The organism is Ruegeria sp. C9 (assembly GCF_056537585.1).
The window spans coordinates 1-57,671 of the sequence record NZ_JBQFRU010000007.1 but is presented as its reverse complement, the minus strand read 5'-3'; the positions used below and the strand labels follow the sequence as shown (position 1 = coordinate 57,671).

The 57,671-nt window shown below is 56.7% G+C and carries 50 protein-coding genes (1 of these 50 running past the window's edge); 19 read left to right on the top strand and 31 right to left on the bottom strand.

Annotation, left to right across the window (positions count from 1 at the left end; translation table 11 throughout):
* Positions 1-929 carry the 5' portion of an acetate--CoA ligase gene (gene acs / locus ACR0NE_RS17955; RefSeq protein WP_170595883.1) on the bottom strand. The gene continues 1,036 nt to the left of window position 1, outside the view, so only the first 929 of its 1,965 coding nucleotides appear in the window; its start codon is at positions 927-929; its stop codon lies beyond the left edge, outside the window.
* Positions 930-1,337: 408 nt separating this feature from the next.
* On the opposite strand from acs, the gene ACR0NE_RS17950 reads away from it, so the two are divergent.
* From ACR0NE_RS17950 to ACR0NE_RS17940, 3 genes are read left to right on the top strand one after another with little or no spacing between them, the layout of a single operon-like run.
* Positions 1,338-2,354 (top strand): C4-dicarboxylate TRAP transporter substrate-binding protein, encoded by a 1,017-nt coding sequence (locus tag ACR0NE_RS17950; protein ID WP_170405200.1) that lies wholly within the window; start codon positions 1,338-1,340, stop codon positions 2,352-2,354.
* Positions 2,355-2,413: 59 nt separating this feature from the next.
* Complete coding sequence (locus ACR0NE_RS17945; protein ID WP_170595881.1) at positions 2,414-3,043, top strand: TRAP transporter small permease; 630 nt, start codon at positions 2,414-2,416, stop codon at positions 3,041-3,043.
* A gap of 3 nt (positions 3,044-3,046) precedes the next feature.
* Positions 3,047-4,450 (top strand): TRAP transporter large permease, encoded by a 1,404-nt coding sequence (locus ACR0NE_RS17940; RefSeq protein ID WP_170393344.1) that lies wholly within the window; start codon positions 3,047-3,049, stop codon positions 4,448-4,450.
* A gap of 50 nt (positions 4,451-4,500) precedes the next feature.
* Here the strand turns inward: ACR0NE_RS17940 and ACR0NE_RS17935 are convergent, their stop codons facing one another.
* The 3 genes from ACR0NE_RS17935 to rocF are packed head-to-tail and all read right to left on the bottom strand — an operon-like array spanning position 4,501 to position 7,391.
* The gene (locus ACR0NE_RS17935) at positions 4,501-5,544 is read right to left on the bottom strand and encodes an ornithine cyclodeaminase (protein WP_170595879.1); all 1,044 of its coding nucleotides are present in this window, start codon (positions 5,542-5,544) and stop codon (positions 4,501-4,503) included.
* A gap of 6 nt (positions 5,545-5,550) precedes the next feature.
* Entirely contained in the window at positions 5,551-6,471 is a 921-nt protein-coding gene (ctlX, locus tag ACR0NE_RS17930; RefSeq protein WP_170595876.1) for a citrulline utilization hydrolase CtlX, read from the bottom strand.
* The gene (rocF, locus tag ACR0NE_RS17925; protein WP_170510398.1) at positions 6,471-7,391 is read right to left on the bottom strand and encodes an arginase; all 921 of its coding nucleotides are present in this window, start codon (positions 7,389-7,391) and stop codon (positions 6,471-6,473) included. Before rocF ends, ctlX begins: the two co-directional genes overlap by 1 nt.
* 86 nt (positions 7,392-7,477) lie before the next feature.
* Here rocF and ACR0NE_RS17920 point away from each other — a divergent pair, with 86 nt between their 5' ends.
* Both ACR0NE_RS17920 and mprF read left to right on the top strand, forming a co-directional pair.
* A complete protein-coding gene (locus ACR0NE_RS17920; RefSeq protein WP_170393340.1) occupies positions 7,478-7,906 on the top strand; it encodes an Lrp/AsnC family transcriptional regulator in 429 nt (142 codons plus the stop codon).
* Between the two features lie 91 nt (positions 7,907-7,997).
* Complete coding sequence (gene mprF / locus ACR0NE_RS17915; protein WP_170405209.1) at positions 7,998-10,604, top strand: bifunctional lysylphosphatidylglycerol flippase/synthetase MprF; 2,607 nt, start codon at positions 7,998-8,000, stop codon at positions 10,602-10,604.
* Between the two features lie 3 nt (positions 10,605-10,607).
* On the opposite strand, the gene ACR0NE_RS17910 is transcribed toward mprF, so the two are convergent.
* The 4 genes from ACR0NE_RS17910 to ACR0NE_RS17895 form a co-directional block, all read right to left on the bottom strand.
* Positions 10,608-12,158 (bottom strand): efflux transporter outer membrane subunit, encoded by a 1,551-nt coding sequence (locus tag ACR0NE_RS17910; protein WP_480459381.1) that lies wholly within the window; start codon positions 12,156-12,158, stop codon positions 10,608-10,610.
* A gap of 11 nt (positions 12,159-12,169) precedes the next feature.
* Entirely contained in the window at positions 12,170-13,315 is a 1,146-nt protein-coding gene (locus ACR0NE_RS17905) for an HlyD family secretion protein (RefSeq protein WP_170595872.1), read from the bottom strand.
* Between the two features lie 21 nt (positions 13,316-13,336).
* On the bottom strand, positions 13,337-13,699 hold the full coding sequence (locus ACR0NE_RS17900) for a DUF3302 domain-containing protein (RefSeq protein ID WP_170393336.1): 363 nt from the start codon (positions 13,697-13,699) through the stop codon (positions 13,337-13,339).
* An 89-nt stretch (positions 13,700-13,788) separates the two neighbouring features.
* Entirely contained in the window at positions 13,789-14,547 is a 759-nt protein-coding gene (locus tag ACR0NE_RS17895; protein WP_170510387.1) for a DeoR/GlpR family DNA-binding transcription regulator, read from the bottom strand.
* A gap of 189 nt (positions 14,548-14,736) precedes the next feature.
* On the opposite strand from ACR0NE_RS17895, the gene glpD reads away from it, so the two are divergent.
* Positions 14,737-16,314, top strand: coding sequence for a glycerol-3-phosphate dehydrogenase (glpD, locus tag ACR0NE_RS17890; protein ID WP_170595870.1), 1,578 nt, complete (start codon positions 14,737-14,739; stop codon positions 16,312-16,314).
* Positions 16,315-16,393: 79 nt separating this feature from the next.
* Here glpD and ACR0NE_RS17885 read toward each other — a convergent pair whose 3' ends face one another.
* From ACR0NE_RS17885 to metG, 3 genes are all read right to left on the bottom strand, one after another.
* Positions 16,394-19,531 (bottom strand): efflux RND transporter permease subunit, encoded by a 3,138-nt coding sequence (locus tag ACR0NE_RS17885; RefSeq protein ID WP_170595867.1) that lies wholly within the window; start codon positions 19,529-19,531, stop codon positions 16,394-16,396.
* Complete coding sequence (locus tag ACR0NE_RS17880; protein ID WP_170393332.1) at positions 19,531-20,712, bottom strand: efflux RND transporter periplasmic adaptor subunit; 1,182 nt, start codon at positions 20,710-20,712, stop codon at positions 19,531-19,533. The genes ACR0NE_RS17885 and ACR0NE_RS17880 overlap by 1 nt, the downstream gene beginning before the upstream one ends.
* 291 nt (positions 20,713-21,003) lie before the next feature.
* Complete coding sequence (gene metG, locus ACR0NE_RS17875) at positions 21,004-22,722, bottom strand: methionine--tRNA ligase (protein ID WP_170595865.1); 1,719 nt, start codon at positions 22,720-22,722, stop codon at positions 21,004-21,006.
* A 225-nt stretch (positions 22,723-22,947) separates the two neighbouring features.
* Between metG and ACR0NE_RS17870 the strand changes: the two genes are divergently transcribed.
* The 4 genes from ACR0NE_RS17870 to ACR0NE_RS17855 all read left to right on the top strand — a co-directional run bounded on the left by ACR0NE_RS17870 (position 22,948) and on the right by ACR0NE_RS17855 (position 26,490).
* Positions 22,948-23,859 (top strand): hypothetical protein, encoded by a 912-nt coding sequence (locus ACR0NE_RS17870; RefSeq protein WP_170595863.1) that lies wholly within the window; start codon positions 22,948-22,950, stop codon positions 23,857-23,859.
* Between the two features lie 206 nt (positions 23,860-24,065).
* A complete protein-coding gene (locus ACR0NE_RS17865) occupies positions 24,066-24,272 on the top strand; it encodes a hypothetical protein (RefSeq protein ID WP_480459379.1) in 207 nt (68 codons plus the stop codon).
* Between the two features lie 5 nt (positions 24,273-24,277).
* Positions 24,278-24,781 carry an OB-fold-containig protein gene (locus tag ACR0NE_RS17860; protein ID WP_480459377.1) on the top strand — a complete coding sequence of 168 codons (504 nt, stop codon included), beginning with the start codon at positions 24,278-24,280 and terminating at the stop codon, positions 24,779-24,781.
* Between the two features lie 35 nt (positions 24,782-24,816).
* Complete coding sequence (locus ACR0NE_RS17855; RefSeq protein ID WP_170595861.1) at positions 24,817-26,490, top strand: flotillin domain-containing protein; 1,674 nt, start codon at positions 24,817-24,819, stop codon at positions 26,488-26,490.
* A gap of 31 nt (positions 26,491-26,521) precedes the next feature.
* On the opposite strand, the gene ACR0NE_RS17850 is transcribed toward ACR0NE_RS17855, so the two are convergent.
* From ACR0NE_RS17850 to ACR0NE_RS17820, 7 genes are all read right to left on the bottom strand, one after another.
* Entirely contained in the window at positions 26,522-27,745 is a 1,224-nt protein-coding gene (locus ACR0NE_RS17850; RefSeq protein ID WP_170393328.1) for an MFS transporter, read from the bottom strand.
* Between the two features lie 80 nt (positions 27,746-27,825).
* Positions 27,826-28,422, bottom strand: a complete 597-nt coding sequence (locus ACR0NE_RS17845) for a YceI family protein (RefSeq protein ID WP_170405236.1) — start codon at positions 28,420-28,422, stop codon at positions 27,826-27,828.
* Positions 28,419-29,633, bottom strand: coding sequence for an MFS transporter (locus ACR0NE_RS17840; protein ID WP_170510795.1), 1,215 nt, complete (start codon positions 29,631-29,633; stop codon positions 28,419-28,421). The genes ACR0NE_RS17845 and ACR0NE_RS17840 overlap by 4 nt, the downstream gene beginning before the upstream one ends.
* Positions 29,634-29,676: 43 nt before the next feature.
* On the bottom strand, positions 29,677-30,303 hold the full coding sequence (locus ACR0NE_RS17835) for a hypothetical protein (protein ID WP_170595859.1): 627 nt from the start codon (positions 30,301-30,303) through the stop codon (positions 29,677-29,679).
* A gap of 49 nt (positions 30,304-30,352) precedes the next feature.
* Positions 30,353-30,934 (bottom strand): TIGR02281 family clan AA aspartic protease, encoded by a 582-nt coding sequence (locus ACR0NE_RS17830; RefSeq protein ID WP_170405245.1) that lies wholly within the window; start codon positions 30,932-30,934, stop codon positions 30,353-30,355.
* Positions 30,935-30,975: 41 nt separating this feature from the next.
* On the bottom strand, positions 30,976-31,596 hold the full coding sequence (locus tag ACR0NE_RS17825; protein WP_170393323.1) for a MarC family protein: 621 nt from the start codon (positions 31,594-31,596) through the stop codon (positions 30,976-30,978).
* Complete coding sequence (locus ACR0NE_RS17820) at positions 31,593-33,446, bottom strand: ABC-F family ATP-binding cassette domain-containing protein (RefSeq protein ID WP_170595857.1); 1,854 nt, start codon at positions 33,444-33,446, stop codon at positions 31,593-31,595. Before ACR0NE_RS17820 ends, ACR0NE_RS17825 begins: the two co-directional genes overlap by 4 nt.
* Before the next feature lie 105 nt (positions 33,447-33,551).
* On the opposite strand from ACR0NE_RS17820, the gene ACR0NE_RS17815 reads away from it, so the two are divergent.
* The 3 genes from ACR0NE_RS17815 (at position 33,552) to rpiB (ending at position 35,849) form a co-directional block, all read left to right on the top strand.
* Positions 33,552-34,754, top strand: a complete 1,203-nt coding sequence (locus ACR0NE_RS17815; RefSeq protein ID WP_170595855.1) for a multidrug effflux MFS transporter — start codon at positions 33,552-33,554, stop codon at positions 34,752-34,754.
* A gap of 104 nt (positions 34,755-34,858) precedes the next feature.
* Complete coding sequence (gene ndk, locus ACR0NE_RS17810) at positions 34,859-35,281, top strand: nucleoside-diphosphate kinase (protein ID WP_008757405.1); 423 nt, start codon at positions 34,859-34,861, stop codon at positions 35,279-35,281.
* Positions 35,282-35,399: 118 nt separating this feature from the next.
* A complete protein-coding gene (gene rpiB / locus ACR0NE_RS17805) occupies positions 35,400-35,849 on the top strand; it encodes a ribose 5-phosphate isomerase B (protein WP_170405254.1) in 450 nt (149 codons plus the stop codon).
* On the opposite strand, the gene ACR0NE_RS17800 is transcribed toward rpiB, so the two are convergent.
* Positions 35,846-36,193 carry a TfoX/Sxy family protein gene (locus tag ACR0NE_RS17800; RefSeq protein ID WP_170595853.1) on the bottom strand — a complete coding sequence of 116 codons (348 nt, stop codon included), beginning with the start codon at positions 36,191-36,193 and terminating at the stop codon, positions 35,846-35,848. The two genes, rpiB and ACR0NE_RS17800, sit on opposite strands and share 4 nt — an antisense overlap.
* Before the next feature lie 92 nt (positions 36,194-36,285).
* Here ACR0NE_RS17800 and ACR0NE_RS17795 point away from each other — a divergent pair, with 92 nt between their 5' ends.
* Complete coding sequence (locus ACR0NE_RS17795) at positions 36,286-37,509, top strand: cytochrome P450 (RefSeq protein WP_170595851.1); 1,224 nt, start codon at positions 36,286-36,288, stop codon at positions 37,507-37,509.
* A gap of 35 nt (positions 37,510-37,544) precedes the next feature.
* Here ACR0NE_RS17795 and ACR0NE_RS17790 read toward each other — a convergent pair whose 3' ends face one another.
* The 9 genes from ACR0NE_RS17790 to ACR0NE_RS17750 form a co-directional block, all read right to left on the bottom strand.
* Positions 37,545-38,915, bottom strand: a complete 1,371-nt coding sequence (locus ACR0NE_RS17790; RefSeq protein WP_170595849.1) for a sensor histidine kinase — start codon at positions 38,913-38,915, stop codon at positions 37,545-37,547.
* Positions 38,908-39,588: a response regulator transcription factor gene (locus tag ACR0NE_RS17785; RefSeq protein WP_170393316.1), complete on the bottom strand. Its 681-nt coding sequence runs from the start codon at positions 39,586-39,588 to the stop codon at positions 38,908-38,910. The genes ACR0NE_RS17790 and ACR0NE_RS17785 overlap by 8 nt, the downstream gene beginning before the upstream one ends.
* Positions 39,589-39,751: 163 nt before the next feature.
* Positions 39,752-41,188: a DegQ family serine endoprotease gene (locus ACR0NE_RS17780; RefSeq protein WP_170421237.1), complete on the bottom strand. Its 1,437-nt coding sequence runs from the start codon at positions 41,186-41,188 to the stop codon at positions 39,752-39,754.
* 746 nt (positions 41,189-41,934) lie between these two features.
* Complete coding sequence (locus tag ACR0NE_RS17775; RefSeq protein WP_170595847.1) at positions 41,935-42,549, bottom strand: nucleotidyltransferase family protein; 615 nt, start codon at positions 42,547-42,549, stop codon at positions 41,935-41,937.
* A gap of 31 nt (positions 42,550-42,580) precedes the next feature.
* Entirely contained in the window at positions 42,581-44,998 is a 2,418-nt protein-coding gene (locus ACR0NE_RS17770; RefSeq protein WP_170595844.1) for a GcvT family protein, read from the bottom strand.
* 105 nt (positions 44,999-45,103) lie between these two features.
* Complete coding sequence (locus ACR0NE_RS17765) at positions 45,104-46,411, bottom strand: HlyC/CorC family transporter (protein WP_170393312.1); 1,308 nt, start codon at positions 46,409-46,411, stop codon at positions 45,104-45,106.
* 63 nt (positions 46,412-46,474) lie between these two features.
* Positions 46,475-47,431, bottom strand: coding sequence for a site-specific tyrosine recombinase XerD (locus tag ACR0NE_RS17760; RefSeq protein ID WP_170595842.1), 957 nt, complete (start codon positions 47,429-47,431; stop codon positions 46,475-46,477).
* Positions 47,432-47,433: 2 nt separating this feature from the next.
* Positions 47,434-48,960: a hypothetical protein gene (locus ACR0NE_RS17755; RefSeq protein ID WP_170595840.1), complete on the bottom strand. Its 1,527-nt coding sequence runs from the start codon at positions 48,958-48,960 to the stop codon at positions 47,434-47,436.
* On the bottom strand, positions 48,950-49,099 hold the full coding sequence (locus tag ACR0NE_RS17750) for a hypothetical protein (RefSeq protein WP_170393309.1): 150 nt from the start codon (positions 49,097-49,099) through the stop codon (positions 48,950-48,952). Before ACR0NE_RS17750 ends, ACR0NE_RS17755 begins: the two co-directional genes overlap by 11 nt.
* 79 nt (positions 49,100-49,178) lie before the next feature.
* On the opposite strand from ACR0NE_RS17750, the gene ACR0NE_RS17745 reads away from it, so the two are divergent.
* Both ACR0NE_RS17745 and aroB read left to right on the top strand, forming a co-directional pair.
* Positions 49,179-49,766: a shikimate kinase gene (locus tag ACR0NE_RS17745; protein ID WP_170393308.1), complete on the top strand. Its 588-nt coding sequence runs from the start codon at positions 49,179-49,181 to the stop codon at positions 49,764-49,766.
* Positions 49,766-50,878 (top strand): 3-dehydroquinate synthase, encoded by a 1,113-nt coding sequence (gene aroB / locus ACR0NE_RS17740; protein WP_170595838.1) that lies wholly within the window; start codon positions 49,766-49,768, stop codon positions 50,876-50,878. The genes ACR0NE_RS17745 and aroB overlap by 1 nt, the downstream gene beginning before the upstream one ends.
* A gap of 3 nt (positions 50,879-50,881) precedes the next feature.
* On the opposite strand, the gene ACR0NE_RS17735 is transcribed toward aroB, so the two are convergent.
* Together ACR0NE_RS17735 and ssb are read right to left on the bottom strand one after the other, a co-directional pair.
* Positions 50,882-51,952: a site-2 protease family protein gene (locus ACR0NE_RS17735; RefSeq protein ID WP_170595835.1), complete on the bottom strand. Its 1,071-nt coding sequence runs from the start codon at positions 51,950-51,952 to the stop codon at positions 50,882-50,884.
* Positions 51,953-51,970: 18 nt separating this feature from the next.
* Entirely contained in the window at positions 51,971-52,456 is a 486-nt protein-coding gene (ssb, locus tag ACR0NE_RS17730) for a single-stranded DNA-binding protein (protein WP_170393305.1), read from the bottom strand.
* Between the two features lie 207 nt (positions 52,457-52,663).
* Here ssb and ACR0NE_RS17725 point away from each other — a divergent pair, with 207 nt between their 5' ends.
* The 3 genes from ACR0NE_RS17725 to ACR0NE_RS17715 all read left to right on the top strand — a co-directional run bounded on the left by ACR0NE_RS17725 (position 52,664) and on the right by ACR0NE_RS17715 (position 55,409).
* A complete protein-coding gene (locus ACR0NE_RS17725; RefSeq protein ID WP_170405293.1) occupies positions 52,664-53,242 on the top strand; it encodes a lytic transglycosylase domain-containing protein in 579 nt (192 codons plus the stop codon).
* Positions 53,243-53,329: 87 nt separating this feature from the next.
* Complete coding sequence (locus tag ACR0NE_RS17720) at positions 53,330-54,292, top strand: LuxR C-terminal-related transcriptional regulator (RefSeq protein WP_170595833.1); 963 nt, start codon at positions 53,330-53,332, stop codon at positions 54,290-54,292.
* A gap of 130 nt (positions 54,293-54,422) precedes the next feature.
* Entirely contained in the window at positions 54,423-55,409 is a 987-nt protein-coding gene (locus ACR0NE_RS17715) for an MBL fold metallo-hydrolase (protein WP_170393302.1), read from the top strand.
* A gap of 115 nt (positions 55,410-55,524) precedes the next feature.
* On the opposite strand, the gene ACR0NE_RS17710 is transcribed toward ACR0NE_RS17715, so the two are convergent.
* The gene (locus tag ACR0NE_RS17710; protein ID WP_170595831.1) at positions 55,525-57,612 is read right to left on the bottom strand and encodes an ABC transporter ATP-binding protein; all 2,088 of its coding nucleotides are present in this window, start codon (positions 57,610-57,612) and stop codon (positions 55,525-55,527) included.
* Positions 57,613-57,671 lie beyond the last annotated feature (59 nt).

The following is a 57,671-nucleotide window of genomic DNA, read 5'->3' as shown; positions in this document are numbered from 1 at the left end:
TCGGCGGTGCACCAGTAAACGTCGCCTTCATGGTAGTCGAATGTGATCTCATGTGTCATCGCGGCATAGACCAGATAACCGCCGGTCGTATGGACGACACCTTTGGGCTGACCGGTCGAACCGGAAGTATAGAGAATGAACAGCGGATCTTCGGCATTCATCTCGGCGGGTGCGCAATAGTCATCCGCTTCAAGCGCCATTTCGTTGTAATCATAGTCGCGGCCATCAATCCAAGTGGTCTGCCCACCGGTGCGTTTGACCACCAGACATTTCACGCTGTCTTTGCAGTGCAGCAGTGCCGCGTCTGCGTTGGACTTCAGCGGAGTCTTGCGGCCACCACGTGGTGCCTCATCGGCAGTGATGACGACCTTGGCATCACATCCGTTGACTCGGGCTGCCAACGCATCGGGTGAAAACCCAGCAAATACAATCGAATGGATTGCTCCGATCCGTGCACAAGCCAGCATCGCATAGGCTGCTTCTGGGATCATCGGCAGATAGATCACAACGCGGTCACCTTTGCGCACGCCCATCGATTCGAGAATATTGGCCATGCGACAGGTGCGACGGTGCAATTCGGCGTAGGTAATGTGCTGAGCTTCGTCGTTTGGATCATCCGGTTCCCAGATGATCGCGGTCTGATCGCTGCGCGTATTCAAATGACGGTCAAGACAGTTGGCCGAGACGTTTAGCGTGCCGTCCGCATACCAGTTGATACCAACCGAACCAAAATCATAGCTGACGTCTTTGACCTGAGTATAAGGCTTGATCCAGTCAACGCGCTTGCCTTGCTCATCCCAGAATGCTTCGGGGTTGTTGATCGACGCAGCGTACATATCTGCGTATTTGTCGGCGTCGACATGCGCACGGGCGACAGTTTCTGCGGATGGCGGATATGTCTTGGCATCTGCCTGGGCAGCGGTAGTCATCTTTGAGGCTCCTCCCTCTGGACTGGATTACATGGGACCGATTTTGCCAGCCGATTAGGCAATGTCGATCCGGTTCCTCCCCAAGTTGAATAATACGGGGATCAGAAAAGAAATAAATAAATTGCCATAATCCTTGGATTTCTTTGTAAAGAAATTTCATTTTCGGCACTAACATTGTAAATAATTCTGAAATTGTGCGTAATATACACCTTAAATCAGCAAGATAGCTGTAATGACCTAAGTGCTCATTGGCATGTGTCTGGGGCTTTGGCCGATAGCTTCACTTTAATCTCGAAGTCTGGTGGCGATAACACCACTTCTCCTCGCAGGGGTTGGCAGCTTCTAGACTTGGCGCTAGCTTCACAAACAAGCATCCCGATAGGGGGCGCAACTAAGGGAGATACCACTATGAAAAAGATGTTGAGCGGTGCGGCTTTTGCCGCCCTGAGTGTGGCGTTTGTCACCGAAGCAGCCGCGACCGAATGGAATGCCTCGGTCTGGGGTAAGCGCCGCGCATTTACCGAGCATGTTGAGAAACTGGCTGAACTGGTGAACGAAAAAACCGGCGGCGATTTCACCATCAATGTTAGCTATGGCGGATTGTCGAAGCCCAAGGAAAACCTGGATGGAATCGAGATTGGCGCGTTCGAGATGGCGCAGTTCTGTGCGGGCTATCACCGCGATAAGAACCGCGCGATCACCGTTTTGGAACTGCCCTTCCTTGGCGTAAACACATTGGATGAAGAGGTGGCCGTCAGCCACGCAGTCTACGATCATCCAGCAGTCAAGGACGAGATGGCGCAGTGGAACGCGCGCATCATCATGACTTCACCGATGCCTCAATATAATCTTGTTGGTACCGGTGACCCTCGTGATGAGCTTGCCGAGTTCGACGGTATGCGCGTACGCGCCACTGGCGGTTTGGGGCAAGCATTTGAAGCGGTTGGTGGCGTACCTACGTCCGTGCCCGCGACCGAAGCCTATAATGCGATGGAATCTGGCGTGGTCGATACCGTGGCCTTCGCTCAGCATGCGCATTTGTCATTCGGGACGATCAACGAAGCTGACTGGTGGACGGCCAATCTGAATCCTGGAACGGTAAACTGTCCGGTGGTGGTGAATATCGACGCTTATGAAGCGCTGCCAGCCGAACATCGCGAAGCGCTGGACAGCTCGATTGATGAGGCAATCGATCACTATCTGGCCAACTACGGTGGACTGCTTGAAAAGTGGGATGGCGTGCTGGCAGAGAAAGGCGTTGAAAAGGTCGAGATTGACGATGCCGTGCTTGAGGAGTTTCGCGCCAAAGCCGCTGATCCGATTCGCGCGAAGTGGATCGAAGACATGACCGCTCAGGGTCTACCTGCGCAGGATCTTTATGATCTTGTGCAATCGACACTGCAACAGCAGCGCGGCGGTAACTGATCGCCACAGCCGGGTGTCATTAGGCACCCGGCATCTCCTTCAATCAAAGGAATGCTGAGATGGCAGGACATGCCACGGTGCTTGAGGATGGCAGTCTTCTAAGTCGTTTGGATCACCGTTTGTTACGTCTAGAGCGTTTTATGGCGCTGATCAGCGGCTTCGCGGTTTTCGGGCTGATGGTGCTGGCTGTTGTGTCAGTCAGCGGCCGAAACGCATTAAACGCGCCTTTGCCCGGATATGTTGACTGGATTGAACAGGCGATGCCCCTGATCGCGTTTCTGGGTATTTCGTTTGTGCAGCGCGATGGCGGGCACATCCGAATGGATATCGTTATCTCGCGTCTGAAAGGGCGGGCGCTGTGGTTGTTCGAGCTGATCTCGGTTCTGTTGATACTGCTGCTGATGCTGGCGCTGGTTTGGGGTAGTTGGTCCCACTTTGACCGGTCCTTTGACTTCGGCGCTCCGATGTGGAGTCGCGACAGCTCGATTGATATCGGGATTCCTATTTGGCCAGCCAAGCTACTGGCACCCGTTGCTTTTTCGGTGCTGTGCGCCCGGCTAATCTTGCAGGTCTGGGGCTATGGACGCGCCTTCATACTTGGGCTCGAGACCCCGGTGGCCGTACCGCTGATACAGGATGCCGCCGCACAGGCTGCAGCCGAGGCCGAACAATTCGAAGGACGTAACTGACCCATGGACACGATTGATATCGGCCTTTGGGTCACTGCCGGACTGTTGGTTCTTGTCGTCACTGGCATGCGGGTGGCATTTGCTGCAGGTCTGGCAGGGTTGGTTGGCCTTGTTTGGATATTCTGGGCAAAGTTTGGGTATGATCCCGAGCGGTTTGGTAAGGCACTGACGGTGGCCGTCAAAACGGCTGGCCAGGTGCCACATTCCAAGGTGGCGTCTCATACGCTGAGCCTGATCCCAACATTCATCCTGATCGGCTATCTAGCCTACTACGCTGGCCTGACCCGCGCCTTGTTTGAGGCGGCAAAACGCTGGGTGGCATGGGTGCCTGGCGGGTTGGCGGTTTCAACGATTTTTGCGACCGCCGGTTTCGCCGCCGTATCAGGTGCATCGGTCGCCACATCAGCCGTCTTTGCGCGCATCGCCATCCCTGAAATGCTGGCCGTCGGGTATAATAAACGTTTCGCCGCCGGTGTGGTTGCCGCTGGCGGGACCTTGGCCTCGCTAATCCCCCCATCCGCGATCCTTGTGATTTACGCCATCATTGTCGAGCAGGATGTGGGAAAACTGCTGCTCGCAGGCTTCATCCCTGGCGCGTTTTCGGCGGTGATCTATGGCTTGCTGATCGTCGGTATCGCCGTGATCTTCAAGTCCGTCGGACCGCCGGTCACCGGGTTTACCTGGAAACAACGATTTGCTGCTCTTCCGGGCGCACTGCCCATTGTGGCGGTGATCCTCATCATAATCTGCTTTGTCTATAACCCCTTCGGCGACAAGGCTTGGGGCACCCCGACCGAGGGCGGGGCCATCGGGGCCTTCATCGTGTTCTGCTTTGCCCTGATCCACGGCATGCGCTGGCCTGAATTCAAATCGGCTTTGCTTGAAACCGCCAAACTGACCGCCATGATCTTCGCAATCATCTGGGGTGTTCTGATCTATGTGCGGTTTCTAGGATTTGCTGATTTGCCGGGGGCGTTTTCCGACTGGATCACTTCGCTCGAAATGTCACCTATGTTGATCCTGATCTGCATACTGCTGGCCTATGCAGTGCTGGGCATGTTCATGGATGCGATCGGTATGCTGCTTTTGACACTTCCGGTCGTGTATCCCGCCGTTATGGCCCTGAACGGAGGCGAGGCCGTCAGCGCAGCAGACAGCGCCTTTGGTATGTCCGGGCCGATGTGTGCGATCTGGTTTGGAATCTTGGTGGTCAAAATGGCCGAGTTTTGCCTGATCACACCTCCTATTGGTCTAAACTGTTTTGTTGTCGCAGGCGTGAGGCCTGATCTTAGTGTTCAGGATGTCTTCAAAGGGGTAACGCCGTTCTTCATTGCCGATGCACTTACCATCGCACTGCTGGTGGCCTTTCCAGGGATTGTTCTATACCTGCCATCGCTTGCGGGATAAGAAAAAGCCCCGGCCAAAGGCCGGAGCACAGTTTTAGAAGTGCGGGTTCTTTATCCTGCCCGCATCAACATCCCGAACAGATCCCGCGGGTCGTCAGGGTCTGCCAGCATATCCAATGGCTCATAGAAATCAGTGCCTTCAATCGCGCTTTTGATGTAACGTAGTGCCGAGAAGTCCTCGATCGCGAAGCCGACACTGTCGAACAACGTGATCTGTCGATCATCGGTGCGCCCTTTGGCCTGTCCGGTCATCACTTCCCACATCTCGGTGACAGGGTGATCATTCTCCAGAGCTTGAATTTCACCTTCGATCCGCGTTTGCTCGGGGTATTCTACAAAGATATTCGAGCGCAGAAGGATATCGCGGTGCAGTTCGGTTTTGCCGGGGCAATCACCGCCAATCGCGTTGATGTGCACACCGTGGCCGACCATGTTGTCGGTCAGGATGGTGGCGTATTTCTTGTCAGCGGTGCAGGTCGTTATGATCTGAGCGCCTTCGATTGCGTCCTCCGGCGTTTTGCTGGGCACGACCGTCAGCCCTTTGCCCTGCAGATTGGCTGCACATTTCGCCGTCGCGTTCGGGTCGGTATCGTAGAGCCTGACCGTGTCGATCCCGCACATGGCTTTGAAGGCGAGGCACTGGAACTCGGATTGCGCGCCGTTTCCAATCATCGCCATCGTCGTTGCGGATTTGGGCGCGAGATATTTGCCGACCAGAGCAGAGGTTGCCGCTGTCCGCAAAGCAGTCAACATCGTCATTTCGGTCAACAATGTCGGGTAACCGGTATAGACATCAGCCAGCAGGCCAAACGCGGTCACGGTCTGCAGGCCCTCAGACGTATTTTTGGGATGCCCGTTGACGTATTTGAACCCGTATGCCTCACCATCCGAGGTTGGCATCAGTTCGATCACCCCATGTGGTGAGTGGGCCGGGATGCGGGGCGTTTTGTCAAAGCTCTCCCAGCGTTTAAAATCGGATTCGATCTGCGCGGCAATCTGCGTGATCATCTGTTCGACCCCGATGTGGTGGACCAGACGCATCATGTTGTCGACGGATACAAATGGCACGAGGGCCTTATCAGAAGGTTGCATCAAAGACTCCTATCGGCGGGAAAGATGGATACCAGCGATCATACAACGTACGGATCCACCGGCTGTTTCAATTGTGGGAACCGAGAGCGGCAGCGGAGTTGCACTGGCTTCGATGATCGCGACTTGAGCAGGTGTAAGAGCCTGTAGCGCTCGGCTGGACAACGCCAGGACAAGACCATCATTGCCACTAAGCTCAATCGCGTTTCCTGCAAAATCTGCAATCTGCTCATGGGACAGATCGATGACAGTACGGCCAGATTCCTCAAGCCGTGCCCGAACTGTTGCCCGACGTTCTGGGTTGGAAATCATGTCCAAACAGATAAGGACGTAGTGCGTGCCGATCCCCATTAGGACATTGGTGTGATAGACATCACGGCCTTCAGCGTCCTTTGCATCAAAGGCAATCGGCTCATAGTTGAAATGCGTACAGAAACGCTCCAACAACACCGGATCGGCGCGGTTGGATCGAACGGTGTAGGCAATACGGCCCACGTGATCCAGAACCATTGCGCCCGTGCCCTCAAGCGCGAGGTCGTCCTGTTCGAGGCCGGAATAGTCGATGACGTCTTGCACTCGATATTCCCTCTTCAGTAACTCAATTACATCTGAGCGTCTTTCGCGTCTGCGCGATGGAACGAACATCGGATAAACAGCGACATGACCGCCTGGATGGGTCGAAAACCAGTTGTTTGGGAACACGCTGTCGGGGGTGTCACGTTCGCCTTCGTCGTCAAACACATGAACGGTCACACCAGCAGCGCGAAGCTGTTCTACTGCTTTGTCATGCTCATCCCGCGCGGCAGCAGACGTCGCTGCAGCAGATCGATTTGCCAGTGTTTGAAATGCATTGTCGTCGCGGGTTTCAGGATTCGACGCAAATGCGTGCGGGCGCACCATCACGACAGCTGAAGGAGATTGAAGAGAAATCATCAGAAGCTCCGGGTTGGGCGATCGAAGATGCGACGACCCATCAGCGAGGCTGCAAGATCGACCATCAGTTTTGCGGTTCGGCCGCGCTCATCCAGGAATGGGTTCAGTTCAACTAGATCCAGCGAACAAACGAGACCGCTTTCATGCAGCAATTCCATGACCAGATGGGCCTCACGTTCGGTGGCACCGCCGGGGACAGTGGTGCCGACGGCTGGTGCGATCGACGGGTCAAGGAAATCTACATCCAGCGAGACATGCAGGATGCCGTTTGCTGCGCGTACTTTATCAAGGAAGGCCAGTAGGGGTGCCTTGATCCCGTGCTCGTCGATGCTACGCATATCGGCCAGCATCGCGTGATCTTTTTCCAACGCCGCACGTTCGGCGGGATCGACCGAGCGCAGACCGATCATACCGACGCGATCCGTTGGGATCGGCGATATCAGCGGTGGAAAGGCGTCAAAGCCTGACTGGCCAGTGAAATAAGCGACCGGCGTTCCATGCAAATTGCCGCTGGCCGTGCTGCTGGGCGTATGAAAATCGCTATGTGCATCCAGCCAGAGCACGAAAAGAGGGCGCCCGATACGGTCTGCATGTGCCGCCATTCCTGCCACCGTGCCCATCGACAGGGCGTGATCACCGCCCATGAAAATAGGAAGGCCTTCAAGCGCGGCCTCTTGTGCCGTGCGGCTTAGCGCCTGTGTCCAGCCCACGCATTCCGGTAAAGAGAACAGATGGGTGTCTTCCGAAATGTCGACGGCATCTGGTCGCGTGTCACCGATGTCCGACACAGAATGCCCGAGATCTGACAGCGCTTGGGCGAGACCCGCGACCCGATAGGCATCTGGACCCATCCGACAGCCTTGGCGGTGTTTGCCGGCATCCATAGGCGCTCCGGCGAGAATGATGTTCATTTTGCTCATAAGTCTATCTATCGATACGATATGAGTTGAGAAAAGAGATCAAATTGGTCAAAGTGAATTGGCTAATTCCGATTTGGTAATCACGCATGGACGAACTGGACAATCGCTTATTGAACGCACTGCACAGGGACGCTCGGGCATCGTTGTCGGAACTGGCTGAACTGCTCGGGGTGACCCGAACAACCGTGCGCAGCCGACTAAAGCGGCTTCAGCAGTCTGGCGAAATCGTCGGCTTTACCGTTGTGACACGGCAGGGCGTATCGGAAAGCCCTGTTCGTGGATTGATGATGCTTGAGATCGCAGGCCGCGGGACCGAGCGGATCAGATCGCGGATCGCTGCGATGCGTCAGGTTCGGGCGGTGCACTCAACCAATGGAAGTTGGGATCTGATCGCAGAGATCGGAACCGATACACTGGATGAGCTTGATGAAGTCCTGTTCCAGATCCGTCGGATGGAGGGCGTTACACGATCTGAGACCAATCTGTTGCTCTCGACACGCAAGGGACGCTCGTGACGCGTTGGCCTAGGCCCTTTGCCGGATGGAAAATTCGTGCAAAGCTTTGAATTGACACTGATCTGAGGATCGCGGGGCAGGGGCGAACGGAATGACGACACAGCCGACAACGGAAGAGACACGCGCCGTACGTCTGGCCGAGTATGTGACAGGGCTGTTGGAAAAGCCGCTGGTCAAGATTGCGGTTCCGTTGCTGATTACAGGAATCGCGCTTGCGGTTCTGCATGACCTCTCTGCGCATGTGAAATGGTCAGATATCCAAAGCGATATCGCAGCGAAACCATGGAAATTCATGTTTTTTGCGATGTGCTGGACGGCTTTCAGTTTTCTGTCGCTTTCGTTCTACGATGTGCTTGCCGTGCAGAGCGTCGCCGATGGAAAAGTGCCTTTGCCCGTCGCAGGGATGGCCGGAGCAAGCGGCTATGCGGTATCGAACTGCCTAGGATTCTCCTATATCACCGGCACCGCGATCCGATACCGTATCTATGCGTCGCTGGGGCTTGATCTTGGCCGCGTGGCCGGGGTGATCGCGACCTCTTGGGTGGCGTTCTGGATGGGACTGATCCTGCTTTTGGGCCTGTTGCTTACAATACACCCGGATGGCATTTCCAAGGTCCTGCCGATCAGTGAAACGACGGAAACTGTGATCGGTCTGAGCATGTTGGCGGGGCTTGCGGTCTTGTTTGTCTGGCTTTCAAGCGGAGGGCGGCGATTGGCCTATGGCGGGTTTGGGTTCAACCTGCCGGGCGGCAAGCTGGCAAGTCTGCTGACAATCGCGGCGGTAGGCGATCTGTTCGGCGCTTCAATGGCGCTGTATGTGCTTATGCCGGACGATCTGGGGGTTGGCTACCCGTATTTCTTCGCGGTCTATATAGGCGCAATAGCGGTGGGTATCCTTAGCCATGCACCGGGTGGAATCGGTGTGTTCGAAGCCACTCTGATCGCTGGTCTAGGGGCGTCGGGCCGGTCTGATGTGATCGCTGCGCTTCTGCTCTACCGACTGGTCTATACGTTCCTTCCGTTTGCCATCGCCAGCCTGTCGATCGCGGTCGCGTCGGTGCTGACACAGCGCCATCGCATCGGGGGCGCGGTCACTTGGGTCTATCGCGCAATTCGCCCCATTGTCCCGATGGTGGCTGCCGGCGTCGCGGCTGTGGCAGGAGTTATCCTGTTGGTTTCAGGGGCTTTGCCTTCCAGTACGCAGAACCTTGGCGTACTGCGAGAGGTTTTGCCTTTGTCATTTGTCGAGGCATCTCATCTTGCAGGCAGCGCCGTGGGTGTCCTACTGCTACTTGTCTCACGTGGTCTATTCCGCAAGCTCTATCGGGCATGGGTTGTTGCCATGCTTTTGATGGTGGCAGGTTTCTTCGCCTCGCTCGCCAAAGGGCTTGATACGCATGAAGCCCTTTCATTGCTGTTCACGATTGGCCTTTTGGCGATGTTTCGGGGAGCGTTTTACCGGGTAAGCGGTGCATCTATCTTTCGGTTAAATATCCCTTGGCTGGTCAGCGTCGTCGCGTTGCTGGCGGTGATTTTCTGGATTGGATTGTTCGCTTATTCCCATGTCGAATATCAAAACGCGCTGTGGTGGGACTTTGCCTGGAGTGGAGATGCCTCGCGATTCCTGCGGTCCAGCCTCGTGGTGGCCGTGATCGTTGGCATCGTGGCGGTGAACTCGCTGTTCGGCCGTGAAATCCCCGCGCCGGTTAGGACTGAAATCCCCGAAGTTGTCGAACGTCTCGTGATGGAGAGCGAAGACACCGAATCCCAGATTTCGCTGACCGGTGACAAGCAATTCCTGATCTCGCCTGACGAAACCGCATTCCTTGCCTATGCCGATACTGGCAATGCGCTGATCACCAAAGGAGAGCCTGTGGGTGATGAGCAAGCGGGGCAGCAACTGATCTGGCAATTGCGAGAAATGGCCGATCGCGAAGGCAAGCTTTGTGCGTTTTACAGTGTATCGACCAAATATCTGCCGACATTCCTGGACCTCGGCCTATCGATCCTGAAGATCGGAGAAGTGGCCCGCGTACCGCTGCAGAATTTTTCGCTGGACGGAAAATCGCGCAAACGGTTCCGGCAGGCGAAGAACAGGGCCGAGCGTGAGGGGTACAAGTTCGAAATTATCCCCAAGGAACAGCTTGCACCGGTGTTGCCCGAACTTCGTCAGATCTCGGACGATTGGTTGGCGCAAAAGGCAGGTGAGGAAAAGGGTTTTGCCTTGGGCGGCTTTGATGATGCCTACCTTTCTTATTTCGACCATGCGGTTCTGCGGGATGAGACGGGCAAGATCATGGCCTTCGCCAACCTGTTTCAAGGCGGAAATAAATCCGAACTGTCTCTGGATTTGATGCGTTATGAACCGGACAGCCCCAGCTTTGTCATGGATGCGCTGTTTGCTGAGATGATGGTCTGGGGGTCCGAGCAGGGATTCCACTGGTTCTCACTGGGCGCAGCGCCATTTTCAGGGATCGAAAACCGGCAGTTGGCCTCGCTTTGGAATCGGATCGGTGGGTTCGTTTATGAACATGGCGAACAATTCTACCACTTCGAAGGCCTGCGCGCCTTCAAGCAGAAATTCGATCCGGAATGGAGCCCCAACTATCTAGCCAGCCCCGGCGGGTTGGCCGCGCCACGTATCCTCTACGAAGTTAACATCCTGATCTCGGGTGGCCTGCGCGGGTTGACGAAATAGGCCTCAGTTCAAGCTGGCGCGTGTTGGCGTTTTCTCCAACAGATCACCCCAATCGGTGCGATAGGCCATCTCGGCCAGCACCGTCTCGGGTAGGAATTCCTGATTCTGCCGAATCTGCCAACCACCACCCAGACCTTTGTAGATCGCGACCAGATTCGAAGAGACCTCCTGCCGGGCCTCGATCAGGTTCGCCTGCGATCGTAATAGCGCGGTCTGCGTGTTCAGGATACGCGAATAGCTGGCGATGCCGTCTCGGTACTGATCGACCGCGATTTCAGCCGCCTTGCGCGAAGCTTCGACGCTGCGCTGATAAAAGGTGACCTGTTTGCGCGCCTGTGCGTAAGCAACCATCGCGCTTTCGACCTCGGAATACGCGGTCAGAACGGTATTCTGATAGTTGGCGATCAACGCTTGATAGGCGGCATCCTGCGCGCGGACATTGTTCTTGATGCGGCCATAATTCAGGACGTTCCAGACAACGCCTGCGCTAGCCAATCCTGTGGCGCTGTTGGTGCTGAACAGATCGCGCCCACCCGAGGCCTGCAAACCGATCGCGCCCGACAGAATGAACTGCGGATAGAGATCAGCTAACGCGATCCCGACCTGCGCCGATTGGGTGGCTGCCGCCAACTCGGCGGCGCGGACGTCAGGTCGTCGCCGCAGCAATTCGGCGGGCACACCAACGGCCACGTTGCTGCGCCCTGTTGGAATTCGGCCTGAATTGCCGATCAAGCCAGTCATCTGGGAAGGGGTTTTGCCCAACAGAACCGCCAGTGCGTTCTTGGCTTGTTGGATATCGCTTTCCAACTCGGGCACGAGTGCCTTGGTGTTGTTGAGCAGGGCAGTCGATTCCTGCACATCCAACTCGGTTGTAACGCCGTTGTTGAAGCGCAGCTGAGTGAGGTCTGCCGATGCCTGCTGAATCGTGATGTTTTCCCGCGCGATGCGCAGAGCCTCTTGCAACGAACGGATGTTGATATAAAGCGCCGCTACGTCCCCGGTCAGCGTGACCAGTGCGTCGTCATAATTAGCAACCTGCAGTGCCAGGTTCGATCGCGCGGCCTGTACGCCGCGACGTTGCTGGCCCCATACGTCCAGTTCCCATTGCGCATCAAACCCAACCTGCGAGGTCGAGAATTCGGTGTCCAAAGGGATGATCCGCCGGATATCCGAAATCGGCCCAAGATTGTCGCTGATCTGTCGGCGTTGGAGCGAACCGCCCACGGCCTGCGATTGCGGGTAGAGCTCTCCGAATGCGATACCAAGCTGCGCGCGGGCCTGAAGTACGCGGGCACCTGCGACCTGTAAGGTCAGGTTCTGCGCATAGGCTTCGGCGATCAGCTTGTTCAGCGTCGGATCATTGAATGTCTCCCACCAGCGCACAACCGGAGCGCTGCGCGAGGTCAGGCCGCTCTGGCCCGCGCTGGGGTTGTTGACCTCCATCCATTGCTTCACGACCGGAGAGTTTGGGCGCACGAAATCAGGCCCCACCGGTGTACAGGCGGTGAGGGTGGCAGCGCAAAGGGCAGTGCCTAACAACCGGCGGAGTGTCATCGTACGCATCCTCAGATATCCAGTGGCCGGATGAAGTTGGCGAAGGAATAGAGGCGAATGTTGATGCGCCTCAGAAACTCAAAGCTTTTTCCCATGCCGGTGTAAATCGCCACCGCAGCGTGGCCACCTGCAGGAAAAGTATGCCCCTCAGGCACATCGACCGAGATCTGAACAGCGATCCGACCGGGCAGTTTTGGCAGCTCAAAGCCGGGCAGGCGGCCTGAGGGCAGGTATTGGCCCTGACGAGTGGCCCACCAGACGGCTTCGACTTTGCCGGTAAGAATCTCACCGGGATAGAGGTCCAGCGCGACTTCAACCGGTTGGCCGACCTCGACGAATTTCAGGTTCTGCTGGCGGAATGTGGCCAGAATATAGGGGTCTTCTTCGGTGACAAAGCTGGCAATGGCACCCAGACGAATTTCCCCCACAACCATACCGGGGCGTGCCTGTTGCGATACGATCATGCCATTTTCGGGGGCGTAGATGGTGGTGTTCTCAAGAAAATACTCGGCCTCGGCCAGCTGCGCCTCAGCCTCAATAATGCCGGTATTCACGCCGTCGATCTGCGAATCCAGCGCAAGGTTGGCCTTTTCAAGATTGGCCTGAGCTTCCTTAATCTTCGCCTGATCTTCCGCGACCTGTTCGTTCCAGCGGTCTAGTTCATCCTGGCGGGCGCCCCCAGCGGGAACGAGGTTTTCGTATCGCGCTTGTTCGGTCAGCGCATAGGCCAGCTGCGCGTTCGCGCGTTCGACTGCTTCTCCCGCCGCGATAACGTCCTGTTCAAGGATCTTTGCGTTTTGCTGCGCCGCCACCAGCTGTGCATTCGCCTTGTCCACGGCCAGCGAAAACACCGTCTCGTCGAACTTATACAGCGGATCGCCCTTAGTGACCCAGGTGTTGGGCTCGACCAAAACCTCGGACAGGATTGTGGGCTGAGTCAGACGCGGGACGATCTGGATGGTGGAGCGCACGACGTGGCTGTCGACGGAAAAGGGCTGAAAGAAGCGCAGCGCGACCAAAAAGATCAGCAGCAGATGAGCGCCGACCCAGAATGAGACGATCCCCCACATGATGTTGAATTTCAGCCATTGCACCTTGAAGAAGATGAACCAGACAAAAATAATGTAGAAAAGCGTGATGCCTAGGGCGACGAACATGAGTGCTGAATTCCTTTGGCCTTAGGCTTGCTTTGTTTCGTCGGTATCAAGTGGGTCCTGGTATTCCGGTTTGACTGTACCGCCCAGACGCTTGATTTCATCCCTTATGGCCTTGCGTTCTTCATCAGGGCCGCGGCGCATGTCGACGGTGACGCCGTCGTGAAACGCCCAGATAAAGGCATGCACCCAAGGGACAATCGCCAAAAATCCCATCCATCCCATGATCTTGACCGCTTCGGCATGGGGGTGATTGCGTTTGATCGCGATACGTCCGGGCAAGCCCATTATGAATAGAAACAACGCCATCACCGCTGCCAGCAGCAAGATAAGTGCCACAAATGTCAGATAGTCATAGTAGCCCAGCGGCTGCCCCAAAAGTCCCATGCTCGCGCCTCCTGTTGTTGGAAACTGTTCCATCCTCGGGCGCTGTTGTCCAGCTAATCAATCACTTTCTGGCTGATCGGAAGGATGCATCAGCATTCAATAATTTTGGTGTTCCAGTCTATGCACTTCTGATGGAGGTCGCCGGGTAGCGGTAGATCGGTATAAACCATATCAACATCGGATAATGAGGCGATGCGTGCGGGCGCGGTGCGCTGAAACTTTGAAGCATCCGCTACTAGGCTGATCTGCCGGGCTTGTTCAATGATAGTTTGACTGACCAGTACTTCTTGGAGATCGAAATCCATTAGATCCCCATCCGCATCCAATGCGGAACAGCCGATAATCGCGTGATCGAATTTGAACTGGCGGATGGTCGAGACCGCAAGATTCCCGACCAACCCACTATCTGATCTGCGCAGCACACCGCCTGCAACGACGATCTGGCAATCGGGGTTATCGGCCAGGATATTGGCGACGTTCATATTGTTGGTCACGACCATTAGGTTTTTGTGTTTCAGCAATTGGCGGGCAACGGCCTCGGTCGAGGTGCCTATGTTCATAAAGATCGAGCTGCCCTCGGGGATGTCGGCCGCGCAGCGTTCAGCGATGCGTGTCTTGGCTTCATGGTTCAGGGCGCGCCGGTCTTCGTATCCAATATTAGAAACGCCAGAACGCAGAACGGCACCCCCGTGAACCCGATCCAACTTACCAGCTTCTGACAGTTCAGTCAGGTCACGGCGAATGGTCTGGACCGTCACGTGAAAACGCTCGGCCAGCCCTTCGACAGTAACGCGGCCCTCTTGCTCGGCGACTAAAAGAATGTCCGATTGGCGAAATGATAGTGACATGGGCGGTCCTGAGTTCCGGAGTTTTCGTTTTTGTTCTAATTTTGCGGTTAAGCAAGGGAATTCGTTAGTTGCATTTATTAATATTCGTTGTTTCAGCAAAAGCGAACATTATCGAAAAATAAAGTTGACGATACGAACCATCATGCTGCTAATGCGCTTGAAACTGCCACGTTGGGGAATCAATTGGATATGTCATCGGACAGCAGCCAAGTTACCGATCTTTTTGTGATCGGCGGGGGTATAAATGGGTGCGGTATCGCACGTGATGCGGCAGGTCGGGGCCTATCGGTCACCTTGGCTGAAATGAACGATCTGGCCTCGGCGACGTCGTCAGCCTCGACCAAACTGTTTCATGGCGGGCTACGGTACCTGGAATTTTTTGAATTTCGTTTGGTGCGTGAAGCGCTGGTCGAACGCGAGACCTTACTGCGCGCTATGCCCCATATCAGTTGGCCCATGCGTTTCGTGCTGCCCTATCACGCCGATATGCGTTTTGACTCTGAAACGCCGACCTCACGGTTGCTCAGTACGGTGATGCCATGGATGCGCGGGCGTCGTCCTGCCTGGCTAATACGGCTTGGCCTGTTTTTGTATGACAATCTGGGCGGTCGCAAAATCCTGCCGGGTACACGTTCGCTGAACCTGCGCGCGACACCCGAGGGGGGTCCGCTGCAAGACAAATTTGAAACCGCCTATGAATACTCGGACTGCTGGGTCGAGGATTCGCGGCTGGTGGTTTTGAACGCCCGTGACGCCGAGGCACGTGGTGCCAAGATCATGGTCAGGACCGAGGTTCTTTCGGCTGAGCGGATCGATGAACTGTGGCAGGTTACGATCCGGGATCGGGATAGCGGCAAGACAGAAACCGTCCTTGCGAAGATGTTGATCAATGCGGGCGGACCTTGGGTAGGTGACATCATCCAGACCAAGATCCGGGTCAATTCCCGAGAAGGCGTCCGTCTGGTGCGTGGCAGCCATATCGTGACACCCAAGCTGTTTGACCATGACAAGTGCTATTTCTGTCAGGGCGAAGACGGGCGCATAATCTTTGCGATCCCGTACGAGCAGGATTTTACCTTGATCGGAACCACGGATCAGGATCATTCTGACCTCTCCGAGCCTCCGATTTGTACGGAGGCCGAGCAGGAGTATCTGTGCGCTTTCGCATCGAAATACTTCGCGAAGCCCGTTACCCGTGAAGATATTGTCTGGACCTATTCAGGCGTCCGTCCGCTATATGATGACGGCGCAAGCAGTGCCACGGCGGCTACCCGCGATTACACGCTGAAAGTTGATGCCGAGAGCGGGGCTCCGGTGTTGAATGTCTTTGGTGGTAAAATCACCACCTACAGACGCCTCGCGGAAAGCGCGCTGGAGAAGATTGGAGAGCATTTCCCGGATCTTGGCGGACCATGGACCGCAGGCGTCCCATTGCCCGGCGGGGATTTTCCGGTCGACGGCGTGCAGGATTTGATCGGGGAACTGATAGCGGAGTACCCGTTCCTGACCGATTTTTGGGCCCGTCGATTGATCCGGGCCTATGGCACCGAGACCTGGGACCTTCTGGGTCCGGCAAAAGATCAGAGCGATCTGGGTGACGATTTTGGCGCGACGTTGACCGAGGCCGAACTGGTTTGGCTGATGGACAAGGAATACGCGCGCACCGCTCAGGATGTCGTGTGGCGGCGCAATAAGCTGGGTCTAAGGCTCAGCCTCGAGCAGATCGGCCGGATAGACGACTGGATGGCCAAACGGTTAACTGACTAGCGCGCGGATCGGTTGATCCGTGCAAAAAAAAGAAACGCCCCGCAGATGTGCGGGGCGTATTTCGATTTCAATGCGGGTCTTACGCGGCTTCTTCTGACGGTTCCGGGTCGTTCTTGCTGCCTTTGACCCATTCGCGCAGGCTCTGCATCACAGCGTACAGGACGGGAACCAGAATGACCCCGAACAGAGTGGCTGCCAGCATACCGCCGAACACGGCAACGCCGATGGCCTTCTGGCTGGCAGCTCCGGCCCCGTTCGCGGCCAGCAGGGGAACCACGCCCAAAAGGAAGGACAGGGCGGTCATCATCACAGCGCGGAAACGCTGATATGCGGCTTCGGCCGCGGCCTCCTTGATTGACAGCCCCTTGGCCCTTTGCTCCATCGCGAATTCGACGATCAGAATCCCGTTCTTTGACGCAAGCCCGACAAGCATGATCATCCCGATCTGCGTGTAGAGGTTGATGTCGCTGCCAACGATTGCCACCGCTGCGACGGCACCGAACAAGGCCACGGTCACCGACATTAGGATCGAAACGGGCATCGTCCAACTTTCATATTGGCCGACAAGGAACAGGTACCCAAACAGGATCGCCAACCCAAGGATCACCACGACCAGGCCGCCCGAGGCCAGCTGCTGCTGCGCCGTTCCGGTCCATTCATAGGCATAGCCGGGGGGCAGGGCGGTCGCCGACTCCTCGGTCATGACATTGATGGCGTCCCCGGTCGAGAGCCCCGGTGCCGGAACCGCTGTTACAGTGGCCGAGCGGAACAGGTTATGCCGCTTTAGCAGGACCGGACCCAGCACGTTCTCGATATCGATCAGCGTGCCAAGCGGTACCATCTCACCTTTGGTGGAACGTGCATAAAGCTCTGAGATATCATCGACCTTATTCCGGTATGACCCTTCGGCCTGGATCATTACGCGATAGACACGACCAAACAGGTTGAAGTCATTCACGTAATACGAGCCAAGCTGCGCCTGCATGGTCTGGAAAATCTCGGCCACCGAGACTTGCAGGGTTTTGGCCTTTTCCCGATCCAGATCGACAAACAATTGCGGCACGTTCGCGCGGAAGGTGGTGTAGGCCTGCGCGATCTCAGGACGCTGGTTTGCGGCATAGACATACGACCCAACGGCCGAGGCCAGATCCTGCGGCGAGCCGCCACCGGTCTGCTGCACTTCCATTTCAACCCCTGCAGACATACCAAGGCCCTGAATGGGTGGCGGGTTGAACGCAACAATCGATGCGGCAGACTCACCATATGCAATCGCCAGAACCTGGTTCAGGATCGCATCCGCACTGAGCTCGGGTTCCTGCCGCTCTTCCCAGTTGGTCAGGTTGACAAAGATGGCTGCGCCATTGGTAGTGGTCCCGTTCAACAGCGAGAACCCATTGACCAGAACGGTACTGGATACGCCGGAGATCTGTTGAATCTGTTCATCGATCCGCGCAGAAACCGCCTCGGTCCGTTCAAGCGTCGCCGCATCGGGAAGCTGGATATCGACGAACAGATATCCGTTGTCTTCCAGCGGAATGAACCCTTTGGACGTGTTGCCCATAATGGTCCCAGTACCCGCTGCGAATGCTGCAATGATCCCCAGCGAAATGACCGGCAGGATCAGTAGCTTTCGCACGATGGCGACATAGCCGCTGCGCATTCCGCCGATAAATCCCTCGAACACGGCCAGCAGCCCCTTGGGCGGTCCTGAACGCGCCCGCAGCACCAGCCCGCAAAGGGCCGGTGAAAGCGTCAGAGCGTTGATCGACGAGATCACAACAGCGGTCGAGATCGTGACGGCAAACTGCGAATACAATCGCCCGGATATGCCGGGCATGAACGTCACCGGCACGAACACGGCCAGCAGTACCAACGTGGTTGCGATCACGGGGCCGGTGATCTGACCCATGGCCTTGCGGGTCGCCTCGGCAGGGGAAAGGCCTTCGTCGGCGATGATACGCTCAACGTTTTCCACCACAACGATGGCGTCATCTACAACGATCCCGATGGCCAGCACCAATGCGAACAGCGAGATCGTGTTCAGCGACATGCCAAAAGCCAGCAGGAAGGCAAATGTCCCGATCAATGAGACCGGAATTGCCACCGCCGGAATGATCGTCGCCCGCCAACTGCCAAGGAAGATGAACACAACTGTGATCACCAATATGAATGTCAGGATGAGGGTCGAGACCACGTCATTGAGCGACTGTTCCACGAAATCCGTCGTATTGAATGGAACATCGTATTCGACATCCGTGGGAAAGGATCGTGACAGGCGCTCAAGTTCGGCCTCAACACGTTCGGACACCGCAAGGGCGTTTGCGCCGGGGGCCTGATAGATGCCGATAACGGTCGCAGGAACGCTTTCGAAATAGCCCGAGGCGGAATAGAACTGCGCCCCCAATTCAACCCGCGCAATGTCTTTGACGCGCACAATCGCACCGGCTTCGCCTGTACGGATTACAATATCTCCGAATTCATCGGCCGAGGTCAGGCGGCCTTTGGTCTTGATCGTGTACTGAAAGGTTTGTCCTTCAGGCACAGGAGGCGACCCGATTGAGCCCGCAGAGACTTCGATATTCTGTTCGCGGATGGCATTGATCACATCACCCGGAGTGATTGACAGCGCGGCCATCTTGTCCGGATCCATCCAGATCCGCATGGCGTATTCCAGATTGGTCAGAACATCCGCTTTACCCACGCCCTGAACCCGCGCCAGAGCGTCTTTCAAGTTGATTGAGGCATAGTTCGACAGGAACACACTGTCATATGTGCCATTGGGCGAGGTCAGCGTGACCAGCAACAACATGTTGGTTGACGCTTTTTGCGTGACAACACCGGATGAAGTCACTTCGGACGGCAGCGATGCCATCGCCTGTGCCACACGGTTCTGTACGTTGACCGAGGCGATATCGGGGTCGGTGCCCACCTCGAACGTAACGTTCAACGAATACGAGCCGTTATCCGATGAGGTCGACGTCATGTAGATCATGTCGTCCACACCGTTGACCTGCGCCTCGATCGGGGCGGCGACGGTGTTTTCCACGGTTTCGGCATTTGCACCTGTATAGGTGGCCGTTACGCTGACCACCGGCGGCGTGATATCGGGAAACTGCGCAACCGGCAGAACCAGATAACCGATCCCGCCCAAAATGGTCAGGACCAGCGAAATGACAAGCGCCAGCTTGGGCCGGCTGATAAACAGGGCTGAGAACATCAGTTATTCTCCGGCTGCTCGGACGCGACGACTGCATCAACGGCGACGCCGGGGCGCACGCGTTGCAGGCCTTCGACGATGACGCTTTCGCCTTCGCGCAGGCCATCTGTGACGATAATCGCCGAGTCCACGGTATCTCCGGTTGTGATGTAGCGCTGTTCAACCATCTGCTTGTCATTGACGACCAGAACGAATTCGCCGCGCTGATCACGCTGCAGCGCTGCTTGAGGGATCAATACCTGCAGCGTCGGCTCAAGCGCTTCGATCTGAACGTTCACGAAGGCACCATCAACGAGCAGACGCTTGGCATTGTCGAATTGAGCCGTGATCGTAATGGCGCCGGTCAGTGGATCAATGCGGTTGTCGACAAAAATGATTTCGCCGGTTTCATCCAGCTCAGTACCATTCGGCAGAGTCACATGAACATTCGGGCTTTGGCTGCTTTCAGCTAGCGTGGCCGGGTCTTCACCAAATTGTTCAAGAACCGACGTGAACTGCTTTTCATTCAACGAAAAATTCACATAGATGGGGGCTTCGCTGACCAGGGTGACAAGCGGCGGATTGTTGGGGCCCACAACATCACCGACACTGGTTTCCACGCGGCCGATGCGGCCCGAAAACGGGGCGTGGATCTGTGTGTAGCTCAGATCAAGCTCGGCCTGTTGGATCGCTGCATTGGCGGCTTTGACCTCGGCCTCGGCGACCAGTTCATTGGCTCGGGCAATGTCACGTTCTGATTCCGGTGTAGCGTCGCGCTTGTACAGCTCTTCCTTGCGGGCGAGATCGACTTTGGCCAGTTCAAGGTTTGCCTGCGCCCGATCCAGATCGGCTTTACGTGCCTCCAGCGTGGCTTCGTAAAGATCCGGTTCGATCGTGAACAGCAGGTCATCCTCATTCACCGGAGAGCCATCGTCGACGTTCTGGCTGTCCAGGAAACCACTGACGCGCGCGATGATATCGACCTTGTCGATTGCCTCGGCCCGTCCAATGAAGGTGGCCTGATCGGTGATCTCTTCAGTATAAGCTGCGGCGATCGACACCTTGGGCGCAGGGGCATCGCCCTGATCCTGCGCGACCGCTATCTGGGGCAGGCTGGAACATGCAAACAAAGCGGCAGAAACGCCGAGTGCCCTGAAATAGCCGCGTGGGCGGAGTGCTGGCTTCTTAAATGCAAGGGACATGTTGGCGCCTCGTTCAAAGTAAAGATTGCACAACCGGGCAACAGAAACCCCCGGATGAGTCGATTGATTTTATAGGCAGGATGGCGGGTTTGACGCAGTTTCTCAAGCGTGTTGAGGTAGTGCGTTGGCAAGAATCGACCCGAAATTTCTTTCCAGTCTGCAGACTTAGCCTGCATCCGCAGGCGTTTACCTGCCCGATGACAAAGGGGGCGGGCGAATTTTCTCTGCCAAAAACCAGCAGCGGAGAGGCTTCAGGGCTCCGCTGCGGCATTCATAAATCGAATTTTGTTGTTATTCACGCGTTCCCGCAAACCGATTCTGCCAGTCTTCGCGCTGTTCGTCCGTGATTTTGGCAAACAGCACGTCGGGAACCGAAAATTCATGGCCAGCGGGCAGGGCGCGCAGCGCGGCATCGATATCTTCGGGCCAGCTGGTATCGAGTGTGTTCATCGCACTAAGCATTTTTGCAGACGCATCGGGAATGAACGGCGCGCTCAGAACTGCATAGAGGCGGATCAGGTTCAGCCCCAGCCGCACCTGCGCCGCAGCCTGTGCAGGATCTTCCTTAAAGGTAGACCATGGTGCGGCAGCCTGCAGATACTCGTTGCCCGCGACCCAGATCGCTCGCAGCTCTTGCGCGGATTTGCGCACTTCCATCGCTTCCATGTGGCCTTCGTAGGCACGTACTCGTCTAGTAAGCTCAGCAATCAGGGTCTGTTCACGTTCGCCATACGCACCACCTTCGGGCACTGCTTCACCGAATTTCGAGCGGCAGAACTTAGTGATCCGGCTGACAAAGTTACCCAGAACATCCGCAAGATCTTTGTTCACCGACTGCTGGAAGTTCTCCCATGTGAACTCGCTGTCGCTGCTTTCTGGCGTATGGCTCAACAGCCACCAGCGCCAGTAGTCGGCGGGCAGAATGTCCAGCGCCTGATCCATGAACACTCCACGGCCCTGTGAGGTCGAGAATTGGCCACCGTCATAGTTCAGGTAGTTGAATGATTTCAGGTGGTCGACCATCTTCCAGGGCTCGCCCGATCCCAGAATGGTGGCCGGGAAAGACAGGGTGTGGAAGGGCACATTGTCCTTGCCCATGAACTGAACGTAACGCACATCTTCTGCGCCTTTGTCGGTGCGCCACCAACGTTCCCAATCGGCATCAGACTTACCATTGGCGTCGGCCCATTCCTTGGCGCAGGCGATGTATTCAATGGGGGCATCGAACCAGACATAGAAGACTTTGCCTTCCATGCCGGGCCAATCTTGATCACCTTTCTTGACTGGTACACCCCAATCCAGATCGCGGGTAATGCCGCGATCCTGCAGGCCGTCGCCATCATGTAACCATTTCTTGGCGATCGAGGTTGTCAGGATCGGCCAGTCTGTCTTGCTGTCGATCCACGCGTCCAACTGATCTTTCATTGCGGATTGACGCAAATACAGGTGCTTGGTCTCACGCACCTCAAGATCGGTCGAGCCGCTGATCGCGCTGCGGGGCTCAATCAGGTCGGTCGGGTCCAGTTGTTTGGTGCAATTCTCGCACTGGTCGCCGCGTGCGCGATCATAGCCGCAATTGGGGCAGGTGCCTTCGATATAGCGGTCGGGCAGAAAACGGCCATCGGCGTTGGAATAAACCTGCTTTTCGCTGACTTCCCGGATCAGCCCGGCCTCATCCAGTTTGCCAGCGAAATGCTGGGTCAGTTTACGGTTCTGATCGCTGGACGAGCGGCCAAAGTGATCAAAGCTCAGGCCAAAGCGCTTGGCGATATCGGCCTGTACTGCGTACATGTCAGCGCAATATTCAGCCACAGGTTTGCCCGCTTTGGCGGCGGCCAGCTCGGCCGGGGTGCCGTGCTCGTCGGTTGCACACAGGAACATGACCTCGTTGCCCCGGCCGCGCTGATAGCGAGCGTACAGATCGGCAGGCAATTGCGAGCCGATCAGGTTGCCGAGATGTTTGATCCCGTTGATGTAAGGGATCGCCGAGGTGATGAGAATTCGGGCCATAATGCGCTTCCACGTATCTGTCTGCGCGCCCGTCTACCTTATGTGGCCAGTAAGCAAAAGCCCGCATTCATACCCGCTTGAATTTAACGGGTATTACTACGCGACTTCGTGCATTCCCGCGAGTTTGTGTCGCGTTCGTCAGCGATTTCGCACCGTGCGTACCAATGGTGTATGATGATCAGGAGAACCCAGCTTAGGGGGAATTTCATTTTGCAGAGTTTATGGATGGGCTGCTGTGCCGCCGTTGCAGCTATTGTATTTACCGCCAGCGCCATCGCCGACCAGAGCGCCACATATGATCCGGTGCATGCTTTTGACCACGCTATGCTCTCGATCTTTCACCGTGGCCAGGATGCGCTGACGGCTGAAACCCGGCCCGTCATGATTATCGCACGTGATGTCACAGTCATGACCGAAGACGGAGAGGCGAGCTATCCAAGGGATGCGCCAACCTATCAACATCTGAAGTCCACGTCGCATGTTGTGTTGGGATTGATCGGGGCGGTGACTCCATGGCCTGATGAAAATACCGATGATGAGCGCTGGAAGGCGGAGTTTGCAATTATCATCAATGAGATAGATGTATTTCTTGCGGCATTGGACGAACTGGACATAGCCAAGGACGACTTGGCGAGCCAGCGCAAAATGCTCGAAACAGCCCGGGCATTTGCTCAAGGTGCACTCGACAAGGATCAGATCACACGTGAAACGGTTTCGCAGGTGATCAACGACATGCGGCCCATCTGGGCAGAGAATATGGAGAAATCTGCACGTGCGGAGTTGAACGCACTTCATACCGCCGTGTCCGATGCACGCGCAGCCATAAGCGAAGAGGAGTGGGCCAAGATGTATGTGGTGCATCACGGCGGCTCCAGCGTCAAAGACGTCAATGTCGTGCTACTGTACCTACAGCGCGTGATGCCGGAAAAGGTTGCTGCCGGGCAGGTTCTGTTCGCTGAGAACGCACACGGGAACGACGCGTTGGCCGGATATGCCGGATACGTTCGAATGCAGAGGCATGTTGGTGCATGGGTGTTCGGGGACCCTGAACGGATGCGGGTTGACCTGCTGGGATATGAGGCGGGATCGATCCTGGATGAAATGATCCCGGCACCACCGCCAAAGCCCACCGATTAGAGAATTACTCCAGCAGGTGTGAACAGGTGATACGTTTCGCACGGGCGAAAGAAATTGAGCTTAATGTCATGGTTGCAGATTGTACCTGACATTTGGATGTAAATAACCTCAGGTTGAAACACAGAATCACAACCTCTTGAAATTGTAGCAATGACTTCCCATTTAAAATGTATACAAAAGTATACAATAACGAGGGCAATCTGCTGATGTTTGACTTTTTACTAGAGGGCGCATTTGTGCCCTTTACCTTGGCGCTTGCGCTTCTGTTCGGTCTTCTGGGCCTTGAACTGATCGCATTGGTTTTCGGGGGAAGTCTTCTGGCAGGCGAGGGCGAGGTTGATCTGGACATGGTCGACGCGCCCGATCTGGACGTCGTCGACTTTGATCTGGATATCGCGCCGACATCGATCTGAGTGACTTGGAACTGGCCGAAATTGAAACCGATGTGCCTGCGGCTACGCCCGTCGGCCCGTTTGGCTGGTTGGGCATTGGCAAGATGCCATTCATGATCTGGCTCGTTGTGCTGCTGGCTGGTTTCGGCCTGAGTGGCATAGGCCTGCAACTGGCGCTGCGTGATCTGCTGGGCTTTGACTTACCTGCATGGTTGGCCGCGATTCCGGCCGGAGTATTCGGCCTATGGTTCGCACGTGGCTTTGGTGGTGTCTTCGCTCGCCTCCTGCCCAAAACCGAAACCGAAGCGATGTCGGAACGGATGCTGGCCCGCCGCCGTGGCGTGATCACTCAGGGTATCGCATCGCGAGGCCGTCCAGCCGAAGTCCGCGTCATGGATCGCTTTGGCAACACGCACTACCTGCGCGCAGAGCCGTTGCAGGACAAAGATGCGCTGGAGCAGGGAACAGAAGTCCTTGTTCTGCGTGATCGACGGCGCGACCGGTTCGTTCTGGTTCGCATGTCAGTTTAACCAAAAAATCTTAACCCCAATCCGGAGGATATTGCATGGAACTATCATTCCTGGCCGTTACAGTTGTGACTATTTTAGCCGTACTCTTGTTCATAGGCCTTGTACTTGGCCGCCTTTATCGACGCGCCACGCGCGAGATCAGCCTGGTGAAAACCGGCGCGGGTGGCAAAAAGGTCATCATGGATGGCGGCGTCATCATCGTACCGTTGCTGCACGAAGTCAGCCCGGTCAACATGAAGACTCTGCGCCTTGAGGTGCAGCGCAGCGGTGAGGCCGCGCTCATCACCAAAGACCGGATGCGTGTCGACGTGGGTGTCGAATTCTACGTCTCGGTGATGGCGACTGAAGAGGGCATCGCACGCGCCGCGCAAACGCTGGGTGATCGCACCTTTGACGTCGAGCAACTGCGTGAGATGATCGAAGGCAAGCTGATCGACGGTCTGCGTGCCGTGGCCGCTCAGATGACCATGGATGGTCTTCATGAAAACCGCGCCGACTTTGTGCAAGAGGTGCAGAATGCGGTGTCCGAAGACTTGCTGAAGAACGGTTTGTCGCTGGAATCCGTCTCGCTGACTGCGCTCGACCAGACGCCGTTTGAAGCGCTGGACGAGAACAACGCCTTTAACGCCGTGGGTATGCGCAAGCTGGCCGAGGTGATTGCCATATCCAAGAAAGAACGCGCGCAGATCGACGCCGAGGCCGAGGTTGAGGTGCGTCGTGCGGCGATGGAAGCGGAGCGTCAGAAGTTGCTGATCGAACAGGACGAACAGCAGGCGCGCATCGAGCAGGCGCAGAAGGTGGAAACTCTTCGTGTGGCGCAAGAGGCGGAGATCGCTGCGCGAACTGAAGACTCGGTACGCGAAACCGAACGCGCCCGGATTGCCCGTGAAGAGGCCATTCGTTCCGCCGAGATTGAGCGCGAGCGCAAGATCCGCGATGCCGAGATCGCCAAAGAGCGTGAGATCGAAGTCGCGGAACAGGAACGCCAGATCATCATCGCGCAGAAATCCGAAGAGGAAAGCCGCGCGCGCGCATCCGCCGATCTGGCTCGAGCCGAGGCGACCAAAGCAACCGAAGCCGTGGCTACGGCGCGCGAAGTGGCCGAGGCCGAGCGCCAGAAGCAGATTGTTCTGATTGAAGCCACCCGTGAGGCCGAACGTCAGGCCACCGCGATCCGTTTGTCAGCGCAGGCCGAGAAAGAGGCCGCCGCAGATCGCGCCGAAGCCCGCCGCGAGGAAGCGCAGGCCGAAGCAGACGCGTTGAACATTCGCGCCGAGGCCAAGAAGAACGACATGCTGGCCGAGGCGGAAGGTAAGCGTGCGATCGTAGAGGCCGACAATGCCCTGTCACCTGAGCAGATCCGGATGAAGGTCGACTTGACCCGCATTGAAACCATGCCCTCGATCATCTCGGAAATGGTCAAACCGGCCGAAAAAATCGACTCGATCAAAATCCATCAGGTTGGTGGGATCGGAGCTGCCAATGGTGGTGGTGTTTCAAGCGGTGAAAAGCCGGTTGTCAATCAGGCGTTGGATTCGATCATGGGAATGGCCGTGCAGATGCCAGCGCTCAAGAAACTGGGCGAAGAGCTTGGCTTGTCCATGGAGAACGGCGTCGGGGGCGTGGTGAACGGTGCGCTTGAGAGCACCGTGGATCCAGATGAGGTGGTCGACGTGGTCGAGGGCCATGGGCCAGCGGTCCAGCAGTAAAACAGAAGGGTCGGGATTTCCCGGCCCTTTTTCATTGCTTTTCGCGAGAACCCTTGAGCAGCCTGCCGATGGTAAAGGATGTGCGCGGAGCATAGACATAATTCGTCCGTTTCTCGGGCGTCGGGCGCGAGCGCATACGGGCGAGGCCAAAAACAATAAGAAACACATGACCCAATGCAACAAAAGCAAACAGGGCTCCAGGGCCGAATTGCTGGATCAACGTGGATGAGATGTAGGGCGATGCAATCGCCCCCAGCGCGTACCAGAACATCAAGGCCGCTGCCAATTCAACGCGTTGTTCGGTCGTGGCAAAATCATTCGCATGCGCCGAGGAAACCGAGAAAATCGGAAACGTGGTCAGGCCAAAGAACCCGGCGGCCAGCATAACGCCGACCGTTCCAGTTCCGCTAGCCAACATCGTGACACCGCAGCTTAGCACCGCTGCCACGGATAGCCAGATCAGCACCCAGCGTCGATCATACTTGTCTGCGAGCCAACCCAAGGGGTACTGGGCCAGTGCGCCGCCCAGAACGAAAGAGGCCAGAAAGAATGCAATCTGATCTACGCCCAGTCCGACCTCCTGACCGTATACCGGGCCGACCATGCGCAATGATGCCGAACTGAGCGCAGCCACGATAACGCCCGCCACAGCCAGTGGTGAGCTGTGCCAGGCCAGCTTGGGGCGCAGGCGCGGGGTGTCCGGTGTCTTGGGTTGGCTGGCGCGAGTTAGGGCCAGCGGCAAGATCGATGCACAGCACAGGATCGCTAGCAGGTTGTATGAAACGTAAGAGGCGGGTGGCAGAACAGCAATGATAAGCTGTGCACAAAGCGAGGCCCCCATATCGGCGATACGATACGTACCCATCGCGCGCCCACGGGTTTCGTTGGTGACCTTGGCGTTAAGCCAAGCCTCGATCACGGTGTAACACCCGGCCACACAGGTGCCCGACGCGATACGCAGCGCGGCCCAGACATAAGGGTTTTCAGTCAGCGTATGCCCCAGCAACCCCATCGCGCCCAAAGCGGTGCAGACCGCAAATGCGCGCGAGTGCCCGACACTGCCCATAAGCCGCGGAGCCCACCAGCAACCAACAAAGAACCCAATAAAGTGCGATGACCCCAGCAGACCGATCTGTTCGGTCGAAAAATCAAGCGTCAGCCCCGAGATTGCATCCAACGGACCAACACCACCCGTTGAGAGCTGCAGCAGAATGACCGAAAGAAAGAGGGCGGCAAATGAAATGATCGTACGCATGATAGGTGCAACTTGACCTTGTCGCCACGAAATGCGCGCGCCTAATCGACGCCCTGACGTCGTTTTTTGCCTTTTTGTGGTTAATCCTGCCGGATGATTTCGGCGTGGATGTCCAGGCCGATCGTGGGTTGTACAAGATCAGGATATCCAGACGCGCCAAACTCATTTCGATTGATCGCCCCCTCTAGCCGGATGGACAGGGTGTCCAAATCATCCACCGCGCTTCCCGGTCTTCGATACAGGTTGGCGCTCAAAGTCACCGGACGCGTGATACCGCGCACTGTGAGATCGCCGGTCACGGTTGCACCTTCAGAGATACGGCCAGTGGGTCCCAACTGAATCTTGGTCGTGATGAAACGGATGGTGGGGTATTGGGCAGCGTTCAACACACTTTTTCCCAACATCGGACCTCGGGCAAATGGTAGGTTCGTCCGCGCCCGGGCCACGTCCAGCACGACATCGACCCGGCTGTTTTGCAAGCGATTGGTATCAATCAGAATTTGGGCCGACTGTACTGGCATCGTGCCCGTCTGAAGCGCGCCGGACAAATCATAGGTGAAGCCAACGGAACTGCGCGATGCTGCCAGCGCATATGGGGTGAGGGCGGCCATCGCTGCCCGTGCCATTGGTAACGCGCAAAGGCTTGCAATCAGGCTGCGTCGGGTAAGGTTCCTCATGCCATCGCCGTGCGACCGCGCGGGCGCGAGCGTTTCATGAGCATCAGCACGATTGCGATGTTCAGCCCGTTCCAAAGGATGCCATTGATGAAAGCAAGCTGATAACTGCCAGTCACGTCATAGATCCAGCCCGACATCCAACCACCCAGAGCCATGCCGAGGATAGTCATCATCATGACAAAACCCACGCGCGCACCGGCCTCTTGCGGGGGCATATATTCACGTACAATCAGCGCGTAGCTGGGGACGATACCACCCTGGGCCAGCCCGAATAGCATGCTGACGACATAAAGCGAAACCATCCCATCATAAGGGAGAAACAGGAACAGAGCGATACATTGCAGGACCGAGCCAATCAGCAGTGTTGAAAGCCCTCCCAACCGGTCCGCGACAAGCCCCGAGATGATGCGGCTAACCACGCCGCCCAACAGCATCAGAGACAGCATCTCGGCCCCAACGGCCGGGCCATAGCCCAAGCCCACACAATAGGAGACAATATGGACCTGGGGCATCGACATGGCCACGCAGCAGCCGATACCAGCCAACCCAAGGATGTACTGCAGGGCGCGGGGTGAAAAGCCGACGCTTTGTGCTTTGACCTGTGCTGCCGCTGCTGCCGTGCCGTGCGCCTCGACGGGGACCTGTCTGCGCAAAAGCAGGGACAGAGGAATGACGGCGACCAGGGTGATGACGGCGAGACTCAGATAAACCTGCTGCCACCCGTCGCGCTGCAGAATGCCCGACAGCAGCGTGGGCCATATCGCGCCAGACAGGTAGTTGCCACTGGCCACCAGTGCCACAGCAATCCCTCGCCTGCGCATGAACCAATGCGAGATATCGGCGATCAGTGGTCCAAATCCGATTGACGTACCGAGCCCCAGCAGAAGATGCGCAACCGACAGCAGCGCGATATTCGGCGCAAGGGTTGCCAGCAGATAGCTTACCGCACTCAGCACAGCGGCGCCGATCAACGCCATTGTCACGCCCAGTCGGTCCACCAGCTTGCCCAGCCACATGTTGCCGAAGGCAAAGCCGATCATGGCGAGCGTATAGGGCATCGACGCTGCGGCTCGGTCCGCGCCAAACTCGGCCTCGATGGCGGGCATGACGACGATCACAGCCCACATGCCCACATTGACCACGGTTGCGATGGCCAGGGTGATCAGCAGGCGAAGCCACGAATATCGGCTGTCATGGATCGGGTGTGTCATGCCGGCACGCTAGGGGGCAAGTCCGGTTTTGGCCAGTCACAAGTTATGTGATCATCGGGGCGTCTTCGGATTTGATCTGCTTTAGCTGCAGTCCGGAATGAGGAGCGGCCCGCGTCACGTGCCAACTGGCCGGGGGCAGGGCGCGGGCGCGGCGGCGGGTCAGACACCAACTGCAGGCCTCGTCCCGATAGGTGGGCACCATATGCCAGCGCGTCTCAATCCCCTGTGCGCCACCATCGTCAGGCGTCAGCAATAGCCCCAGCGGAGCCTGTCCCGATATGCCGCCCTGTTCGGCAGCCAGATGCATCCGCCGGACCGGGGTCAGACCCGGCGGGCCGGGCAAATCGCCAATGACCAACGGGGCGGCACCGCTGCGCAAGGCTTCTTCCATGCACCACAACAGGTCTTCAGGTTTGTCAGGGTGGATCAGCAGAAACCGGGACGGATCGGCAAAAGGCAGCATGCCCTCGGGATGCAGCTGCGCCACCTCCCAAGCCGGGGCAATCCACATCACTGGCCCTTGAGTCTGCCCCGCCACCCACAGAGCAAAGCTACGCCGGGCAGGGCCGCAGGCTTCGTGTACACGGGCCAGTTGCAGACTGATCTGTGGGTGCAGGGCCACCCCGGGTGGGGTGCGCGCGGGCTTGCGGCCAAGAAAATTGGTGGACATGCTGATCAAATTAGCATGTTCTCATTTTGTTCTCAATTGAGGAATGCGGTCAACGCGACAGGATTAGACGCCCATCTGCGAACTGGATGTTCGAAAAACGGTGCAGATACGCCATCCCTAGCAAGGATTGACCCAGATCGCCTTCATTGACTGAGGCCAGGATATCGCGATCGGTGATGGGGCCCAAAGACAGGCTGTCCAGCCGAACCGGCGCTGTACGCACAATGCCATTGGCCGTCGAGGCGCGACCGAGATAGTTCAATTGATCCGTATCGATTCCAATTCGTTCGGCATCTTTCGGGCTGATGACGATATTGCTGGCCCCGGTATCGACCAGAAAGGTCACCGCTGTGCCATTCACCAGCATTGGTAAATAGTAGTGTCCATCATAAGAGCGGGGCACTTCAATCCGCTGATCGGTCACAGTCAGTTGCGGGGTCGGGCTGACGGTTGAACGGATGTCATCCCACAATCCGACAACGGCAATGACACCGATAAAGATAAACACCCAAGCCGCGACCTGCTGCATGGTTTTGCCCAAAGACTGACGGTTCTGAGTGATAAACCACATCAACAGGGCCGCACCCAGCAGAACCAGATAGGTCAAGCGCCCAATATCGTAGCCGTCCATTCAATCACCCGAAATCAGTTTTCTCATACCAATATGGTGTTTCACGAGGCGAAACCAAAGGCTTTGAGGCCATCAAGAATGAACTGAACCGACAGTGCAGCCAGCAGCATACCCAGCAGCCGTGTCAGCACGTTCAGCCCGGTCTTACCAAGAATACGGGCGATCATGCCGCCGGCCAGAAAGAACACAAATACAACCAACATGACGGCAAGCATAACAGCGCAGGCCGCTGCGATCCCAGGGACGCCCGGGTTTTGTCCGGCCAAAAGAATGATTGTTGCGATCGATCCAGGGCCCGCGATCAGGGGTATGGCCAGGGGGAAAACCGAAGGGTCAGAATGATCTTCTTCCTCGGCGCGGTCCTCGCGGCGTTTGGTACGGCGGTCGAACAGCATGTCCAGCGCAGTCAGAAACAAAAGCGCGCCACCTGCAACGCGGAAGGCTTCCATCGAGATGCCGACGAATCCAAGAACCGCTTCACCAAAAGCGGCAAAGGCGATCAGGATGAAAACCGCGGTCAGGCAGCTGCGAATGGCAATCTTACGGCGTGTGGCCGCATCCATGTCCTGCGTCAAGGCAACGAAAATTGGCGTGGTTCCGAAAGGGTCGATCACCACAAACATCGTGGTGAAAGCCGTTATGAAAAAGGCCATGTCGATCATGCTGCGCTCTCTGCCTGTTCCAACCGTTCTGCGGCGGCGACCCATAGGGCTTCAGCCTTTTGCATGGCTTCGACCACCTCGGCGAATTTGCGGTTCCAGGTTTCCAGATCGTTGATCCGGTCATCTTCATAAAGCGCAGGATCCGCCAGCTTGGCAGAAAGCTTGTCGTGCATATTGGTCAGTTTCTCGACCCGGTCTTCGCATTTGCGCAGATCCGCACGCAGCGCCAATACGGTCTCGCGTGACGCACGTTTGGGTTTGGGCGCCTGTAGTTTATCTTTGACCGGTTTCTCGCGGGCCAGCAAAAGAGCGCGATAGGCCTCAAGATCGCCATCGAATGGCTTCACGGTGCCATCCGAGACCAGCCATAGCCGATCAGCGACAAGCGACAGTAGGTGCATGTCGTGGCTGACCAAGATGACCGCGCCGGAATAGGCAGTCAGCGCTTCGACCAGCGCTTCGCGGCTTTCGATGTCCAGATGGTTCGTCGGTTCGTCGAGGATCAGCATATGCGGCGCGTCGATGGTGGCGATCAGTAGCGACAAGCGCGCCTTTTGTCCGCCCGACAGGCGACCGACCAGCGTTTCCGCCTGATCCGCGTTCAATCCGAACCCCGCCAGACGCGAGCGCCACTTGCCGGGCGCCTCATTGGGGCGTAGGCGGCGCAGGTGATCCAATGGTGTTTCGTCAACATGCAGCTCATCTACTTGATGCTGCGCGAAATAGCCGATGCGCAGCTTGGAGCTTCGGGTCATTTTACCCGCCATCAGGGGTAGGCGGTCAGATAGCAGTTTCGAAAGGGTCGACTTGCCCTGACCATTCTTGCCTAGCAGAGCGATGCGATCATCCTGATCAATACGCAGGTTCAGTCGTCGCAGAACCTCGGTCTCACCATAACCGGTCACGCCTCCTTCAAGCTGAATGATCGGTGGCGACAGCTCTTCTGGCTCGGGGAATGAAAAGGCGCGCAAAGCCGCCTCTTGCGGAGTTGAAACCAGTTGGATGCGCTCGATCATCTTCAAACGAGACTGGGCCTGTACGGCCTTTGACGCCTTATAGCGGAAACGATCCACGAAACTTTGCAGATGTGCGATGCGGGCCTTGGCCTTGGCGTTTTCCGACTCCGCTTGTGCCAGACGTTCAGCGCGACGTTCGGCAAACTTGTCGTAGGGAACCGCGTAATAAGTCAGCTTGCGGTCTTCGAGATGCAGAATTGATCCCACGGCGCGGTTCAACAACCCCCGGTCGTGGCTGATGATGATGACGGTGTGAGGGTATTTGGCCAGATAGCTTTCAAGCCACAACGCACCTTCAAGGTCCAGATAGTTGGTCGGTTCGTCCAACAGCAACAGGTCAGGCTGCGAAAACAGTACGGCCGCCAGCGCTACCCTCATGCGCCATCCGCCCGAGAAATCCGAACAGGGTTTCAGCTGATCCTCATCGTCAAAGCCCAGTCCTTTGAGGATCGAGGCTGCCCGAGCCTCAGCCGACCAAGCATCAATATCAGCCAGCCGTGTCTGGATTTCAGCAATGCGGTCCGGATCTATTGCGCTGTCTGCTTCGGCCATCAATGTGCTGCGTTCCACATCCGCGGCCAGAACCGTGTTGATCAGCGAGACATCCGAGGATGGCACCTCTTGCGCCACACCGCCGATCCGCGCGCGTTTTGGCAGGGATATATTGCCTGATTCAAGCGACAGCTCGCCCCGGATCAACCGAAAGAGCGTCGTTTTCCCGGTACCATTGCGCCCGACAAGGCCGACCTTGTGGCCATCGGGAATGGTCGCACTGGCCCCGTCGAACAGAGGACGGCCTTCAACGGCGTATGTGATGTTCTCGATCCGTAGCATGAGGCGCTCTTATCAGAGCATCCAAGACGCCGCCAGAGGTCACCATGTTCAAGCCAGAAGCAATGTGTTAGCGCTGTTCCGGTTCGTCTTCCAAACGGTTTCGATATGCGTGCGGCTCAATCTCCTCCGACCCTGATAACGCTGATCTTTGCAACGGCGCTCTCGGTTCTGACACTGAACATGTTCCTGCCGTCGCTGGCGCATATGAGCGAAGATTTCGGCGTGGATTATGGCCTGATGAACGTGGCCGTCGCAGGATACCTATTTGTCTCGGCGGTCTTGCAGTTGATCGTCGGGCCGCTGTCGGATCGCTACGGGCGAAGACCTGTCTTGTTGATCGCGATGGTCATATTTGTCGCCGCTTCAATTGGATGCGTCTTAGCCGAGTCAATCTGGGTTTTCCTTTCGTTTCGGTTGATTCAGGCGGCGGTGGTGGCCGGGCCGGTGCTGTCGAGTGCTTCGATCCGCGACCGATATCCACCAAACGAGGCCGCGAGCAAGCTGGGCTATGTCGCAATGGCCATGGCACTGGCACCGATGCTTGGGCCAATGCTAGGTGGCGCGCTGGATATGCTTTTTGGTTGGCGGGCCGGGTTCGTGCTGTATTCGCTGCTTGGGGCAGGGGTGCTGTTGCTGCTTTGGGCTGACATGGGTGAAACCAACACCAACCGCTCGTCGACTTTCGCGGCGCAGATGCGGGAATACCCGCATTTGTTCCGCGCGCGTAGGTTCTGGGGTTACGCCTTATGCGCCGCGTTCTCCATCGGCGGTTTTTTTAGTTTTATCACCGGCGCGCCTCTGGTCGCCGCAGCCTTGTTCGATCTGAGCCCAGCAATGCTGGGTCTGGGCATCGGGATCATTACTGGCGGTTTTATGGTCGGCAACTTTGTTACAGGGCGCATCGCAAAGCGTACCCAGCTGACGACAATGATCTTGTTCGGTCGGGTCGTGGCCTCGGTTGGGCCATTTTGCGGGCTGCTGCTGTTCATCGGCAATATGGGCTCGGTCTGGGTGTTTTTTGGATCCGCCATCTGCGTTGGTTTCGGAAATGGTCTTACCAATGCAAATGCCTCGGCCGGGGTGATGTCGGTACGCCCGAAATTGGCTGGCAGCGCGGCCGGCTTATCAGGCGCTTTGATCGTGGCGCTGGGGGCGGTCTTGACCATGATGACCGGGACGTTCGTAAGCCCCGAAAACGGGCCTTATCTGGTGCTGAGCATGATGTGCGGCAGCAGCTTTGCTGGTCTTTTAGCAGTGCTCTATGTCCGTCGTTTGGATCGTACCGACCCACTGCCTGAGGCGATCTGAGCGATAAACGATCATAACGCTTTTCATGAGGCAAATACCATGTTAGGCGGCGCGCGATGGATTTCGGCGCGGGTGTCGCGCCCTAAAGTCAAGGAGAGGCCGACATGGCACTGGAACGCACATTCTCGATCATCAAACCCGATGCAACCCGCCGCAACCTGACTGGCAAGATCAATGCCAAGTTCGAAGAAGCTGGCCTGCGCATCGTCGCGCAAAAGCGCATCCACATGACCAAAGCCCAAGCTGGCAAGTTCTATGACGTGCACGCCGAGCGTCCGTTCTATGACGAACTGTGCGAATTCATGTCGTCGGCCCCTGTTGTTGTTCAGGTTCTGGAAGGCGAAGGTGCCATTGCAAAGAACCGCGAAGTCATGGGCGCAACCAACCCTGCAGACGCAGCACCTGGCACCATCCGCGCCGAGTTCGCTGAATCGGTCGGCGAAAACTCGGTCCACGGTTCGGACGCACCGGAAACTGCCGCGGTTGAGATCGCCTACTTCTTCTCGGGCATCGAACTGGTCGGCTAATCGGCCGTCAGATCCTAGCTTTGGGCCGCACCCCATATCGGGTGCGGCCTTTCTTATGAGGGCAGGGCTCAAGAGTGTTTGTCCGCATTGCTATTGTTGACAGGAGCGAAATGCCGTCATGAGCACAAACAAACGCATTGTTCTTTCCAGTGATCACGCTGCAATCGACCTCAGGCAGGCTATCTCTGCTTACGTTGAAGCCGAAGGTTGGGAGGCCGTAGATATCGGCCCGACCACATCGGAAAGCACTCATTATCCCGAACACGGAGCTGCCGCAGCGCGCCTTGTGGCTTCGGGTGATTGTCGCTTTGGTATCATCTTGTGTGGCACCGGTCAGGGTATCATGATGGCGGCGAACAAAATCAACGGCGTCAGATGTGGCGTTTGCAGTGATGTCTTTTCGGCCCAGATGATCCGTCAGCACAATGACGCAAACATGCTCTCGCTGGGGGCGCGGATTATCGATGAAAAGCAAGCACTGGAAATCACGGCTGCTTTCCTGACATCCGAATTCGAAGGTGGTCGCCACGCAACGCGGGTCGATATGATCGGGGCGCTCGAAGCCTAGTCTGCCGCCAAATCCTTGGCTGAAATTCGCACGCCCAAAGCATCAAGATCGGCAATCATCTGATGCTTTGGCGCTATGCTGACTCCGGCTTTGATCGCATCGAATCGTTCGCGCAAGGCTTTCTTTTCCTCGCCCTTGCAGTCGTTCCAAGGGCGGCCTTGCAAGCCCATGACCAGCACATAATAGCCGATGAAATGAGGGCGCGTTCCGGCCTGTAACAGGCGCGCATATGCCTCGTCTGCTCCCAACGCTCGCAACTCCTGAGCTGTCATAATGCCCGCTCGTGCGCAGGCTTGTTCGAATGCCGGGCCAAGATTGCGGATGGAGGAGATCGGATCAGACATGCCTTGTCTTATCCCGCCCGATGCGGCCTGTCACCCGCTCAAGGTTGTTTGCGGCTTCCCTTTCCGCTACCCAAGCATTGGAGGGGTCAAGAATGAACGATCTAAGCCTAGAGAATGTCGCGCAAAATCTGGACCTGATGAACCCGCACGAGGGGTTTGTCAACGACCCGTTCCCCTTTTACGATGCACTGCTTGAGCATGCGCCAGTATTGCGACAGCCGGACGGTTCCGTGTTGTTGTCGCGCCATGCGGATCTGGATGCCATTTATCGCAACACGACGCTTTATTCCTCGGATAAGGAGGCGGCGTTTGGCCCTAAATTCGGTGTTGGCTCGCCGTTATTCGAACATCATACAACTTCATTGGTGTTCTCCGACCCGCCTTTGCACGCGCGTGTGCGCAAGATCATGACCTCAGCCCTGACGCCCCGGGCAATCGCGCGGATGGAGCCGGGTCTGATCGAAACCGTTGATACGCTGCTGGATGATATGGCGGGCAGGGGGCAGGTTGACCTGATCGCGGATTTTGCTTCGACCATTCCGATCCAGATCATCGGCAATCTGCTGGATGTACCGATGAACGAACGCGCGCCTCTGCGCGATTGGTCGTTGGCCATCCTTGGTGCTTTGGAACCCGCTTTGACAGAAGCTCAGCTGGAAAAGGGCCACACTGCTGTTCGCGAATTCAAAACCTATCTTCAGGATCTTGTTGCCCGTCGTCGCGCAAAACCGGGAGATCCGGAAACAGATGTTCTGACACGTCTGATCCGTGGCGAAGGCGCGGATGAGATGCTGAGCGAGATTGAGCTTCTGCAAAACTGCATCTTCATACTGAACGCGGGCCACGAAACGACCACCAATCTGATCGGCAATGGGCTGGCGCTGCTTCATGACTATCCAGAACAACGCCAAAGGCTGTTGGAAGATGTCGAATTGATTGCTCCGGCGGTTGAAGAGGTCTTGCGCTTTCGGTCGCCCAACCAATTTGGCAACCGGGAAACTACGGCAGATGTTGAAATCCGAGGGCATCAGATCGCCAAGGGAACGAACCTGCATCTTTGTATCGGGGCAGCGAACCGTGATCCCGAGGTGTTCGCCGACCCGGCCCGGTTTGACATCACACGCAAACCGAACAGGCACCTAGCCTTCGCGGGCGGGCCGCATGTTTGTGTTGGCCTGACCTTGGCGCGTCTTGAAGGTCGCGTTGCATTGGGCCGGTTGTTGAATCGTTTTCCCGATTACCAGATTCAAGGAAAACGGGTGCAGGGTGGTCGCATTCGCTTTCACGGATACGCTTCCTTGCCTGCAGTTATGTAATTTTATCAAGGCTATAGTAGATGTTCTTCATGTAATTACGAATTGCGTGACAACTTCAGAGTTGTCTCAAGCCCTGGCTTCCGGTTACGCGCAAGAAATGTGCCGCCGTGCATATGCGAAATTGCCGCCACAAGCGCCAGTCCAAGACCGGCATTGCGGCCTGTCCTTGCAGGATCAAGCGTCACAAACGGCATCTGCAATCGGGGCAGATCGCTTTCGGGTACGCCAGGGCCCCGGTCGCGAACGCTGAGTAACGCATAGTCGCCGTTGTCTTGAATTTCGATGGTGATCGCTGTGCCGGGCGGGGCGTAGCGCATGGCGTTTTCAAGAAGGTTCGACAGTGCTTGAGACAGCAGAGGGCGATGGCCTTGGATTGGGTCCGCGTTTCCAACGACCTCAAGTCGGATGTTCTGATCAGACGCGACAGGTTCGTATAACTCAACCACGTCACCGACCAGTTGCAAAAGCTTTACCGGTTCAAATTGTTCGCGGCCCAGACCGGCCTCGGCGCGCGAAATCTCGGTCAGTTGGCTGAGAACGCGCAGCAGGTGATCAATCTCGCCAGACGCGCGCGCCATGTCGATCTCGCGATCTTGATCGCTTTTGCCGGGCTCAGCCAGGGATTCGACCCGTTGCCGCAGTCGCGACAGGGGAGAGCGCAGGTCATGAGCAATAGAATTGGACGTTGTGCGCAGGTTGCTGATCAGTTCTTCAATACGATCCAGCATGTTGTTCAATGTGGCCGCGACCTGATCGAATTCATCGCCCGTGCCTCGTAGAGGCATGCGCAGAGCTAAATCTCCGGAAACGATATTGTCGGCTGTATTGGCGATGTCTTTCAGTCGTGAAAACACCAGCCGGGTCAGCAGCCAGCCGGTCAATAAACTCAGCGCCAATGCCGTGGCAAGTGCCAGCGCGACAGACCGGAACAGAACCCGGTCGAATTGCTGTCTAGCCAATGAATCACGCCCGACAAGCAGCCTCTCACCACCCGGCAGCCGGACTGAAGCGGCAGAGATCGGGACATATTGATCCGTATCTTCTTTGCGAAGCTGAAGATCGACCCAGCCGCTGCCCGGAGTTATCCCTTCCGGCCAATGCGTCAGGTTGCCCGCCAGTTTCGTGCCTTGCCGACCTGTCAGCAGGTACAAGGCATCCCGCTCAGCCGCTGTCGGCAAACGGCGGTCGATGGCAGAGATCAACCCGATCATGCCACGCCGTTCATATTCATCTGCGAGGCCCGTAAGCTCGGCCTGAACGACCGAACGCGTCTCGCCTGAAATCGTGCGATTGGCCGTAAAATACACCATCGTCAGAACGGTCGCCGTCAGCAAAGTGCTAAGCACCATGCTGGCCAGAACCAACCGAGTACGAGAGTTTTTCAGCGACAGGCGCAGGTTATCCATCCGAAACCATGTATCCGGCGCCTCGGACTGTTTCAATCACCGGGTCAGCTCCGTCTTCATCAAGTTGGCGGCGCAGTTTCGAAATATGGACGTCGACCACGTTGGTGTTCGGGTCAAAGTGGTAATCCCACACACCTTCAAGCAACATCGTGCGCGAGACGACGCGGTTTTTTCGGCGCAGAAAGAACTCCAGAATTTGAAATTCGCGCGGAGTCAGGGTGATTTCACGACCGTTGCGTGTGACCTTGCGGGTCAACAGATCCATTTCGAGATCGCGGCAGGCAAGGGTCGGCGTTTCTTCGGCTTCTTGCGGTCGACGCAACAGGGCTTCGATCCGGGCATGAAGTTCCTGGAATGAAAATGGTTTGACCAGATAATCGTCTGCGCCCGCGCGGAGGCCTTTGACTCGCTCGTCCACTGCACTCATGGCGGTTAACATCAGAACAGGTGTTTTCAACCCAGCCGCACGCATTGACTTAATCAGTGATAACCCGTCCAACCCGGGAAGCATTCGGTCCAGTACGACCGCATCAAATCCGCCGTCAGTTGCGTGGTACAGGCCTTCGCGGCCATCTGATGCGACTTCGACAACATAGCCTTCTTCACCAAATCCCTTGGCAATGAAGTCCCGTGTGTCTTGGTCATCTTCAACGATCAACAAGCGTCTGCTCATGGTCAGGGCTCCTTCCCAATGGGATTTAAACACACATACTCTTTGAAAAAAACATGCCGGGTGCAAAGGTGCACCCGGCTGTTCCGGCGGCACGTGGACAATCCGTGCCTGCCAGAATAAGCGCTCCAGATTTCCCCATCATGTGGCGCGCTTAGGTGTAGGGTTAGGCGATTTCGACCGCGACGAAGATCTGGTTGCCACCGCGATTGATCAAAACCAGAGCTGGATCCGTCTTTTCGTTCTCCAGCGCTTCTTTCAAAGCGTCTGGCGTAACGGTATCCAGATTGCCCAGTCGAACGATCACATCACCACGCTGCAATCCGGCCTTGGCCGCAGGGCTTTCGGGCTCCAGATCGGTGACAACAACACCATCGACGTTCTCGGCCACGCCAATCTCGGCGCGGGCGGTTTCGGTCAGCGGTGCCACGGTTACGCCCAGCGACGTACCTTCGAACTTGTCTTCAACCACGCTATCGGTAGCCGCCGAGGCTGACTGATGCTGACCGATTGTCAGTTCGATCTGTTCTTCTTTGCCATTTCGAAGAACAGTCAGCGTGCTATCAGTACCTACCTTGGTCGTGCCAACCAGGATCGGAAGATCGCTACTGGAATCAACGGCTTCGTCATTGAAGGTCAGGATCACGTCACCTTGCTGCAGTACGCCATCGGCCGGGCTGTCAGGTACAACATCCGATACCAGCGCACCTGTTGCCGTATCGATACCCATCGCAGCAGCCAGTTCGGGGCTGACATTCTGGATCGACACTCCCAACCAACCGCGGCTGACCTCGCCGTCATCGCGCAGATCAGCCGTGATGTGATCTACAATATTCGAAGTCACCGCAAAGCCGAGTCCGACTGAGCCGCCGCTGGGCGAATAGATCGCCGAGTTCACACCGATCACCTCACCATCCATGTTGAATAGCGGACCACCCGAGTTGCCTTTGTTGATAGCAGCGTCGGTCTGGATGAATTCGGCGTAGGGGCCTTCCGAAATATTGCGCCCCTTCGCGGAAACAATACCGGTCGTAACGGTTGCATTCAGGCCAAACGGGTTGCCGATGGCGACGACGTCTTCGCCTACGCGAATGACGTCGCTGTCACCCATTTGAACGGCTTGCAGGTCTTCTCCTGCGTCGATTTTAAGCACGGCGATGTCCGTAAGCGGATCTGTACCAACGATTTCAGCTTCGAATGTGCGGTTATCGCTCAGACGTACGGTCACTTCGCTGGCGTTGTCGACAACGTGGTGGTTGGTGACGATGTATCCCGCCTTATCAAGTACAAAGCCTGATCCCAAACCCTGGCTGGGGCCTCGCTGCGGCATGTCAAATCCTTCAGGACCGCCGAACCGTTTAAAGAACTCGCCAAAGGGATGGTTTTCTAGGTCGAACTCCTGACCTTGTGTAGGGCGTGGTTTGGCATCTTGCTTGGCGGTGATCGTGACCACCGAAGGCGAGACGGTTTCGACCAGATCGGCCAGAGCCTCGTCTGCCATTGCGGGCAGGGCGGTCGTGGCCATCATGGCCGCGCCCAGTGCGGTAGCTCCCATCCAGCTGGATGTGCGTGGAATAAGCAGTGAGGATTTACGGATGCTCATTTTGACTCCTGTCTATTTCGGCGGTTGATCCCGCGCATTGAGACAGGAGATGCACTGGCAACCTTGGGATATCCTGAGAGAAATATTAAGAAACCTTAATTTCGCCACGTTTCGCCGCTTTAATGACTCCGTTCAAGGTGCTCGGGTAGCAAGAATCAGCTTGGGTGCTATGTGGCGAATCGGTGGATTGTTGCCGATAAAGTCAATAATTTCGAAAAAGCATTGAATTGATTCATTTTTGTTAACAAAGAAACGACGCTTTTGCGGTCTCAAAAATACTTCTCCTAAAAGTTGCGTGAGATGGAGTGTTCAAATTTCGAACACGCCCGTCGATGCCTTTGAAATAGGTAAGTTAGCAGTATTCTAAGTGCGCAACTGACGGAAACTTCTGGAAAAAGTATAAGACGATGCAACCATTGGTAGAATCCAGAGTGTTGCATTGTTGCTCAAAAGCCAGTGCACCTGCGCTGAAATTTACCATTTCATCCAATTTTACATTGTTTGAACGCATCGGATCAGCGACATTGGAGTTGCCCAAGTGAGGGGGGCCTTAGGCACTAGGGGGTGTCAAAGGCGCATCTCAGTCTCCATAGCGCTGAGCGGCATGTTAACGAGGGGGTCTTGTTTAGGTTCAGCAGCACAACGTCGGGAAGCCTGATTGGCGATCTGACCGCGCTTTAGAGATTGGTGAAAGTGGTAGTCCTGTTTTTGGGCATGCGACCCGGTCATTATTGACCGGGTCGCGTTTATTTGAGGGGCTGCTTTTGCGGTCGGCCCGCATTCCAACGGGTCCAATCGGCGGGTGTATCCAAATCAAGCAGCGCATTCTGGGCGGGCAGGCGATGCAGATGAACCTTGCCCTTGTAGCGTTGCACGACAATCTGCGCGCCGCTGTCACCGTTCAGTTCCGAAAGCTCTGAAAATAGAGAACGATCAAAGACGACAGGATGGCCGGGAGCGCCTTCGTCAGTAGCCCCACGCCATATCAGATTGTCAGGGTGGGTTTTGACTGATCGGAGAACGCTGTTCAGGTCTTGGGTTGTGAGGTCCGGAAGGTCCGATAACAGGATCATGACCGCAGGTGCATTTGCTGGAATGGAGGCCATTGCGCCTCTCAAACTGGCATTCATGCCTTCTTGCGCATTTGGGATTTCGACCAGTTGCACATCGAGGCCGTCCAGCACCGTATATCGGGGATGTGGGGCCGGGGGCAGGGCGATGATAACGTGACCTGCGGCAAGTGCCCGCTGAGCCACTCGGCGCAGAAGCGGCACGCCTTCAATCGGTTGCATTAACTTATCAGCACCACCCATGCGGCTGGATTGCCCGGCAGCGAGCAGGATGATGGGAATCTGGGTCATTTCGCAAGCATGCCGTCGGTGGATTAATAAGTCATCCCCGCATTCTTGCGCCATCGGGATCGAAAAGTAGGGTCGTGATGACACGCGCATTGTGCATCTGACCTAGAATTTCAATTTCAACCGCACGTCCCTCGGTGGCCTGTTCAGTCGGGAGGAACCCCATGGCAATCGACTTGCCCGCAAAGTGCGAATACCCACCAGATGTACAGAAGCCGACAACAACGCCGTCTAACCAGATCGGTTCGTACGCGTTTACATCTGCATCTGCCGCGTCGACCTCAAAAGCCACCAAGCGGCGATCAGCGCCAGATGCGCGCTCGGCCTCGGCCGCTGCTCGGCCTATGAAATCGCTGCTCTTGGAGAATGAGATAAACCGATCCAACCCGGTTTCTGCCGCTGTATAGTCGGGTGAAAATTCTCGCATCCACGAGCCAAAGAACTTGTCCAGACGCAGACTCATCATTGCGCGCATGCCAAATGGGGTCATGTCATGAGCTTGACCCGCTTGCCACAAACTCCACCAGAGTTGCCGTTGGGCCATTGGGTCGCAATAAATCTCATAACCCAGATCGCCGGTATAGCTGACACGCTGAACGATGCAGTCCGTCATGCCAATTGTCATCTTGCGCACGTCGAGGAACCTGAGCGAGTTGACTGCTTCTCGGGTGCAGGCCGACAAAACCTCGGTGGCCTTGGGGCCTGCGATCTGAAACCCATTCAACCGGTCGCTGATGTTCTCGATGCCCACGCCATGGTCCTGGTTTTGCAGGAACCAACGCATATGAAATGCCTGACTGCCGTAGGAGGCGGTCAGGTGAAAAAGGTCGTCGCCCAAGCAGGAGACGGTGAAATCCCCGATCAGCTTACCTTTATGCGACAACATTGGCGTCAGTGAAACGCGGCCTGGTTTGGGTATGCGGCCCGCCATGATGCGATCCAGCCATGCACGAGCACCGGCACCGGTAATACGGTATTTTCCGAAATTGTGGACTTCGTTGATCCCAACACCTCCACGCACGGCACGAACTTCGCGGCCGGTGGCCTCAAAGGCGTTGGAACGGCGGAACGAGGGTGTCTCGAAATCCGGTTCATCGCCCTGGGCAAAGTAGTTTGGTACTTCCAGCCCGTATTGCTGCCCCCAAACGGCACCGAGATCGCTGAAGATGTCGTACATTGGTGTGGTTCGGTTGGGACGCGCTGCAGGCAGTTCCTCGTTCGGATAAGCGACGCTGAACCGCTTCTGATAGTTCTCGATCACCTTGGGGCGCGTATAGCCCGGGCCGATCCAATCGCCAAACCGCGCCACATCCATGGCAAACACATCGCGTTCGGGTTCGCCTTCGATCATCCATTGAGCAAGGGTCAAGCCAACACCACCGCCTTGGCTGAAACCGGCCATGACACCGCAGGCTGACCAGTAGTTCCGCACTCCAGGCACCGGACCGACCAGAGGGTTGCCATCCGGGGCAAAGGTAAACGGCCCATGGATGACGGATTTGACACCCGCCTCAGCGAGAACAGGGAAGCGTTTGTAGGCGAATTCGATGCTATCGGTGATCTTGTCGAAGTCATCGGGCAGCAGTTCATGGCCAAACTCCCACGGGGTGCCGTCGACCGCCCAGGGCTTGCAGGGCTGTTCGTAAAATCCGATGCACAGTCCACGCCCTTCTTGCCGCAGGTAGCTTTCACCAGCGGGGTCCATCACATGCGGGTGCTCGCCACCTGCGTCGATGATGGCCTCGATCTCGGGTATGTTATCGGTGACCAGATATTGATGCTCCATCGGATGTAACGGGAAATAGATCCCGGCCATCGCACCGACCTCGCGCGCCCACAATCCGCCCGCATTGACGATATGTTCGGCGTGAATTGTACCCTTGTCGGTCACCACGTCCCAAGTTCCGTCCGGGCGCTGGTTGGTCTCGCGCACCATGCAATGTGTTTCGATCGTAGCCCCGCCCATACGCGCGGCCTTGGCGTATGCGTGTGTTGTACCCGACGGATCAAGATGCCCGTCCAGCGGATCATACAGTGCACCAAGGATGCCATCGGTGTTGGTGATCGGAGCAATTTTTTTGATCTCCTCTGGCCCGACAATCTCGGTCTCAAGACCCATAAATCGGTGCTTGGCGCGTTCGGCGAGTAACATGTCGAACCGGTCTTGATTGTCGGCCAGCGTGACGCCGCCGACGTGGTGCAGGCCACACGACATGCCCGTGATCTCTTCCAGCTCTTTGTACAGCCGGATGGTATAACCCTGCAGGGCGGCCATGTTTGTGTCACCGTTCAGGGTGTGAAACCCGCCCGCCGCATGCCAGGTCGAACCGCTGGTCAGCTCAGACCGTTCCAGCAGCATCACATCCGACCAACCGAGCTTGGTCAGGTGATAGAGGACCGAGCATCCGACAACGCCGCCTCCGATAACTGCGACACGGGTGGTGGTTTTCACGATGTTTCTCCCTCGGCTTTTGGCCGAGCCTGCCGAGGGCTCTGGCGTATTACTGTTCCGTTCGCGACACCGCGCGTCGTTTGCTGAATACGCATGCTGTAGGGCTTAGAGAGGACGAACCTTGAGGGCGGTGATCCTGTTGCCTTCGCGGGCCGTGACCTCAAACCGGAAACCGTGGAACGAGAATACTTGGCCCACAATGGGGATCATCTGAGCCTCGTGGATCACCAACCCGGCCAGCGTGTTGGCTTCTTCATCCGGCAGCGACCAGTCTAGCGCGCGGTTGGCGTCGCGGATGGTCATCGCGCCTTCGACCAGATACTGGCCGTCGTCAGATCGGGTAACTGGGACATCTTCGTCGATGTCGAACTCGTCTGCGATCTCGCCCACGATCTCTTCCAGAATATCTTCCAGCGTGATCAGCCCGCGCAGCGATCCATATTCGTCAACAACAAGCGCGAAATGGCTGTGCATGCGAAGAAACTCACGCATTTGGTCGTCCAGAGTGGTGGTTTCGGGCACGAAATAAGGATCGTTGGCAACCTTCGCGATGTCGAAATTCTTAAGCCGCTCTGGATCACCATCGGCGCCACCTACCTGCGCATACATTGCGCGGAACAAGTCTTTGGCGTGCACGACACCCACGATGTTTTCCTGTTCTTCACGGAACACAGGCAGGCGGGTGTGTGGGCTTTCCAGACACTGTTTCAGGATCGCCTCGGGTTCGTCATCCGCATCGATCATCTCGATATTCGAGCGGTGAAGCATGATCTCTTCCACCGCGCGGTCGCCAAGATCGAGCGCGCCCAGAATACGGTCGCGATCTTCTTTTTCGACCACACCTTCGGAATGGCCCAGTTGCAATGCGCCAGCGATTTCTTCACGGACCGCAAGGATGTTGCTATCAGGGTCGATCTGTACGCCGAACAGGCGCAATACACCGCGCACCAGCAGTCGGACGGCAGCCACCACCGGCGAGAACACCGTTACGACGACGCTGATAACGGGTGCCACCAAGGCGGCGGCTTTTTCGGCGTTGGTAATCGCGTAGGTCTTGGGCAGCACCTCGGCAAAGATCAGCACCAGAAGGGTCATCACGAGCGTCGCCAGCGCCACACCGCTTTCGCCGAACAGGCGGGTAAACAGGGCGGTTGCCAACGAAGCGGCAAGGATGTTGACAAGGTTGTTGCCGAGAAGGACCGAGCCGATCAGACGTTCGTTATCATCGGTGATTTCCAGCGCTTTTTTCGCCCCGCGCGAGCCTTTGTCAGCCTGCGCTCTCAGCTTGCCACGCGATGATGCGGTCAGCGCAGTTTCGGAGCCCGAGAAAAAGCCCGATAGGACAAGGAGAAGAAGAATGGATCCTGTCGTGATCCAGAATGCGCCATCAAGCAGAGAAGGAGTGGGTTCCATTGGTCCTAGGTTGTTCGTGTTGCTGCATTCGTTATGGGGGTGCGGGCCCGGCCAATCAAGGGGTTAGCCCTGATCTGTGGTGTCGTCTTTGGCCAGCGGGTGGTGTTCCAACACCAGTTCCGACAATCGCTCATCCAGAACATGCGTATAGATCTCGGTCGTCGCCACATCGGCATGGCCCAACAGCGTCTGGATCGATCGCAGATCCGCGCCATTGGCAAGCAGGTGCGTCGCAAACGCATGGCGTAGCGTGTGAGGTGTGACTTTTTCAGGCGAAACACCGCCTTCGATCGCCAGTTCCTTGACCAGCAGAAAGAAGCGATGCCGCGTCAAGTGCCCGGACTTCCCGCGCGACGGGAACAGGAAACGCGACGCTTGCCCCCCTTTGGAAATGGCTTTTTCCTCGGCCGTATCGCGGGCTTGCAGCCAGTCTGCCAACGCCTCGCGGGCAGGGGGGGACAGCGGAACCATCCGTTCTTTCCCACCTTTGCCGAGGACCAGCAGCATGCGGGGATCACCTCTGGCTGAACTGACCGGCAGCGACACCAGTTCTGTCACCCGCATCCCCGTCGCATAGAGCAGTTCCATCAGGCACGTGTTGCGAATTTTGTCTGCGTCGGAACGACCCGTGCGCCGCGCTGCTGCAAGCAGGCGGTCAACTTCGGGCACGTCCAGTGTCTTAGGCAATCGCTTGGGGCGCCCAGGTCCCTTGATCTGGATGGCCGGGTTGCTTTCGCGCCAGCCTTCTTCGAAAGCAAATCGATACAATTGTTTGATCGCCGACAACCGCCGTGCCCTTGTCGAGCGCGACAGGCCCTGCGCATCGCAATCGATCAGGTAACCTTCAATCCGATCGCGATCCGCTTCGGAAAAGCCCGATTTCCGACGCGTCAACCAATCAGAGAAATCTTTCAGATCCCGGCCATAGGCGAGCAGGGTGTTGGTGGCAGCGCCAAGCTCGGCAGCTTGCGCTTCGAGGAAGGTGGAAATCCACAGCTCCTGAGACGCGGGCGCGGTCATGCTCAAGCCCCGTTCAAGATCATCAACTGCAACGCGGCCCGACGTGCGGTGTCTTCAAGACCCACGCGGCGGAACGCAGCGATTGCAGCGGTCAGGTCGACCAGATTGCCGCGCGCGCCATGGGCGAACAATTGCATCGTTTCCAGAATGGCTTCGCCCAATTGATCGTTACTCAGCAGCCCGTCGATATCCGAAGGGATGGGCGCGGACCAGGCAAAGCCCTGCGAAATGGCATCCGCCAGAGGGGTTGGCGACGGCGCGCGTTGCGGATCGCCCTGTGCCAGGGCGGCCAGAAACATATTCGCATCGGAACCTTCGGGCACATCTTGCGCTGCGTCTTCATAAAGCTCGGACAACAGCAGAATACGCCACCGCAGATTCTTGGCGGCCGAACCTGATAGTTTCATTGCTGCCAGACGCGGGGCAAAAAGTTCGGCAAACGGAACCTCAAGCCCGACGGTTTTCATCTGAGCCCAGACCTCAACAAGAGTTTTGGAAACTGCCTCGGGATTTCCGGTTTCCAATGCGGTTTCGAACCGTTGGATGGCAGCCACGCGGTCCCAGACAGCACCCGAAGCAGCCGGCGAACGTTCGGTATATAGGCCAAGCAACTGATTGGGTGTCAGCGCGCCAATCCGCGTCAATCGTTCAGCAGCTTCGACCTGAGCTTTCCAGCCCGCCACATCGCGCAGATCGGCATTGGCGAACGCCCGTGGCAGTGAAGCCGTGGGCAAACGTTCACCAATGGCTTCGAACAGACGGAACGTAAGCGGATTCGGGTCGTCGGGCTGAGGAAGATACTCAGCCCCTTCGAACAATTCCGGGCTGAGAAAGCGATCGAGCAAGGCAAGCTGGTCTTCGGGAAGCACCTGCAGCGCATGAGCGGCTTCGAGCGTCAGCGCGGCTGAGGCCCAATCTCCACGACGGGCCTTGCAGAATATCTGCGCCGCGTAATCCCGAGACAAATTCGGCTGCGCGATCAGCGCGGTGCAACTCCGGTCTTCGTCACCCGTCAGCAAAGTTGCATCGAACCAGCGTTTGAAACGAGCTTGCGTATCGGTCGGACCGGCCAGCTGAACCAGAGATTGTACCGGATCGGATGCGCCCAATTGCATAAGGCGGTCCAGTCGCGCCATCAGCAATTTGTCTTCTGCCTGTCCTCCGCTCGGGGGACGTGCCTCGGAAAGGAGCAGGGTGAACAGCAGCCGCTGCATTGCGGGGTTGGACTTGACCCGCACCTGCGCGATCAGTTCCGCCAACCGATCCGCATCGCTGTTCTGCCACAAGTTGACCGGCAGACCTGTGACGGAAGAGGCCACCAAACCCAGCGGTGGCGACAGCGCCTCAAGCGGGGTGACCTGAATATCCGGCTGCAACCCTGTCTGGGTCACAGGCGGTTCCATCAGCACTGTGCCCGGTAGATTTTCTGGGGGGTCGGTCAGCCAGTCAATGATCGACAAGGGCTCCGTCGATTGTGCGTGCGCAGTTCCGGCTAGAAAAACCGCCAGAAGAGTGGTTCTAGTCGGCATTCAAGATGACCGGTTCGCGGACTTCACTTTGAGGAGCGGAAAAGTCCGCACCAAAAAACGGCCCGACATAGGCATACCCAACCAGCCCGATGAAACACAGGCAGATGAGGTAAATCAGGAACTTGATTAAACGGCCCATGGGTGAACGCTGCCTCAATTTTTGCTTTTGCCCAAGTTATAACTAGCATTTTTCTTAAGATCACGTCATTCACGACGAAATGAGCGAAATTAAGCATAACACGGTGCGTTCCGACACAGCGGCGCAGTTTCAACTGCACAAAACCGTCGTTTTGGTCGGAATGATGGGGGCTGGAAAGACTGCGGTGGGCCGGGCTCTGGCGGCTCGACTCGGTGTTCCCTTTCTCGATAGCGATTCCGAGATCGAATCGGCGGCCAACATGACCATCCCCGAGATCTTTGCCCGCGATGGTGAGGCGTTCTTTCGCAGCAAGGAAAGTCAGATCATCGGGCGGCTTCTGGACGAGGAAAAAGGCATCCTGTCGACTGGGGGCGGCGCGTTTCTGGCAGAGGGCAATCGAAAAATGATCTCAGATCGCGGTGCATCTGTTTGGTTGCGGGCCGATCTGAACGTGTTGTGGAATCGCGTCAAACATAAAGACACGCGCCCATTGCTGCGTACGGCAGACCCGTATGCAACGTTGCGCGGTTTGTACGAGGCGCGCGTGCCGATCTATGAACAGGCCGATCTGGTGGCTGACTCAGATGGCGAAACCGCAATCGAAGATATGGTGGATCGGGTGATCGCTGCATTGGTGACGCGCCCTGATATTTTGGAACGAATTTAATGCATCAAACCGTACATGTTGATCTGGCCGAGCGTTCATATGATGTTGAGATCGGTCCCGGCCTTTTGGCGCAATCTGGGGAACGGATTGCTCCACTGATAAAGCGTAAGCGTGTCGCGGTTCTGACGGATGAGACTGTCGCGGGCCTGCATCTGGATGCACTGCGTGAAGGCCTGGCCTCAGCCGGGATCGGGATGAATGCTCTGGCACTGCCAGCGGGTGAGGCCACCAAAAGCTGGCCGCATTTTGAGCGCGCGGTAGAATGGTTGCTGGCGGAGAAGGTCGAACGGAACGACATCGTCGTTGCGCTAGGTGGGGGTGTGATCGGTGATCTGGTGGGATTTGCTGCAGCAGTGATGCGGCGCGGGGTACGCTTTGTTCAGATACCGACTTCGCTGCTGGCACAGGTCGACAGCTCGGTTGGGGGCAAGACCGGGATCAATGCGCCACAGGGCAAGAACCTGATTGGAGCGTTTCACCAGCCGTCACTGGTGTTGGCCGACACGGACGTGCTGGGCACGTTACAGGCGCGGGACTTTCTCGCCGGATACGGCGAAGTCGTCAAATATGGACTGTTGGGCGATGCCCAGTTCTTTGAGTGGCTTGAAGACAACGGGCCTCTGTTAGCATCCGGCGACATGGCGGCGCGCGTGCAGGCCGTCACACGCTCGGTTCAGATGAAGGCCGATATCGTGGCACGCGACGAGACCGAGCAGGGCGACCGGGCGCTGCTCAATCTGGGTCATACTTTCTGCCACGCACTTGAGGCTGCAACCGATTATTCTGATCGATTGCTGCACGGTGAAGGTGTCGCCATCGGCTGTGCGCTGGCGTTTGAAACTTCTTCTCGGTTGGGGCTTTGCCCGCAAGAAGATCCAAGCCGTGTCAGGGCGCATTTGCGCGCCATGGGCATGAAGACTGATCTGGCCGATATTCCGGGTGAATTGCCGGATGCAGAAACACTGGTCGATCTGATGGCGCAGGACAAAAAGGTCGTGGATGGCCAGTTGCGTTTCATTATGGCACGAGGCATCGGGCAGGCATTCGTCACTTCAGAAGTGCCGCGCGAGACAGTGGTCTCGGTGCTTGATGATGCGCTGGCCGCCTGCTGAGATTCAGCGCCCCTGGATTACCATCAGCTCGCCGATGTTTTCGCGGGTGATATAGCCAACCATGTGTCCCGATTTGGTACAAACAGCAATTGCGGGTGCACCTTTATGCAGGCCATTCAGAACTTGGTCCAACCCGCTGGTGAGCGCGACTTGTGGTATGTTCTTATCCATAATCGACGCTGCAGGCTCGGATCGGGGATGGTCGCTTGCTAACGCTGCGAACAGTCGGTCACGGGTGACAAAACCCAAAAGGCTGCCATCCTCGGCCAAGACGGGAAACTCGTGCTGGGTCGTATGAATGACCGCTTGAGCCGCCGTCGCCAACGTATCATCGGGCGACAACGCCTTGAACTCGGTGATCATCGCATCCCGGGCCTTAACACGCCGCGCAACCGAACGTAGCGCAACGTCCTGGTTTTCGGAATTCGCGGCAATGAAGACAAAGACGGCGATCAGAACCAGTATCGGGTTGCCAGAGGTCAGCCCCAGAAAGCCAAGCCCGACCGCTACGATCTGACCGCCAAGGGCGGCGATCCGCGTGGCCTTGGCACGTTCCATCTTCATACATAGCAAGGCGCGGAATACACGCCCGCCGTCCATCGGAAATGCCGGGATCATGTTGAAGGCCGCCAGCAGCAGATTCACATAGGCCAGACGGCTCAATAGGTTCGTGCCTGCCGAGTCGATCTGGGCCAGCGATCCAAGTTGTATCCCCGCGCCTAAAACCACAAGGATGGCCCAGATGACGACGTTTACGGCCGGGCCTGCTAAGGCGACCCAAACCTCCTGCATCGGTTTTTCTGGCATCCGCTCAAGACGTGCCAGTCCACCGATTGGCAGCAAAGTGATATCAGGGGTGCGAATGCCGTATCGCCTTGCCATGAGCGCGTGACCGAATTCATGCGCGACGACACAGGCAAACAAAGCCAGAACGAACAGGATGTTGTTGAGCGCAGCGGGCCAACCGCCGCTGGAATACGCCGCAAAACCAACCCAGGCGAGCAGCAGGAAGAAGGTGACATGGACCCTCAGTTCCGAGCCGAGCAATCGGCCAAGTGAGAAGGACCATGCCATGTTGTTTCTCCGTTTGGTTTAGAACGGAATCTCGTCGTCATCGATGCCGCCGGATGCAGGGGCAGGGGCGCTGGACTGACCGCCATAGGGATCACCATAGCCTCCTCCGGCCTGACCACCGCCATAGCCACCACCGCCGCCACCGCCTTCACCGCGGGCATCCAGCATAGTCAGCTCGCTGCGGTAAGGGCGCAGGACAACCTCAGTCGAATAGCGATCCTGCCCCGACTGATCCTGCCACTTGCGGGTCTCTAACTGGCCCTCGACATAGACTTTGCTGCCTTTACGCAAATACTGCTCGGCAACGCGAACCAGAGGTTCCGAGAAGATGGCGACCGTGTGCCATTGGGTTCGATCCCGACGCTCACCAGTGTTGCGGTCTTTCCATGTCTCTGACGTTGCGATGCGCAGGTTGCACACCTTACCACCGTTCTGGAACGACCGCACCTCGGGGTCGGCACCGAGATTACCGATCAGAATGACCTTGTTGACTGAACCCGCCATATATTCCCTCGTTTTACTCTGACTGGATGGCGCCCGAATCTGGCGCTGTATTCTGCTGCCGACCCTATACGGGCTACGACTTGGTTGAAACATGATTGATCGTGCAACGGTGAGCAGGAAAACATTAGGACTGTCTTAACCAAGCTTTCATTTCCGGCTGATTTAACTATAATCTGATTGGTTGTTGAGGGTGCAGGATTGGCATTAATGCGTTTTCTGGTCGGTGGTATCTCGGTATTGGGTCTTTGTCTGACGTCGTTCGCGACGCAGGCAGAAACGCTGTCCACCAAGAATCGCAAGGCGATATTCCTCAAACAATCCAAGGTTTTGGATAATCGGGCCGCTACGCAATATCGCGGCTCTGAACGGCTTAAACCCAAGACCGAGCGTGGGAAATTCGTCAAGCGTTACACTGGTAACTATCGGGGCCAGTATCTCGATCATGCCAGAAAAGCAGCGCGGCAACATAATGTGCCGGAAGAACTTTTCCTGCGACTTGTTCAACAAGAAAGCGGGTGGAACCCGAATGCCAAATCCCACAAAGGGGCCTTGGGTCTTGCGCAACTGATGCCCCAGACCGCGCGGCTGCTTGGCGTCAATCCGCACGATCCGATCCAGAATCTGGAGGGTGGTGCGCGTTATCTTTCCTGGCAATACCGCAAGTTCAAGTCCTGGCGCCTTGCACTGGCAGCTTACAATGCAGGGCCCAAAGCAGTTGAAAAGCACGGCGGAATTCCACCCTACAAGGAAACCCAGAACTACGTAAAAGTGATCTGGGGGGGCTAGCTGCGCCGCAGCGTGTCTGTTTCTTGATCTACCGCCAAACGCTGTCCTAGTCTGATTGGATAACCTTTCGGACTTGTGCGAATTACGATGATCCAAGATCGACCCAACATACCACCCGAAACAATGGCGAACTGGCAGCGTTTGGTCGACCTTGTTTCGCAGCTGGCCGATGTGCCCGCCACTTTGATCATGAAGACCGAAGCGCCGGATCATGCGGTTCTGATCACATCGGATCATCCAGAAAACCCATACCCGGTCGGCATGAATTTTCGACTGAACCCGAAGCTCTATTGTCAGGGCGTTCTGGAACGCGACGGCGAATTTGTTGTCGAGGACGCAACCTGTGACCCGGCTTGGAGCGACAATGAGGACATGGAGCATGGAATGTCCTTCTATATCGGTTTTCCGCTGAAGTGGCCGGATGGTTCGGTATTCGGAACAATCTGCGTCTTGGACCGTCACCGCAATCGCCGAGCCTTGTTGTTTCGTGAAGGTTTGGCACAGTTTGCGCGCATGGTTGAATCGGATTTGGCTTTGATCCAAGAGGTTTACCTGCGCCGAGCGCTGGAAGTGAAGTTGAATGAAACTCTGGCGCAACTGGAGCACCGCGTTGCGGCGAGGACGCGGGAGCTGCAGGAAACAAACACGGCGCTACGGGTGCTGTTGACCAGTTTGGACGACGATCGGAAAGACCGGGATCAGGATATCGTAGATCAGGTTCGCACGATGGTGTTGCCATATCTGGACAAGTTGCGCGGGCTATTGACCGAAGGCGACGCCTCGCAAGTTTATCTGGAATTGGCCGAGCGTAATCTGCAAGAGATTACTTCAATGATTTCCGACAAGCTTTCGGATGCGTTTTCGGTCATGACGCCGACCGAGATCGAAATTGCTCAGCTGGTCATGTCGGGCAAAACCACGAAAGATATCGCCCGGGTGATGTCGCGCGAAACTTCTACAATTGATTTTCATCGTAACAATATTCGTCGAAAACTTGGCCTCGAAGGCCGTGACCAGAACTTGCGAAGCCATCTTTTGTCGATTTCGTGATTTCTGAATATGGGGATTTCCCCCATATTCCCCCCCGATTTTTCTGATCTGAGCAACCTGTGCCACGCGCGCTAGGCTGGTCGCAAGGGTGCGGACCAAGCCGGGCCTTTTCAACTCGGGAGGATAAAAAATGGATCGCAAAGATCTGAAACCCACAATTCTAAACGGAGAACGCGACACATTGGCAAGTGGTCTGTCGCGTCGATCGTTCTTTATGGCTGCCGGGGCCGCCGGTGTCGGTGCAGGGGCCTCACTGTTGGGTAGCAAACCGGCCGAGGCGCAATCGCAGGCCTGGCTGCAGCCTGGCAATAATAACCACGTAATCGATCTACAGGGCTCGACTGGTCAGGCAAGCACGGGAGCGGTTGGAATCGATTATTACGGTCACTGCGCGATTAAAATCACCTCTCCAAACGGAGCGACCGTGTTGTTTGATCCTTGGCGCGATGATCCCTCCGGCGCATGGGGCCTGTGGTTCCGCAACGAGTTCCCGCAGATCCCAGTTGATATCACTATGTCCACTCATGCTCATTTTGACCATGACGCTATCGAGCGGCCAAGTTCCACAATGGTTTTAGACAGGATGGCGGGCAATTTTGAATTTGCTGATCTTAAGATCACAGGTTTTGCTGACAAACATGCCTGCGTTGCGCCGGGTTGGTACGAATGGACCAACGCCTTGGCCGAGTTTGGCGCGGAAGCTTGTCCGCCCAACAACGTCGGACATATGGATATGGTGGTCTACCTTGTCGAAACCGGAGGCATTCGCACCTTGATCTGGGGCGACAACCGCCACAATCCGCCTCAGGAGTTCTGGGATGCTATAGGACAGGTAGACGTGCTGACTTTGCCCGTCGACGGATCGGAACACATCCTTAGCTTCGATCAGGGCAACGATATTGTCGCCAAGCTCAAGCCCAAGATCATCATCCCGACGCACTACCTCAATGAGGTTACGTCATACACGCTTACGACGCTGCAGGCCGCAGACGATTGGGTCAAAAGCCAGCAGAGTTACAAGATGCTCGACAGCGCCAGTCTAAAACTGGAAGCCGGAGATGTGGCGGGTATGAATCAGGAGTTCATGCACTTCGGCAACAACGTGATGACGGGCTGATTACGATCAGAAACTGCCACTCACCCACGACCTGCGTCGCCTGTCTCCCCACTAAACGTGACGCAAATTGAAAGGGCCGGTCTTTGACCGGCCCTTTTCTTTCGTTTGCGCGGATCTATTCGGCCGCAATTTTGATAACCGGCTCCATTTTGGACAGAATGTCTTCGGCAAGGTGACATTTCACCTGATGACCATCCGCAAGTGTTTGCACCGGAGGCACATGGGATTCGCATCGCCCATCCGGCACTTCTGATTTCCAGCGACAGCGTGTTTGGAACGGGCAACCCGGCGGCGGGTTCATGGCCGAGGGGATATCGCCCTCAAGCACGATGTGCTGTTTTTCGATCGATGTGTCCGCGATTGGAACCGCACTTAGCAATGCCTCAGTGTAGGGATGATAGGGTGGGCTAAAGACCTGATCGGTGGTGCCCAGTTCAACCACATGCCCCAGATACATCACCATCACACGGTCACTGAGATAGCGTACGATTGAAAGGTCGTGACTGATGAACAGCAGCGTGGTTTTGTGCTCGCGCTGAATCTCCATCAACAGGTCCGTAACGGCAGCTTGTACGGATACGTCCAGCGCCGAAACCGGTTCATCCGCAACCACGATCCGTGCATCACCGGCAAAGGCGCGGGCGATACCGACGCGCTGCTTCTGACCGCCTGATAGCTGGCGTGGCATCCTGTCCGCGAAGGCGCGGGGCAATTTCACGAGATCCAGCAGTTCCAGCATCCGCTTCTTGCGATCGGCCTCGGAGTCACCGACGCCAAAGATTTCCAGCGCCCGGATGATTTGACGGCCTACGGTCATCGACGGGTTCAGCGTGTCGAACGGGTTCTGAAACACCATCTGCACTTCGCCAACGGTCTTGGCGTCGCGTTCTTCGATGGGCACGTCCTCGATATTGCGGTTGTCCAGCAGGATCTGCCCGTCGGTGGCCGTTTCCAGCCCCATCAAGACCTTCGCAAAAGTGGATTTGCCGCAACCGGATTCGCCGACAATGGCAAGCGTCTCGGATTCATGCGCTTCAAAGCTTAGCGTCTCATTGGCCTTGACCACTTTGGTCTCACCACCGCCGAACAATGCATTCGCAGCCACCTCATAGTATTTCTTGAGGTTGTCCATTTTTAGAACAGTCCGGCCAATCTCGCCTTTCTCTTTCTGCTCACCAACGGTGATTGGCGCGTTCCAGTCGATTTCCTGAAATTTCAAGCATCGCGTATGGTGTCGGTCGTTGCCCGGTACCGCCTCCATCAGGATATCCTTAGCGTCACAGCGACCTTCTTCGAAATAGTCGCAGCGCGGACCAAAGTTACAGCCCGGAGGCCGCTCATGGGGCAGGGGAAAGTTCCCAGGTATGGCGACCAGTGGGCGCGAGTTCTTGTCAGCGCCCGGCAGCGGGATCGAGCGGAACAGCGCCTGCGTATACGGGTGCTGCATCTCGTCGAATACATCCTTGATCGAGCCGCGCTCGACGGCCTCACCTGAATACATCACGCACAGCCGGTCGCAGGTTTCCAGCACCAGACCCAGATTGTGCGAAATGAACAGCATCGAGGTGCCGTATTTCTTGCCCAGATCCTTGACCAACTCGACCACGGCGGCCTCGACCGTCACGTCCAGAGCGGTTGTTGGCTCATCCAAGATCAACAAGGCAGGTTTCGACATCAGCGCCATCGCAATCACGATCCGCTGCTGCTGACCGCCTGACAGCTGATGTGGGAACGAGTTCAGCATCCGCTCAGGGTCGGGCAGGCGTACATCGGTGACCACTTCCAACGCACGAGCAAAGGCCTCTTCTGCACCAACACCCTCATGAATCATTGGCACTTCCATCAGCTGTTTGCCGATCTTCATCGCCGGATTCAGCGATGCCATCGGCTCCTGATAGATCATCGCGATTTCATTGCCACGAATGTCGCGCAGCTCCTCAGTGGTCATTTCACCCAGATCACGCCCCTTGAACTTGATCGAGCCACCGACGATGCGGCCATTCTTGCCCAAATCCTGCATGACACCCAACGCCACGGTAGATTTCCCACAACCTGATTCACCCACCAGACCGACGGCTTCGCCGGGTTGCACACTGACCGAGAAATCCATCACGGCAGGGATCTCACGAAGGCGGGTAAAGAAGGAAATCGAAAGCTTGTCGATCTCCAGGATTGGCCCGTCATAATCCGCCAGTTTGTTCATCTTATTACTCCTCGCGAGAGTCCGGGGGTTCCCCTTCATCTGGCTAAAAATATCTAGGG

What these genes read in the sequence shown, in the direction of transcription:
- ACR0NE_RS17950 (WP_170405200.1), top strand. Translation starts at nt 1,338, where the DNA reads ATGAAAAAGATGTTGAGCGGTGCGGCTTTTGCCGCCCTGAGTGTGGCG.
- ACR0NE_RS17945 (WP_170595881.1), top strand. Translation starts at nt 2,414, where the DNA reads ATGGCAGGACATGCCACGGTGCTTGAGGATGGCAGTCTTCTAAGTCGT.
- ACR0NE_RS17940 (WP_170393344.1), top strand. Translation starts at nt 3,047, where the DNA reads ATGGACACGATTGATATCGGCCTTTGGGTCACTGCCGGACTGTTGGTT.
- ctlX (WP_170595876.1), bottom strand. Translation starts at nt 6,471, where the DNA reads ATGATTTCTCTTCAATCTCCTTCAGCTGTCGTGATGGTGCGCCCGCAC.
- rocF (WP_170510398.1), bottom strand. Translation starts at nt 7,391, where the DNA reads ATGAGCAAAATGAACATCATTCTCGCCGGAGCGCCTATGGATGCCGGC.
- ACR0NE_RS17920 (WP_170393340.1), top strand. Translation starts at nt 7,478, where the DNA reads ATGGACGAACTGGACAATCGCTTATTGAACGCACTGCACAGGGACGCT.
- mprF (WP_170405209.1), top strand. Translation starts at nt 7,998, where the DNA reads ATGACGACACAGCCGACAACGGAAGAGACACGCGCCGTACGTCTGGCC.
- ACR0NE_RS17910 (WP_480459381.1), bottom strand. Translation starts at nt 12,158, where the DNA reads ATGACACTCCGCCGGTTGTTAGGCACTGCCCTTTGCGCTGCCACCCTC.
- ACR0NE_RS17905 (WP_170595872.1), bottom strand. Translation starts at nt 13,315, where the DNA reads ATGTTCGTCGCCCTAGGCATCACGCTTTTCTACATTATTTTTGTCTGG.
- ACR0NE_RS17900 (WP_170393336.1), bottom strand. Translation starts at nt 13,699, where the DNA reads ATGGGACTTTTGGGGCAGCCGCTGGGCTACTATGACTATCTGACATTT.
- ACR0NE_RS17895 (WP_170510387.1), bottom strand. Translation starts at nt 14,547, where the DNA reads ATGTCACTATCATTTCGCCAATCGGACATTCTTTTAGTCGCCGAGCAA.
- glpD (WP_170595870.1), top strand. Translation starts at nt 14,737, where the DNA reads ATGTCATCGGACAGCAGCCAAGTTACCGATCTTTTTGTGATCGGCGGG.
- ACR0NE_RS17885 (WP_170595867.1), bottom strand. Translation starts at nt 19,531, where the DNA reads ATGTTCTCAGCCCTGTTTATCAGCCGGCCCAAGCTGGCGCTTGTCATT.
- ACR0NE_RS17880 (WP_170393332.1), bottom strand. Translation starts at nt 20,712, where the DNA reads ATGTCCCTTGCATTTAAGAAGCCAGCACTCCGCCCACGCGGCTATTTC.
- metG (WP_170595865.1), bottom strand. Translation starts at nt 22,722, where the DNA reads ATGGCCCGAATTCTCATCACCTCGGCGATCCCTTACATCAACGGGATC.
- ACR0NE_RS17870 (WP_170595863.1), top strand. Translation starts at nt 22,948, where the DNA reads ATGGGCTGCTGTGCCGCCGTTGCAGCTATTGTATTTACCGCCAGCGCC.
- ACR0NE_RS17865 (WP_480459379.1), top strand. Translation starts at nt 24,066, where the DNA reads ATGTTTGACTTTTTACTAGAGGGCGCATTTGTGCCCTTTACCTTGGCG.
- ACR0NE_RS17855 (WP_170595861.1), top strand. Translation starts at nt 24,817, where the DNA reads ATGGAACTATCATTCCTGGCCGTTACAGTTGTGACTATTTTAGCCGTA.
- ACR0NE_RS17850 (WP_170393328.1), bottom strand. Translation starts at nt 27,745, where the DNA reads ATGCGTACGATCATTTCATTTGCCGCCCTCTTTCTTTCGGTCATTCTG.
- ACR0NE_RS17845 (WP_170405236.1), bottom strand. Translation starts at nt 28,422, where the DNA reads ATGAGGAACCTTACCCGACGCAGCCTGATTGCAAGCCTTTGCGCGTTA.
- ACR0NE_RS17840 (WP_170510795.1), bottom strand. Translation starts at nt 29,633, where the DNA reads ATGACACACCCGATCCATGACAGCCGATATTCGTGGCTTCGCCTGCTG.
- ACR0NE_RS17835 (WP_170595859.1), bottom strand. Translation starts at nt 30,303, where the DNA reads ATGTCCACCAATTTTCTTGGCCGCAAGCCCGCGCGCACCCCACCCGGG.
- ACR0NE_RS17830 (WP_170405245.1), bottom strand. Translation starts at nt 30,934, where the DNA reads ATGGACGGCTACGATATTGGGCGCTTGACCTATCTGGTTCTGCTGGGT.
- ACR0NE_RS17825 (WP_170393323.1), bottom strand. Translation starts at nt 31,596, where the DNA reads ATGATCGACATGGCCTTTTTCATAACGGCTTTCACCACGATGTTTGTG.
- ACR0NE_RS17820 (WP_170595857.1), bottom strand. Translation starts at nt 33,446, where the DNA reads ATGCTACGGATCGAGAACATCACATACGCCGTTGAAGGCCGTCCTCTG.
- ACR0NE_RS17815 (WP_170595855.1), top strand. Translation starts at nt 33,552, where the DNA reads ATGCGTGCGGCTCAATCTCCTCCGACCCTGATAACGCTGATCTTTGCA.
- ndk (WP_008757405.1), top strand. Translation starts at nt 34,859, where the DNA reads ATGGCACTGGAACGCACATTCTCGATCATCAAACCCGATGCAACCCGC.
- rpiB (WP_170405254.1), top strand. Translation starts at nt 35,400, where the DNA reads ATGAGCACAAACAAACGCATTGTTCTTTCCAGTGATCACGCTGCAATC.
- ACR0NE_RS17800 (WP_170595853.1), bottom strand. Translation starts at nt 36,193, where the DNA reads ATGTCTGATCCGATCTCCTCCATCCGCAATCTTGGCCCGGCATTCGAA.
- ACR0NE_RS17795 (WP_170595851.1), top strand. Translation starts at nt 36,286, where the DNA reads ATGAACGATCTAAGCCTAGAGAATGTCGCGCAAAATCTGGACCTGATG.
- ACR0NE_RS17790 (WP_170595849.1), bottom strand. Translation starts at nt 38,915, where the DNA reads ATGGATAACCTGCGCCTGTCGCTGAAAAACTCTCGTACTCGGTTGGTT.
- ACR0NE_RS17785 (WP_170393316.1), bottom strand. Translation starts at nt 39,588, where the DNA reads ATGAGCAGACGCTTGTTGATCGTTGAAGATGACCAAGACACACGGGAC.
- ACR0NE_RS17780 (WP_170421237.1), bottom strand. Translation starts at nt 41,188, where the DNA reads ATGAGCATCCGTAAATCCTCACTGCTTATTCCACGCACATCCAGCTGG.
- ACR0NE_RS17775 (WP_170595847.1), bottom strand. Translation starts at nt 42,549, where the DNA reads ATGACCCAGATTCCCATCATCCTGCTCGCTGCCGGGCAATCCAGCCGC.
- ACR0NE_RS17765 (WP_170393312.1), bottom strand. Translation starts at nt 46,411, where the DNA reads ATGGAACCCACTCCTTCTCTGCTTGATGGCGCATTCTGGATCACGACA.
- ACR0NE_RS17760 (WP_170595842.1), bottom strand. Translation starts at nt 47,431, where the DNA reads ATGACCGCGCCCGCGTCTCAGGAGCTGTGGATTTCCACCTTCCTCGAA.
- ACR0NE_RS17755 (WP_170595840.1), bottom strand. Translation starts at nt 48,960, where the DNA reads ATGCCGACTAGAACCACTCTTCTGGCGGTTTTTCTAGCCGGAACTGCG.
- ACR0NE_RS17750 (WP_170393309.1), bottom strand. Translation starts at nt 49,099, where the DNA reads ATGGGCCGTTTAATCAAGTTCCTGATTTACCTCATCTGCCTGTGTTTC.
- ACR0NE_RS17745 (WP_170393308.1), top strand. Translation starts at nt 49,179, where the DNA reads ATGAGCGAAATTAAGCATAACACGGTGCGTTCCGACACAGCGGCGCAG.
- aroB (WP_170595838.1), top strand. Translation starts at nt 49,766, where the DNA reads ATGCATCAAACCGTACATGTTGATCTGGCCGAGCGTTCATATGATGTT.
- ACR0NE_RS17735 (WP_170595835.1), bottom strand. Translation starts at nt 51,952, where the DNA reads ATGGCATGGTCCTTCTCACTTGGCCGATTGCTCGGCTCGGAACTGAGG.
- ssb (WP_170393305.1), bottom strand. Translation starts at nt 52,456, where the DNA reads ATGGCGGGTTCAGTCAACAAGGTCATTCTGATCGGTAATCTCGGTGCC.
- ACR0NE_RS17725 (WP_170405293.1), top strand. Translation starts at nt 52,664, where the DNA reads ATGCGTTTTCTGGTCGGTGGTATCTCGGTATTGGGTCTTTGTCTGACG.
- ACR0NE_RS17720 (WP_170595833.1), top strand. Translation starts at nt 53,330, where the DNA reads ATGATCCAAGATCGACCCAACATACCACCCGAAACAATGGCGAACTGG.
- ACR0NE_RS17715 (WP_170393302.1), top strand. Translation starts at nt 54,423, where the DNA reads ATGGATCGCAAAGATCTGAAACCCACAATTCTAAACGGAGAACGCGAC.
- ACR0NE_RS17710 (WP_170595831.1), bottom strand. Translation starts at nt 57,612, where the DNA reads ATGAACAAACTGGCGGATTATGACGGGCCAATCCTGGAGATCGACAAG.